Raw genomic sequence first — 57671 nt, 5'->3', positions numbered from 1 at the left:
GGTATTCGAACGGCAGCTTCGGTCCCTTCGCCAACGTGGCATACAAAATGGCCGCATTGGGCTTCGCGAGCAGCAGGCCGGTGGGGGTTCCGGCGCTGTCACGCTCGATTTTCCCGCCAGGTGGTTCCGGCGTGTCCTTGGTGTAGCCGACGGCTCTCAATGCGGCGGCATTGAGCAACGCACGATCGTAGAGATGCAGCAGGAACACCGGCGTATCCGGCGCCACGGCATTGAGCTCGTTGATCGTCGGCAGTCGCTTCTCGACGAATTGGTGCTCGGTAAATCCGCCCACCACCCGCACCCATTGCGGTGGCGGGGTAATCGCGACCTGGCGTCGAAGCATGTCCATCGCGTCGGCGAGTGAGCGAACGCCATCCCACCTCAGCTCCATGTTGAAGTTGAGGCCACCGCGGATAATGTGCAGATGGTTGTCGATCAACCCAGGCAGCGCTGAACGACCCTTGAGGTCGACGACACGTGTGTTGCTACCGGCCAACGGAAGCACCTCATTGTCGCGGCCGACCGCCGCGAAGCGGCCGGCCTCGATCGCCACTGCGCTGACTGTGGGGTTAGCGCCATCGAGCGTGGTAAAGCGGCCGCCATGCAGGATCAAGTCCGGTGCGGAAGACGACGGGCTCATGATTTTTCTCCTTTATCCAGACGCGCATCGTCCGCAGATGCATCAGTCGGAGTCTGTCCGCTGGGCAACTTGCCGAAGATATGCGGCTTGACTTGTTGGCCCACCCAGATCGCCACGGTCGTCTGCCGTCCCACCACTTGTTTAACTAACGGTGGGACCTGTTCACCGATAAGGATGCCAAGCAATCCCACCAATGCGATCACCGGCGGTGCCGGTGATCGCACATTGAGCAGGCTATAGATGATGCCGACTAATAGTCCGACGGCCAGCGAGATCAGATAAGGTTTCATGATGCACTCCGCACCGTTGACGATAGACAAAGTTCTACAGGCTGCTTGGGGTTTCCCTACTTATGCGTGGCAGCAGGAACTATGTAATCGGGAAGCTTGGTCGGCGGCGCGCCATGCACCATCGTATAGGCGTATTCGACGCCGACGCCGTACGCGCCGCAATGCGTCTTTACGATGTCCATCACAGCGTCGTAAGTATCCCTCTGCGCCCAGTCGCGTTGCCACTCCAACATCGTCGACAAAGCCGTGACCGGCTTGGCACCCGCCTGGATGACTCGCTTCATGGCATTGTCATGCGCCAGTGTGCTGACGTCGCCGCAGCAATCTTCCACCACATAGACCTCATAACCGTCATGAATGGCCTGCACGGTCGGGAGTGCAACGCAGGTTTCCGTCCAAAGGCCAGAAAGCACAATCTTTTTCTTTCCGCTCTTCTGGATCGCCGCAACGAAGTTGGCATCGTCCCATGAGTTCATGCTCGAACGTTCGATGGGGGTCTGGCCGGCCAGCGCCGCAAGCAGCTGTGGCCATGTGTTGCCGCTGAAGGATTTGCTTTCCACAGTCGACAGCACGACAGGAACACCGAATACCCTGGCTGCTTTGGCGAGAAGAACATTGTTGTTGATGATGGTCTGGCGATCATGGCTGTTGACGCCAAACAACATCTGAGGTTGCAGGTCGATCAAAGCCACCACGCAATTGTCGGGGGTAAGAAGACCCTTTTCGCTTCGTTTCTGGACCATGGGGATTTCCTCGTAGGGAATAACAGTGTTTTGTGGATAGCGAATCGTTCGCTGACGCATCAGGCGCGGATAAAGTTCAACAAGTCGGTATTGATGACGTCGGCATGAGTCGTCATCAACCCGTGCGGGAACCCCGGATAAATCTTGAGCGTGCCATTCTTGAGCAGCTTGGCCTGCAGTAATGAGGCATCTTTGTACGGTACGACTTGGTCATCGTCGCCCTGCATCACGAGAGTGGGTACCGTGATGGCTTTCAGATCGTCCGTTTGATCTGTTTCGGAGAAGGCCTTGATGCCCTCGTAATGGGCGAACGCGCTGCCCATCATTCCCTGGCGCCACCAATTCTGGATAATTCCTTGCGAGACCGTCGCACCGGGTCTGTTGAAACCATAAAACGGGCCCGAAGGAACATCGAGAAAAAACTGTGCCCGATTGGCGGCCAGCGCCTTGCGTAAGCTGTCGAACACCTCCATCGGAGTGCCACCCGGGTTCTTATCGGTTTTGAGCATGAGCGGAGGAACGGCGGCAATAAGCACGACCTTGGCTACTCGACCCTGAGGCTCGCCGTACTTCGCGACATAGCGCGCCACCTCGCCACCGCCTGTCGAATGGCCGATGTGGACTCCATTCCTCAGATCGAGATGCTCGACCACTGCGGAAGCGTCGGATGCGTAATGGTCCATATCGTGACCGGTACCCACTTGCGCCGAGCGGCCGTGACCGCGTCTGTCATGCGCGACAACGCGATAACCGTTAGCAAGGAAGAACAGCATTTGCGCGTCCCAGTCGTCCGACGACAAAGGCCAACCGTGGTGAAACACGATGGGCTGAGCGTCCTTCGGGCCCCAGTCCTTATAGAAGATCTCGACGCCGTCTTTCGTTTTGATGCTGGCCATGTTGCTGCTCCCATTACGGACTGATGATGCGAAGGTTGTCTGATGCACACTGGCAGCACGTACTGCAGCAGGCAGCGCCATCGTGGCAATCGTTAACGCGGCGCCGCACAACAGCGCGCGACGCTGTTCGTCGATTTCTTTGTCAGGATGCTCGATGCTCACATTGCCCCCTAGTGGATACACACGAATACGTAGTACGAGCAGCACGATCTCGTGCAAACGGCACGCGATATGCTTGAGTTAGGTTCATGGGATTCCGCGAGGTTGACAGGAATCGATGGAGAGACATTACATGCAGAATTCCCGCCTCATAAGCCCTCTTCAAGGCAAGGAACACTCACCCTGATGGGGGATTTGGATTGCCCTAAACACGAGATTGTGATTGACTTGTGACGCTCGGAGAGCATTGGTTGGACATGCAATATCCGCTCTTGGAGGCACGACGATGAATGGCGGGGAACGTCGCATTCGCATCATGATGGTCGATGACCATCCATTGTTCCGGGAAGGTGTCGCCGCTGTGTTGGCCTCACAACGCGATATCGAGTTGGTTGCCGAAGCCGTCGATGGCGAAGAGGCAATTTCCCAATTCCGTATTCATCGACCTGATATCACGTTGATGGATCTGCAGTTGCCCGGTATGGGCGGCATCGATGCCATACGCAACATCCTTGCCGAGTTTCCCCAGGCACGCATCATTGTGTTGACTACTTATCAGGGCGACATGCAGGCAACGCGTGCGCTCAAGGCCGGGGCCGTGGGTTATCTATTAAAAAGCACCCTGCGCAAGGATCTGCTTTTCACCATTCGTCAGGTTCATGACGGCCATCGGCACGTGCCAAGCGAAGTGGCTCGTGTGATTGCCGAACATGTCGGCGATGACGTATTGAGCATGCGTGAGCTGCAAGTACTCGGGCATGTCGCAGGTGGTTATTCGAACAAACGGATTGCCACGCACATGGGCATCTCGGTCGAGACCGTCAAGACGCACGTGAAGAACATTCTTGCGAAGATCAATGCCAGAGACCGCACCGAGGCCGTAGTGATTGCCATGCGCCGCGGCATCATTGATGCGTAAACGACTTCACGCTTCACGGCCCCAGCTGAGCATGTGCTTCAAGCGCTTCCACCGGACACTGTGCTTGCGTACATAGGCAATGGAAGCGGGAACCGTTAACTCGACATCGGTGCCTGCTCCTGGTCGCGCCCAAATCATCAACTGACCGCCAACGCAAGTTGCGCGCTCGCGCATGCCTACAAGCCCCCAATGGCCCGGTTTGCCTCCGGCATCGAGGATCTTCGGATCGATGCCAATACCGTCGTCGCGCACGCATACACGCAGTTGCTTGAAGTCGCAGCAGAGCTCGACTTCAATCTCGCGCGCCTGTGCATGCTGGAAGGCATTGAGCAAAGCCTCGCGTCCGATCAGATAGATTTCCTCGCGGATCGCTGGATCGATCTCATGTCGTATGCCACTCGATACAACCCTGAATGTCACCGGATAGTCGGCTGAGAGTTCCTTGCCTAGGGCCGCAAAGGTCACGGCAAGATCTTTAGCGGTGCCTTCAGTCATGCGCAAATCGCGCACCCTATCTCGTCCGTCGACCAGCACCCCATCGGCACGATCCAATGCCTGATCGATCATCACGCGTATGGGGTCCTTCTCAGGGATATGCTCCGCGATTGCTTGAAAGCGCAAGATCAGTCCCTGGATGCCTTGCAGCAACGTATCGTGCAGCTCGCGCGCGATGCGTTCGCGCTCGGCATGACGCACTTCCAGGCGATCACGCAGCTTTGCCGCTATCTGCCGCATCTGCAACACGACAAGTCCGATCACCAACAGGATGACTGCGACAATGCAGGCGATTATGAAGAAACGCGTCTGATAGAAGGTCCGCTCTATTTGGAAACGGACACTTGCGTCTTGCTGATTCCACTGACCATCGTTGTTGGCGGCAATGACCGCGATGCCCGCGGACGTGGGCTCGTTGGACGCAGCCGATGCCGGCCAGCAGAACTCAAGCAAGGCCATCATCATGATGAGCAGTAGCGCAACGCCTTGATGCCTGCGATTGTCCAAGGTCCCTACCCCAGTATCTGAACGATTCATCTAATTATGTCTATATTGACGCGTACATCCCTCATTGGAGGGTGGTGGCAGCGCCAAGATATCGAATTAATAAGCGGTGTACCGCCTCGTATAGGTTCCCCGCATGCAACGCCTGTATTCCATGTTTCCCATCGGCTCGCCCGGCGTTGGCCTCGTTCTGCTACGCGTGTCCCTGGCAGCGTCATTATGGCTGCTTCGACACGAGTTGTTGCCATGGTTAGGAGAAATGTCGCAGGTTTGGTGCGCTGGTGCCATCGCGCTTGCGCTGCTGGCCGGTGTCCTAACGCCGATTGTCGCCGGGCTGAGCTTTCAACTCGTCTGCTTGACGATCATACGATCAGATCTGGAACCACTTTCACAGACGCTTCCGTTTACGCTGATGGCAGCCGCGACGTTGCTACTTGGCCCGGGTGCATATTCGGTGGATGCGCGGCTCTATGGCCATCGCGTTTTAGTGATCCCTCCCAGGACGCATATCTAAGAGACGAAATACAGCGCACGGCTGAGTGAGAGCTAGTTCAACCTCGCAGCGAAAGGTCCGATGTTTTGCTGCGACGTATTGCGCTGCGCAGAGCCGCCTCATTCGAGTGAATTCCGTCACCTCCTTGAGGAGGTGTTCCAGCTATCTTTACGCGAGCACTTCACCGTTAACGACGCCCGCTCGCCGGCCGCTCCATACATAGCCCGCCCGTCACTTCTTACTGCGCGTGCGACGGCTTCCATTGAGATGATCGATCAACCAACGGCCCGCCGGACCGGGCGGCGCATCGTTCCGGTACACCGCACGCATTGGGATCAACGGCTTCACGCTGCCTGGCAGCTCGATGCGAACAGCGCACAGCTTGCCGCTGGCGATATCGTCCTCGACCATGAAGCGCGGCATGAAGCCGAAGCCGAACCCGGCGCGCAGAAAAGCGTGCCGGGCACCCATGTCGGCGAGCCGCCAGGTGTTCTTCGAGAACACGCCGTAGTTCTGACCCTTGGAAAGGCTCGATCGGTCTGTCAGCACGAGCTGCACGTGCCGCTGCAGTTCGGATTGGGGAATGACGCCTTTGAATGAGGCCAGGGGATGCGAAGGCGACACCACCGTAACCAGTGGTACGTCGAGCAAGAACTCGCTACGCACAGTTTCGGGAAGCACCGGCAGCGAGCCAACGATGCCGATCTGGCAGCTACCCTGCAGCACCGGCTCAATGACCGCGCCGAGCACCTCGACGAACACCCGCAACGGTGTGTGCGGAAACGTGATGCGAAACTTGGCGACCGCCTCGATCAGTTCACTCATGGGATACATCACATCGATGGAGAGCGAAAGTTCTGGCTCGAGCCCCTCGCGCAACGTCTTTGCGCGAGCTTTGAAACCATCCATCTGCTCTGCGACCGCACGCGCGTCCTGTAGCAACGCACGCCCACCTTCAGTGAGGGTTGGATAACGGGCGCTGCGATCGAACAAGGCCACGCCGAGTTGCCCTTCGAGATTCGCCATGGTTTGGCTAACGACGGACTGAGCACGTCGAAGCTTACGGCCAGCGGCGGAAAAACTGCCCTGCTCGGCAGCGGCGATGAACGTGCGGAGCTGATCGAGGGTTACACCGTCCAACATGATCTATCTCCCAAACCGATGGATGACATCGAATAATATAGGCTTCAAAGATGGGCATCGAAAGCCCATGTTGTTCTCCACCTATCAAGTCGCTCATTGGAGAGCAACCATGTCGAACACTCAGAAACTTATCGCCGTCGTCGGTGCAACCGGTCAGCAAGGTGGCGCAGTGTTGCGCGCCCTGCAGGCCAGCGGTCAATTCAAAGTGCGCGCGTTGACGCGCGATCCGGCCAAGCACCCCAAGCTGGGCGACGAAGTCGTCCTGGCGGATTTCAATCGTCCGGAAACGCTCAAAGCTGCGTTTGCCGGAGCCCACGGAGTTTTTCTGGTGACCAATGCCTGGGAAGCCGGCGCGGATGAGCGCAAGCAGGCGATCGCCGCCGTGAACGCTGCGAAAGCTGCTGGCGTGCAGCACCTTATCTGGTCGACGCTCCCTAACGTGGAGACGATCAGCGGTGGCGCGATCGATGTTCCGCATTTCACGCACAAGGCGAACGTCGAGCGCATCGTGAAAGAGGCGGGATTTACTTACCACACGTTCGTGATCGCGCCGTTCTATTACCAAAACCTGCTCGGCGCCATGGCTCCGCAGCAGCAGCCGGACGGTGTCGCGGGCTGGGCGTTGCCGCTCGATCCCGAGCGACGCGTCATCCACATGGGCGACATTACTGAACTCGGCCGCCTCGTGACTGGTGCGTTCGCGCAGCCGGAACTGGCGGGACACGGTGAACATCTGCCGCTGGTCGGCGATTTTCTGAGCTTCAACGAGGTCCTTGCCACGTTGAATCGACAAGGTCACAAGGTCTCGTTCAAGCAAGTCCCGCGGGATGTCTTCGCTAGCTGGTTCCCTGGTGCTGATGACGTGGCGGCGATGCTCGCCTACTTCGAAGCGCATACCTATCTTGGCTCGGATTCGCGCAGTGCGATCGCGTTGGCCAACAAGGTCGCCGGTCAACAGCCGACCAACTTTGCCGCTTGGTCCAAAGCGAACTTCGCGCTTCCGACGCCCGCCTGAAAACACGTCTCCCAAATGGAAAGTACCCTTGAGGTGCACTTCGAGCAGCTGGCCTGTTCGAAGTGCACTCAACTGGAAGACGGGCAGTGTCAGATCTCCGGTAAAACTTAGTCTTTCAGGCTCTGAATTAAGTAGGTGACCGTATAGTCGGGATCAGTCACCACTTCCCCTGTTGACCGCAGTCGATATTCGCCAGGCGAAGCTTCTTGAATGGATCGCGTATCGGGCGGAAGGTCGAAGACCTCGCCATCACGATTTCCCTCAAGCAGCAGCTTAATACCCGATGTTCGTCCGGTGCTAACGACTCGGCCAAAGATTTGCTCTTGATGTGTGTGCTTATTTTCCGCGTCCGAATGGGTAAGCCCGATCAACATCAGCTTGCCCACAAGTTTTGAGGCCAACACTTCATCCCAAACTAATTTGGATTCGATGTCATCAGCCATGACGTCATTATCCCCTGTTTCACAGCTCTCTTGTCGATGTCCGCTTCGGGTCGGAAACGGACATCGTCGTGTTCCGCTTCCGACCCATTCGTCTCAAAGATTATCCGCGTCGATCACGGCCTGGGTGAACGCCTGCGGCGCCTCCTCCGGCAAGTTATGACCGATGCCGCCGGTAATCAGCCGAAACTGATACTTGCCAATGAACTGCTTGGCATACGCCTCCGGCTGCGGATGCGGTGCGCCGTTGGCGTCACCCTCCAGCGTGATGGTCGGCACCGAAATTTTCGGAGCTTGGGCCAGCCGTTGCTCCAGCTTGTCGTATTTCGCTTCGCCATTGACCAGGCCCAATCGCCAGCGATAGTTGTGAATCGTGATGGCCACATGGTCCGGGTTATCAAGCGCGCGAGCGCTGCGCTCGTAGATAGTGTCGTCAAAGTTCCACTTCGGTGAAGCGAGCTGCCAGATTAACTTGGCAAAGTCATGATGGTTTTTCTCGTAACCGATGTAACCACGTTGGGTGGCAAAGTAATACTGATACCACCACTGATATTCGGCTTTAGGTGGTAACGGAGTCCTGCCCGATTCCTGACTGCCAATGAGGTAACCGCTCACGCTTACCAACGCTTTCACGCGTTCCGGCCACAACGCCGCAACGATATCCGCTGAGCGCGCACCCCAATCGAAGCCACCGAATACCGCGCGCTTGATGTGTAGTGCGTCCATAAAGTCAATGGCATCCACGGCCAGCGCGGCGGGTTCAGCGTTTCGCATGGTGCTATTGGACAGAAAACGCGTTTCGCCGTAGCCACGCGCATAGGGAACCAGCACGCGGTAACCTTTCGCTGCCAGTGCCGGCGCGACATCTTGATAGCTGTGAATGTCGTAAGGCCATCCATGCAGGAGAATCACCACGGGGCCGTTGGCCGGCCCCATCTCGGCGTAAGCGACATCCAGCACGCCTGCGTGGACATGCTTGAGCGGTCCCCATGGGTCATGCGACGCAGAGAGTGAGATGTCTGGCTGGGCTAACTTCGGTTGTGTAGATTGGGCATACGCACTGCTCAACGTGCCCATTTGAGCTGCCAAGATCGCTACGACGGCCGCGCTTACGACACTGCGGCGGGTGAGTTTCAACTTCTTATACATGGGCGTCTCCGGGGATTAAAACGGTTCACTTCGCAACACCGGCATTCATGCGCTGGCGGCAAGAGGGGTCGTTCGGTATGCATAGGAGACCAAGAAGAATCGTCTCGAATATGTCTTGCGACGCGTTTAAAGGTACCGAAGTGTGTCGCGGGCGAATTCGCATACATTTCGATACAAAACCCTTTCATCCGGCAACGTATCGAGCAACCTGGACAGCGTTGCGATTCCGCAAATCCCAAGAATAAGCGGCCCGCAGTGCGGGCCGCTCAAGTCGAAGGCTGCTAATCATTTACCGGGTGACGTGTACGTCAAATCGGCGTTGTAGCTATCTACGTGCGACGACACGCTCTGCATAGCATCATTGACGGATTTTCGGATCGCTTGGCCGCTTTCCTTTCCGTAGACGTTCTCGACCATCTTCCACACAGTGGGGTCGGGGTCTTTGCCAAGATCCGCCCAGCTTTTGGCGGGGCTTATCAGGATAAAGTCGGGTGAGTTTTCATCGCCTTCTCGAACTTTTCCAATCATGTAGTTAATAGTCCAATTGGATTTTTCGGCAGCGGCGGCGATTTTTTTCGCAGCCGCCGCGAATGCTTCCGTTGCTTCATGGCCAGGCTTAAGTTTGAAAAACGTGACTTCAATCAAGGCCGATGACAGCCCCATGCCTTTGGGCATGTGACTCAATTCCGACATCATTTCGACAAATGCGCTTGTCTCGCTTTTCAAATGCGGATTGACGGCCGCCCTGAGCGATTGATCGCATACCTTGCCTGCAACGTTCATCGCATCAAAGCTTTCCCATGAAAGTGGGTCGGAGGTATACGAATAAGCGTAAGTATCTCCCGTCTCGTGGGTCCATGCTGTCCACGTGTACTTAAAGCCATGTTGATGCAGGCATTGATTGAAGCTTTTGACGCCTGTTTCATAGGCCTGTTGATCTGCAGGTGCCACGATATCGGTGTAGACCCGCACAATAGTTGCATTATTCGTATCCGCCGCCTGAACTCCGGCGGCACATAACAGCGTGAACGACAACGCTAGCCAAGGTGTGATGCTGTTCATAAGAACCTCGCTTAGGGCTGTTGCCCTGCATGGTTGGCTTGAGGCCCCTGATCACGTCCACTTCGGGCGGGCGAAGTTCATTGAGTATGCGCGCAATCCATGGTGTCAGAATCGTTGCACGCAATGCATTGATTTTTAAAATTATTCGTGACAGCGTCGCGTGCCGGAAGAATGCCCGGCAAGATCGTCAGCATCATATGAATTTTCGTGGATCGAGCGCCTGCATCCCGCCACTAGCGGAATACGCAGTAGGGTCAAAAGTTGCGGAGAAGATATTTCGCGCGTATCAGATCCTTTGTGGGCTTGTCACTCGAGAACTTTGAACAAATATCCTCAAGTAGAACGCGGCCGCTATGTATTCTTTTATCGTAAGACCATAGCTGCACAAGGTCATTTGCCGCTCGCAATTCCCAAAATGGCGATGACTGCGAACGAGCAACTTCTAAGGCAGCAAGAAACAGTCTTTCGGCCTCCAAGATATCGCCATTGATCTGAGCAAGCCGGCCGTTTAAGCGAATAGCTTCCGCTAAGTACCAACCCCATAAGTCCGCTTCAGATGTGCTTAGCTCTGCCGCACCCATGCCAGTCGTTCTAACAAGATCCTGCTCGATCAGGACGTGTAGACGCTCGACTGTGAATGCGCGCACCCAAGCTGGATATCCCAGGTTCGTCATATGAACCAGGCTATCGTCCACCTGCTTGAGCCCTCCCCTGTCGCCCGTCCATAGCTTGAGTAAGCCAGTGTAGGCGTGAGCGAGACTGTAGAAATTGCCTAGCGCGCGCTCCTCTGCTTGTTTAAGAAACTCCCGAGCTAAGGATTCCGCCTCTTCGATGTTGCCTATCAAAATAAGATTGTGCGTTGCCACGGAAAGAGCGCTACATATCGAAACATCATCCGCTTCAGACAACCCCAGCTCGACAGCCTGCTTAGCAACTTCTGTGGCACGCCCAACATCTCCTAGCAAGAGGATCGTGTTAGATAAATGCGACATGGCACTTACTCGACAATCGTAACCATAGACCTTCTGCTGGATATCTATCGAAGATGGCCTACTTTCGCTCGCAGCTCGTTCAAGAAAGATTCGCGCGCCCAGGAAGTCGCCAGACTGATACCTCAGATAACCGCGATACCAGTCAGCTATTCCGGTCCACAATGCTCCTTCACTCGTTTGCGCAAGGCGTTGGAACTTATTTGAGAAATCATCAGCCTTCTGCGCATCTGACAGCAGTACCTGTTGCGACCATAGACGCAACAGAGCAACAATTTGCATATCCACTCGCTGCGTAGCTTCAGCGACATCATGGACTCGCCACCACGCGACAGTGAATTCCTCTGTAAAGCCCGATATCAGCATAATCGTGAATGCCAGACTGCATCGAAGAGTCAGCTCAACATCCACACTTACGTTAACTTGATCGAGATGGGCAAGAGCCTTTTCAATGTAGACCTTTCTGTCCTGAAGCAGGTGGAGAAATTGCCAAACCGGAATGCTGCCAACAACCAGATCCACAGCGAGCGAGATATCGCCATCGGACTGGAATCCCCACGAAATGGCGGCCGTAATATCTTCAATCTGTCCTGCGAGGGCTTTCAGTAGTAGACGATCCGAATTTGGATCTTGAAGGCCGGCTAAAGCAGCCACGTATAGACGAGCGTGTTTACGACATGCATCAGCATAATCACCTGACCCCATCAGCTTGAAGCGCGCATAGGCCTTCGTGGTATCAAGAAGTCGATACCGCACAACAACTTCAGTTCGATCAACGTGCAACAATGATTTGGCGGCTAGCTGCGAGAGTACAATTGCCGCTTCGGTGCCATCCATCGTCTCTTGCATCATCAATATTGCAGCATCAAATTCGAAAGATCCTCTAAATACCGATAGATGCAGCAACATGCAGTGTTCCTGATCGGTCAGTCGCTGACAGCTCCAATCAAGCATTGCGCTGAGGGTCTGATGCCCTGGCGGAACGATGCCCTTTCTTGCCCATTCCAAAACAGCGGGCTCCCCAAGCGCATCGGCTAGCTTTTCTAGCCCTATTGCTGAAACTTGAGAGGCTGCAAGCTCTATCGCAAGAGGCAATCCATCTAGTTTGTTAGAAATTGGCACCAGCAAGTCAATGTCCCGATCCGACAGTGCGGCATTCATCGCCATCTCGGCTCGTTCGACAAAGAGCTGAATTGCGGGATAGCTAGCTATGGCGGACGCAGATAATCCTTTACCTATCGGAGCAGAAGTCAGTGGGGGCAATTGGAACACCCATTCACCTTCTATCCTCAACGCCTCTCTGCTAGTTGAGAGAATGCGAACGCCGACACTGCCGGATACAATCGCTTGAATAAGCTCTGCGCTTTCGTCGATTACATGCTCGCATCCGTCTACGAGTATCAACATTTCCTTCAATTCGACGAAATGTAAGATATCGTCCAACGGATGTGTTTTCTTGACTGGTAGACCGAGGGCAATAGCAAAAGCCTCTGCCACACGAGCCTGATCTTCAACGGGCCCAAGCTCTACAAAACAAGCACCATCGCGAAATGTCGACGCAAGTTGCCGGGAAACTGTGATTGCGACGGATGTCTTTCCCATCCCACCCGGTCCAGTCACACTCACGACTCGGTGAGAAGAAAGCAGTACAACTATTTCTTCGATCGATAGTGCACGACCAATTAACGGAAGAGGTCGAGGTATCGCACGGGGCGGTCCGATGGGAAAGATTGTAAGTCGTGAATTCGAATGAGTATCGTCGTGCCTTGTGATGGGCCCTACGAAACAGTAACCCTTTCGAGGCACGCTTAAAATGTATCGATCCCCACCATCTCCTAGAGCCTTCCTAAGTATGTGGATATGAAAGAACAAATTTCTTTCATCTACGGAAAGATTGGGCCATGCGACATCCATGAGAGCCTGCTTGCTGACGACTTCCCCGGAATGCTCTACAAGATGCGTCAGAATTTGGAATGCCAGCGCCCCAATGTGGACCGGATTGCCATTGCACTCCAAACGCTCTTCAAGCCTCGACAAGCGAAATGGGCCGAAAGAAATATCTCCGTTTACCCACTGCGTCTCGCTTGCCATATGTTAGATATCCGCCAATCGCCGCCGACACTGTGCCCAGGATCCAGCTCTACTAAAGACTGTCAAAACATCTTAGCTCTCGCCTAGACCATGGGTGTTTGGACTATCTGCCAGCGAGCTGCTTGAGGCTAGGGTCAATGACTTGAGCAACGCTCTTGCCCTTTGTAAATCACGGCTCACGATGCCCTTTTTGAACAACGTCACCAACGGACCCAAGAGGTCGTAGACTAAGTCCTGTCGCCCCTCGTTGATCCACAGGGCGGCAAGACTATTGGCCGAGCGCAACTGCCAAGCCAAGGATCCGTGCCGGGCTGCCGAGTCGATAGACATCTTGAAGCAGTTTTCGGCCTCTTTGTTATTACCTCGGCTCAGTGCCAATTGCCCCTTGATGCGAACGATCTCTGGAATGCACCAGTGATCTGGGTTGCGATCTTCCTTGAGCATTGTGGCAAACAAGGTTTCAGCATGAATCCGCAATCCCGCTTCTGCCAGCACCAATGCTGCGTCTGCCTGAAAGATGGGATTAAATGCAGTGTATTGCCCGCGGACCAACATTTTAATTCCACTCGCAACGATCGATGCAGTCTCTTCTGCATCGATCTCAGGCTTCCCTGACAAGGCCTGCAGACAAATGCCAAATCCCTGGTAAGCCTCTATTCCGTGATGCCGGGAATGCTCAATTAAGGTAACGGCGTGGCGCTCCACCTCAGACCATTCAGCCCCAATCACGTAGAGATTAAAACAGTGCCAGGAAAGTGCGATGCAAAGTGGAATCGGATAATCGAGTTGGTGTGCTTCGGCAACGGCCATGGCACTTGTTTCTAGTGCATCCGCCGTGCATCCAAGCATCCAAAAAGTGTTCGACAATACGCCAAGAGCATCCACTCGGCGATCATGACCAAAGTGACGCAACTGCAACATCCGGTCCGCGTCGTCTTCCGACAAAAGAGCGTCCTCGAGATGGCGCTTGGCACTTTCATAACGGCCAGTGTGATGTTCGCATAAGCCAAGCATCCAAAGAGCCATTGCCTTCGGTCCCGCTTTTCCAAATTTGCCCGCTACTGCGTCGCAACGTCGCGCGAGCATCAATGCCTCGCCTGCATTCAACGCGCGAATCTGTTGCGCCCACAACGCCAAATAAGCATTCAGCTGATGCTGTTTATCGTCAATTTCTTCAGCCATGGAAAGAACGCTGGTCCAAGATGTCCGAAATGCCTCACCCAGTCCGACAGTGAACATGACGGTTGAGCCAAGCGCCATTTGAATCAGCATTTTCTCCTCGATCGTCGCTTCACTATGATCTGCAACCGACGCGGCTTGTTTCATCCTCTCTCTGCATTCCGGCAACAGCCCTAGTCCTAACCATAGCGACGTCGAATATGCGGCAAGACGGACACCAAGAGAAACATCGCCGCCTTTTGACAAAGCCCAGCTCATTGCCGCACGAATGTCATTGAGATTCGATGCCAAGGCACGAGGCCACTCGCCAGTCTCCTGTTCGATCTGCGCGTGGCGAATCAGCACCCGTTCGTAGTATCTGGCGTGCTGCCGGTTTGCTTCCTCCATTTCGCCCGACTCTGCTAGTTTTCCAAGACCGTAGTTGCGCGTGGTGTCGAGGAGTCGGTAACACGTCCGCTCACCAGATGCTTCCGCAACGACGAGAGACTTCGCCACGAGACTGGATAGGTCTGCGTTGTCCTCCGGCTCGAAAAAGTTAGCGGCAGCTTGGGTTACAACCATGACTCCTTCGAGATCGAATGCTCCGATGAACACGGAAAGTCGGTAAAGCAGTCGGCGCTCCGCCGACGAAAGCAAGTTGTAGCTCCAGTCCAAAGTGGCCATTAACGTCTGGTGGCGAGGAAGAGCAGTTCGCCGCCCCGGCCAGAGAAGTGAGAACTGGTGGCCCAGAAGGTCAGCCGTCTTACGGAGGCCATACGCCTGTACCCTGCTTGCAGCAAGTTCGATCGCCAAGGCCATGCCATCTAGCCTGCGGCAAATAGCAATCACAGTTTCCACATCCGCATCGTTCAACTCGATACGAGAGCCTCCGGCTTGCACACGCTCCAGAAATAGCTCTATCGCCGAATATTCAATCAGTTCCCGGGCGGTGATGATCGCGCCTTCTAAAGGTATCTGCAGTGGTTGCAGTCTGAAAACATGCTCACCCTCCGCCCCAAGAGGCTCGCGAGATGTTGCCAGAATGAAAACCTCTGAAGCGCATGCAGAGATCTGTTCGACGAGCGGCGCAACTTCATCCAAGACATGCTCGCAGCTATCAAAGATCAGCAGCATTTGGCATGTCCGCAGCGCTGTCAAAATGCTTGGAACAGGATCCTCAGTCCGAATTTGCAGACCGATGGCGATTGCGACGGCTGCTGCAACTTGGCTGGACTCCCGTACGCTGGCCAGATCCACGAACTGTACCGGGCCAGGAAACTTCGCAAAAAATGAATGCCCAATCCCTACCGCAACCGTCGTCTTGCCGATACCACCAGGCCCGACAATGGTTACGAACCGCTCGGCGAGCAACTCGCTACTAATATCGCCAATGGCTTTCTGCCGTCCAATCATGCGCTCCAACACTGGCGGCAAACTATGCACGGACGCTGTTGGAGAAGTGTCGCGATTTTTTTTTGCCGCGGGACTGACTGAGGACAGACGGGTGACCGGCGCTACAAAGCAATATCCGCGACCGGGTACATTAACGATATATTCACAGCTCAGCTGTGCACCTCCAAGCGCCTTGCGCAAAACTGACATATGAAAACGGATGCTACCTCCGTCTACGATCAGCCCTGCCCAAACGGTGGAATGGATTTGGCGGTGCGTTACAACCTCGCCGGCATGCCTAACCAGCAGCATCAAGATGTCAAATGCACGACCACCCAGCTTGACGGCGTGTCCCGACCGCTCCAGTAAACGTTGAGCCGAGAAGAGCTTGTAAGGCCCAAACGAGAAAATCTCATAGTCCGTGCTGGACGGATCGCCTTGAGTCTCCGAATGAACCAACACGTTCGTGCTCATTTGTTGCTTATCTCATTGGCTTTGCGAGCTCCCTCTCGCTGCGAGGGCCTTGAACACCAAATTCGATCTAAATCAGGGCTATACCTAACACCGCCATCGACACCAGAGAGTCAAAATTGCCCTGCTCCACGTGCCGGTTGACCTCGGGCTGGTACATGCAGTCGCCCCAGCAGCGGCAGCATGCAGGCCGTTCGCCTGCGTGCGCTGGATGTTAATGAAAGAGATAACCCAAGTGACGAACGCCTTCAAGTATCAAATGCTTGGAGGCTTGGTTCGCTTCGGACGCGTCTTTCGCATGAGGTTCCTTATCTGGGAATGACCTAATGATTTCTAACTACGTCTAACGCGCGTGTTTGGCGGCTCGCTCCTAAGATCGAATGGCCTAGAAACCGGATAGGAGCGCAGCATGCAGATCCAGAACTTTCCAATGGTTTCAATAGTTACTGTGATGCTGTGTCTCATCGCTATGGCCACTTTTCAATACAGGAAAATGGCGAATGCGCTTCGTGACAGGCTTGAGGCTCGACATGCGGAGCGTGAGCGCATCGCAAGGGAGCTACACGACACTTTTCTACAGGGCATTCAGGGGTTGATACTGTTTTTCGAAACTGTCCCCGATCGCATTCCAAACGAAGACCCTTATCGCGAGAAGGTCGTGCAGGCATTGGATCGGGCACGCAACGTCATTGTGGACGGGCGTGACCGTCTGCAAGATCTGCACGCTCGCGATTACGCTGCAAGTGATCTCACCATTTTCTTCGATGCGTTTGGCAAAGAGCTGGCGGAACAATGGCCCGCTAGATTTCGAGTCATGCGTCACGGCGTTCAGCGGAACATAGATCCGTATATTTGCGAAGAAATCTATTTCATTGGTCGCGAAGCGCTTCTTAATGCATTTCAACATGCGAAGGCGGCCAATATCGAACTAGAGATTGCTTACGGCGCCAAGCAACTCAGTTTGTGTATACGCGATGACGGTTTAGGTATCGATCCGGAAATAGCGCGCATGGGGCGCAAGCCTGGACGTTGGGGGCTTGTGGGCATGAGAGAACGCGCAGCCGGTATACATGGCCGGTTGATGATTGGGATGCAGCCCGGATCTGGCGCGGAGATCCAGCTAGTCGTTCCGTCAGGTGTCGCCTATGCGCACCCGCGCCGATCTCGTTCGACATCGCTCAGACACTGTGAGAGTCGTGGCTAGCACGACTTAGGCGTCCCTTTGCGCTTCAAGCTCGAACAGTGCAAGCGGGCCACTACACGTCTTTAAGTGAGGCAAACCATGCAAACGACATCTACGTCAGTCGTTGGTCGAATGCCTGTTCGTGGTGGATTGCCGCATGGAGGAAAAGACCATGCATGACCTGGTGATCGAAAACGAATGGAATGGCGGCTTCGTGAACGTTACGCCGCGTTGTCCACCTGTGCGCACCAAGAGTTGGCGAAGAGCTTGCGTTGGTATCTTCGGAACTATCACAGCAATGCTCGCGGCTTCGAGCGATTACGCGCAAGACACGCCCGAGCTCTCGCAGCTTGCGCAGAATCCAATCGCGAAGGCTATATCACTGCCATTTCAGAACAATCTGAATTTCGGGGTCGGACCGCATAACGATGAACAGGATACGCTCAACATCCAACCCGTCTTGCCATTCAACGTCGGCAACGATTGGAATGTCATTGCGCGTGCGATCATCCCGTTGGAATACGAGCCACCGCTCGGTCAAGCAAGGAATAGCATGGTTGGTGTGGGCGATACCTCGCTGGCTCTGTATCTCTCGCCTTCCCACCCGGGCGACATCATCTGGGGCGTCGGTCCTGCGTTCGCCTTCGCGACGGCCTCGCATGAGGAGTTGGGCCAGGGCAAGTTCGACGCCGGACTATCTGCAGTAGTACTGACGATTCAAGGTCACTGGCTTATCGGTGCACTCCTCACCGACGTCGTTTCCGTGGCCGGTCCCTCCGACCGAAACACCGTTCATCAAATGACTTTGCAGCCTTTCATCAACTACAACTTCTCGCGCGGTTGGTATCTCGCAAGTTCACCGATCATTACCGCGAACTGGAGAGGGCCGGACAACAGACGGTGGATTGTGCCGTTGGGCGGTGGCGGAGGGCGTGCGTTTCGCTTTGGCAAGCAGGCCATGAACTTCCAATTGCAGGTTTTCAAGAATGTCGTAAGCGCCCACGATGCCGCCGATTGGACTCTTCGAGCGCAGTTTCAGTTGCTATTTCCAAAGTGACCAAGTTTTTCGAGGCCACACTCGCTATATCCATTTCTGAGATCACCTTAGATGAAGCGGATCGTTGTAGGAATGACTGGCGCTACCGGCGCTGCAATTGGCGTTGAAATTCTTCGTCAGTTGCGAAACGTCCCGGAAGTGGAGACGCACCTGGTGTTGTCTCGATGGGCGCGTGTGACGATTAACTTGGAGACCGATATTTCGGTGGATGACGTTTGTCGTTTGGCCGATGTTGTCTATGGGTGGAATGACCAAGCGGCGGCAATTTCGTCGGGATCGTTCCTGACTGATGGGATGGTTGTCGCCCCATGCAGCATGAAAACGCTCGCCGGTATCCGTACAGGTTATGCCGATGGCTTGATTGCTCGCGCTGCGGACGTAGTGCTGAAGGAACGTCGGCGCCTTGTTTTGGTGCCACGCGAGACTCCGCTAAGTGAAGTTCATTTGGAGAACATGCTAGCGCTTGCGCGCATGGGAGTAAGACTCGTCCCTCCTATGCCAGCCTTTTACAACAAACCATCATCCGTCGACGACATTGTTTCTCACATTACTACTCGAATCTTGGATCAATTCGAGATCGAGTCTCCTGTAGAGGCCAAGAGGTGGAACGGCATGCCCGCGCAGGTATTGCCGAACCTCAAAAGAGTGGAGAACATCTGATGAATAGGATCAAGGATCTTCGCGAGTTTCTTAAGGCACTGAAATCGTTAAACGACGTGGATTACATAGACCGTGAAGTTAGCGCGATTCTTGAGGCGTCCGCGGTCACACGATTAACGACTGAGCAATTGCGACCCGCTCCGTTTTTTAGAAACATCGCGGGATACAAGAAGGGATTCCAAATGGTGGGTGCGCTCGGTGCACTCTCTAGTGATCGTCGCCACCCCCTTGGACGTATTGCGCTCTCTCTTGGCCTACCCTATCAAACCTCAGCAAAAGAATTAATTGATTGCTTGGTAGAGGCAAGTCAGAAGCCACCCATTCCACCGAAACTCATCACTTCGAAGGCTGCTCCTTGCAAGCAGAACATTCTATTGGGAAGTGAAGCGACGCTCGATCACTTTCCCATTCCGCTCGTCCACCCTGACGACGGTGGTCGCTATGTCAATACATGGGGCTTCATCGTTGCGCAAACCCCCGATGGCCGATGGACAAACTGGTCCATCTCCCGGATTCAGATGCTCGACGGGCGTCATATGACCGGCCTAGTTCTCCCACAGCAGCACATTGGCATGATATGGCAAGAGTGGGAGAAAATCGGCAAGCCAATGCCATTCGCTGTTGTGCAAGGTGGAGATCCCGGGGCGGCGGTTGTGGGTGGCATGCCGATTCCAGCCGATGTGGATGAAGTCGGGGTTCTTGGCGCCATTTATGGCGAACCCGTCGAGGTCGTGAAGTGCGAAACAAACGACCTTGAAGTGCCGGCGACCGCCGAGGTCGTTATCGAAGGGCACCTCTCGATTAAGCGTGATGCCACGGAAGGACCTTTCGCTGAATTTCACGGATGGGCGCTGACCGAGACATCGCCAGAGCCCATTTATACGATCGAGGCCATCACCTATCGGAACGATCCGATTTGGCCGATATGCACGACCGGCCGGCCAGCTGATGACTCGCAAGTCGCGCCGGCGCTCGGTGTCTCCGCAGAGATCGTTGCGCTGCTTCGCAATGCTGGCTTTCCCATTTCTATGGGATGGCTTCTCGTCGAGACCTCCTGTCATTGGATGATTGTCACGGTCCCTCGGAATTGGCGAGAAGCACTGCCGGGACTGACGACAAGCGAATTTGTTCATCGAATCGGCGAGGTAATGAGCGCGAACCGCGTCGGCCGGATGTGCCCGGTAACGTATGTGCTTGATGACGATATCGATCCCTCGAATATTTCAGATGTGCTGTGGGCACTTGGTACCCGCATACATCCCAACCTTCGTCACGAAGAATGGCCGGTAACGATCTTGCCTTGGTATCTCTGTTACACCGAAGAGGAACGCCACCACGCAAAAGGATCGATCGTTATCCACGATGGGTTGCTTCCGCCGGTGGAAGACGAACGCGTTCGTCCGGCGACATTTGACAATCTCTATTCTTCCGAGCTTCGCGCCAAGGTAATCGCGGCTGAAAATTCATCCTTGCCATGACCACTTTGAAACGATTGATTTGGACGCTGTGTTTTGTCAGCATGATGCTGCCAAGCATTTGCTTCGCAGATACAGATGAGGCGAATGAGTGGTTTGTCAGGATGGGTGCGCTCGGCGCCCTCTATCACTCAAACGCGAGAATCGCGACTCCTGCCGGCGTCATTCCCGGAGCATCGGCCGACGTAAGCAACAACCTTACCGCTATCTTCGAAGTCGGCTACAACTTCACGCCGAACACATTCGTCATGTTTATGGCCGGATTTCCGCCTAGGCCAGAAATAAGTGGAAGAGGAAGCATTAATTCCATAAACGACCTCGGAGCGGTGACCTACGGGCCAGCCATCCTAACCCTCGGGTACCGATTCCCTGTCTCCACGAAGTTCCATCCTTACGTGGGCACCGGTCCCGTGTACGCGATCATTCTTCATGATCACGATGGAGCGGTATCCCATCTTGATGTGCACAGTAGCTTGGGATACGCAGTGCAAGCGGGTGTCGAGTACGCGATTTCTGATAAGTGGGAGATGTATGCCGATGTGAAACAGTTATGGCTATCGGTTAACGCCAGAGGCATGTTGGACGGTGTCGTACCCGTAAACGCTCGAATTCAGCTTAACCCGACGCTTGTTTCCGTAGGAATTAAATTCAAGCTATGAAGGATCATTACTGCAACCCTTGGCTTCTTCTAATCTCTTTTAACTAACGTAGTTTTTATGCATATCCAGTCAATCGCGTACAAGCCAGAAATGCTGCGCTAAGTTAGCTTTGCCTAAATGATCGCTTCACTACGTGGGGTACCAGCGTGATCATCGCGAACGTTGACGACTATCGCAAACAATGCGAAGCCAGACTTCCCCCATTCCTGTACGACTACATCAGTGGTGGTTCTTACCAGGAGAACACGCTGCGCGCGAATATTGCGGAGCTACAGGCCACGCTGTTACGCCAACGCGTGATGGTAGACGAATCGCATCTCAACTTGTCGATCGACTTGTGGGATCAGGCGATGTCACTGCCAGTCGTACTCGGGCCCGTCGGCATGGCCGGAATGTACTCGAGCCGCGGTGAAGTCAAAGCGGCCAATGCGGCGAAGTCGGCTGGCGTTCCGTTTACGCTGTCAACGATGGGCGTGTGCGATGTGCACGAGGTCGCGCAAAAGACCGGCGTTCCCCCGTGGTTTCAGCTCTATATGCTCAAAGACCGTGGTTTCGTGAAGAGCGTGATCGAGCGATCCGTTTCCGCAGGCTCGAAGGTGTTGGTATTCACCGTCGATCTTGCGACCCCCGGGCGGCGTTACAGCGCTGTGCACGACGGAATGGAGAAAGACCCGACGCTTCTGGGGATGCTGGGGTTCGTTGCTCAAGGCGCGACGCACCCTCGCTGGGCCGTCGATATCGTCACTAAAGGCTGGCCGCTGAAGTTCGGTACTGTGGCAGAAGCGATGCCCAAAGGCGTTCCGTATGGAAAATTCGTGCACGACAATTTTGATGCATCGACTACCTGGAAAGACATCGAGTGGATACGGTCGATCTTTCCTGGAAAGATTATTTTGAAAGGTATTCTCGACCCGGAGGATGCCAAGCGCGCCGTACAGACAAATATCGACGGGATTGTGGTGTCAAACCACGGTGGCAGGCAGCTCGATAGCGTGACATCAACGATTCGCGCCTTGCCGAAGGTTGTCGATGCCGTTCAAGGTAAAGTGCCGGTGTTTATGGACGGTGGCATTCGCTCGGGCCTGGACGTGTTGAAAGCGCTGGCGCTTGGTGCCAAGGCATGCTTTGTAGGGCGGGCGTGGGCATATGCATTGGGGGCGGCAGGCGAATCAGGGGTGCGAGATATGTTGGGCATCCTCAGAGAGGAACTCAGGGTCGGCATGATTCTGACCGGATGTAGTGATGTCAACCGAGCCACTCCAGACTTGTTGCTTAAGGATTGACACACGCCTTAGCGTAGGTTGATGAGTTAGCGGCTTTGCTACCGTAAGCGCAGCTAACATTGCGAGATGAACGAGCTTGGTGAAGCGCTGAATCTGGAAGCGTTTACGAACGACACAGCGCCATGTAAACGCAAGCCCCGTCTATCAAAGCCGGAGCTTGCTTCTCAAAAACGACGTGCCTAAATGCCGGCTCTATGGATCAGGAGCCAGGGGGAAAGAAGAAAGAAACGTTGGGCTCCCATATATCGGCATATCCCCAGCCGCGTGGCTTGTACCTCTCCCAAAAAAACTTGCCCGTAATTTGGCCCGTGGCGCCTGCATTTTTCGGGGTGCGAATGATGATAGCCCCAGTCCATTGATACCCTTTTGAGGCGGACTTCGGATTGGCGGGGATGCTGGGTCCTTGAAAGCCAACGCCGGGAAGGCGAACGTCATAAGTAACGCTGGGTGCCTGCGAATAGTTGGGCGTCACGGTGAACGTCGTATCCGGGGTCGCGTAGCTAATGCCCCATTCCGCGCTGGCGCCAATGGTTCCCTCGCCTTTGCCGTCTTGAATACCACCCTGAAGACCGCCGCCGACGGTAAAGCTCGTGCTTGCCGTGCCGACGGTGGAGTTTGGCCCATAGTGGTAGATGTCTTCTGAATTGACCGTACTGAAGATCAACTTCTCCCACTGACAATACCAGCCCACTTCATCGCATTTTTCGACATAGCTGAGATTTCCCTGGGTAACCTGCATGACGATGAGGTAATAGTCGTAATTCTTATGCAATGGATCGCCGGGCAGCGGATTCAATTGATACCCATTGACCCAAATTTGACCGGTACCGCCTTGCCCGGACCACTTAGAAATCACATCGTCGCCGGCACTCTGCCAAGGTCCTTGAGGCGCGGATGCTGCGCTGTCATCGATTAACACCTTTGGATACGGAACACTTGTCCTGGAGTTCTCGTGCAACTCGTCGAGAAATGACTCGACTTGAGCATTGAATGGAAAGTACTCGGCCGATTCACCGACTAGAGTCAGCCAGCCCACTTTCGCCATGCCGCGGCCACCGCCTACTGTTGCAAACAGCACGCATTCTTCTGTGTTTTGCGGCAAGACAGGTGAGTGGATTTTGCCCAAATAGTGGGACAAAGCGGCCGCGTGTTCCGGCATGGTCACCATGGGAACGCCATCGGCATGCATGGCTTGTAGTTGCTTTTGGCCCATCTCACCGATGGTATTAAGGATCTTCTCGTCTGGCAGAAATACGCCGCGCGGGCGAGCCAGGCCGATATCCTCCAATCTTCCAATGCGCTTTGCGTCGGGATGCGCTGTGTTAGGCGAGATCTTTGTTCTTTCCTTGTCAGACTGAATCGAGGCAATGAGGGCGCGGTCATAGATTGCAGCGCCACCTTCCGCGAGTAGGCAAACGTAGCAAAGATCGATAGGTGTTCCACTTTTGCTCATGGGTAGCTCCTAGGTTGGCAATTGAATGAAACCCTCGAGCCGACAAGAAGGATTGAGGCATTCGAGGTTTCTTTTGATGCCGTAACGAAGTTGACGATCGCCACGTCATCCGACCTAGGAAATATCTGCAGTGTCGCAACGCGCCTAGCCCCGAAACCGAGGATTGACCTTACGCATTTCTCTTCGAACACTAGAGTTACACGTGAAATGCACGTGAAGAAAAGTGACCTGATAACGAAATCAAATTACGCATGCCGCGTGTTGGACAACGGGTGTCCGCCGATGCCGGCTAGATCTCAGCGCGTGCGACGCGCGGATGCTCTAATCGCGAACCGATTTTTGAGATGCATCGATGGATCCCCTGCCTTATCCCACCCCGACCGACATTGTCCTGACAGCCACCCGCTTCGCTTGCGATGCGCTTGGCGCTTGGTTTCGACCCAAGACGTGGGTGATCGTCTTGCTTATGGGCATCAGCTCTACTGCACTGTGCACCCCTCACCCTCCGGGCCCGTTATTTGGAGGAGTTCTCCACGCGCGAGGCCCTCATGGCGTTTACACCGAAATCCGGTTCGAGCCGCATCGCCTGATAGCGCAGGTGCATGAGCCTCACATGTGCGTTTTGCATGCGCATCTCGTGCACGGGGATCCGCACACCAGCCGTTATGCCATCGAACCACCTCAGGGTGGACGCTTTTGCGATGAACTGGTGGATGGTGAGATCGTGATCCACCCGCATTCGCCGAATGACGTGATCGCCGAGTTCCGATCGGCACGGATGGACTGGTCAGGGCGGTTTCGCCGCCACGCACCTGCCCACTGATGGCTTACCGAAAGCGCGCTAATGCGACTACCTATGCCCCCCTCTAACCACCCCCTTCCCTGCACCTAACTCCGATCCATGTCTGCTTTAAGCCTTACAGTTCAAGCAGTTGAATCCCCAGGAGTTGAGCAGCAAGTCGGGCTCATACTCAGTTACAATCAATTAACAAACTGTGCGGTATAGTTAATCTATGTCGAGAGACATCAGTCCCATCGCATAGCCGGGCCTCCCCTCCCCGCGAAGCAACGTAAAGATGGATGAACCAAAACCCGCGAGCCCCCTCGCGGGTTTTTTATTGCGCCAGTGTTGGGCTTCTGTCAGCGCTGCTATCGATGCGCTGACCGGCTTTACTTAAAAATCCTGAACCGTCGGGCGAATCACGATGTCGCTGATCACGCAAAACTTCCGGCCAATGCGATTTATACGCTCCCTGATCCCACGCACTCCCCAGTGGCCAGACTTGCCTGCACGTTCTTGCAGTGGGCGGTCGTTTTGCTGCAGCAAGCGGTGTGTGTCGGCCTGGCCCGCACACATACACTCGTATTCGAGACATCACGCAAGTTCGATGCTTGAATCCGAAACGGGGCATTATGCGCGTCACATCTACGAAGCGTCGGAAGCTCTCTGTCGTAATCGCCGCTGCCGTGACGTTCCAGGCGACCGCAGTCAGGGCTCAACACGCCGCGGACAATCCCATCTCCGCCGCTGATGACGCCTATGGATTGACTCTCGGACTGGAGTCGGTCGGCCTATATAGCCCGGGACTGGTGCGCGGATTCAATCCGCAAGCAGCCGGCAATGTGCGGATCGACGGTCTCTACTTCGATCAACAAGGTGCGTTGTCCAATCGTGTCATCGAGGATTCGACCATCAAGGTAGGTGTGAGCGAAATCGGTTATGCCTTCCCCGCACCTACCGGCATCGTGGATTACGACCTCCGCCACGCCGGAGGCGACGTGCCAAGTGCAACGATCATTGCAAATGTCGGCCCGTACGAGGCCCGCGGCGTCAGTATCGACGGTAGCCTACCCGTGATCGGTAGCGAACTCGTTCTGCCGATGGGCGTAAGCACGCAAGTCAGCACGCAGACGCCGTCTTACGGCCCCTATCCCGGATACACGTCGAATGTAACGAGCATAGGCGCGACGCCGCTATGGTCGCCGAACGACAAAATCACAGTGCGCGCGATTGTCGACTGGCAGAAAACCAGTAACGCAAAGACATTTCCGCTGTACTTCACGGCGGGTGACTTCCTGCCACCCGCCATTTCCAAAAACTACCTTGGCCAGAACTGGGCGGAAGGCCGCAATGTCACGATGAATCTGGGAGGCATCGTGTCTGCGCAGTTGACCGAGGTGTGGCGGCTAAAGGCTGGTGTTTTTCGCTCGACTAACGACTATCCCGTCAGCTTTGCGGATCAGTACACAAACATCCAGCCGAATGGCCAGTCCGAGCACCTGGTCGTGGGATATCCCGATCAGAACACGTCTTCCAACTCCGGTGAGGTGCGCCTGACGGGCGCTTTCACAGGAGGTGATTGGCGTCAGCAACTCATCTTCATGGTTCGCGGCCGGGACACCAAGGCACGCTACGGCGGCGAAGATGTTGTCGACGAGGGGCCGACCGTTATCGGCATGCTCGTCGAGTTACCGAAACCGGACTTCGTGTATTCGGCGCCCACGAATGATCGCACCGAGCTATGGAGCGTGGGCTCGGCCTATCACGTTGATTGGCGTCAACGCGCCGAATTCGAGGCGGGCATTCAGGACGAAAACTATCGTGAGACCGTCGTCGCTCCAGGCATACCCGACTCCGGTATGTCGGCGCATCTTCCTCGCGCTTACAGCAACGCAGCCTTTGCGCTCGCTCCTCAATGGACGCTCTATGCCGGATACACCCAGGGGCTCGAGAATTCCGGCGCCGCGCCCAATTCCGCCAAGAACAGCGGAGCTGTTCTTCCGGCATCCAAGACTTGGCAAATCGATTCGGGCATACGTTATGTCGTGACGCCCAAGTTCAAGATCATCGCGGGTGTCTTCGAGCTGCAGAAGCCCTACTTCAATCTGGATACGAACAACGTCGATCGGGAACTTGGCGTGCAGCGAGCCAAAGGTGTCGAGCTCTCCATTGCGGGCGAGCTGGTCAAGTACTTGCACGTCAATATCGGCGTTCTCGATGGCAAGGTCAGCATCGTGGGGCCGAACCTGACCGCAGAGAAAGTCGGTTCCGTTGCCGTTGGCCAGCCGCTTCTGACGTATGTGGCCAACGTTAACTATGACCTTCCATGGTTGCCGGCCGCATCGCTAGACGCGTCGGCTACACATTTTGGTACTGCGCCAGCAACCATCGACAACGGTGTTTATTCACCAGAGGTCACGCAGGTGAATCTCGGCGGGCGATACCAGTTCACTGCCTTCGGCAAGAAAAGCAGCCTTCGCCTGCAGATCCAAAACATTTTGGCGACCAAGAAATGGACGACCCAATACACGCCTGGTTTTTTCCAATGGCCGTCACCACGAACTGTCTTTGCTTACATCACCACCGATCTTCGGTGACGTCGACCTGCCTGTTTAGTGCTCACCCCGCACAGTAGCAACCCTGTGCATCTTCTCATCCCAACATAGCTAGGAGTTATCCATGAAAAACATAAATTCCGCAGTGTTCGCCATGTGTCTGGCTCTCGGTGCCGGCAGCGTCTTTGCCCAAGACAGCGGGATGGCCAAGGACGCAATGACCCAAACCGACAAGACTCACGATGGTATGAAGAAGAGCGCTATGGGGCACGACGCGATGATGAAGAAAGGCGCGATGTCCAAGGGCAATATGGCGAAAGATGCCATGTCCAAGGACGCCAAGAGCGGCGATGCGATGAAGGACAACATGAGCCACGACACCATGGGAAATGACAGCTCGCAGCATTAAAAGCCCCTGCTCTCGTCTGCCCATGTCATCCCGGTTGGCATGGGCAGTTTTTTGCTTTCGCCGAAAATTCAAGTCGCTTGGCGGCACGGTATCAGCGACTGCTTGACAGCTCTCCCAGACGATCCTGGATGCGCTTGCGATAACGGCGGCTCAAACGGAGGCGAGCCGTGGAATCCAGCACGACTTCGTATTCACCATTGTCCTGCAGCTCCAGTCCCCGAACCCGGTCGAGGTTGACGATGATCGAGCGGTGGATGCGCGCGAATGTTCGTGCGTCCAGATCCTGCTCGAGCTCCTGTAGCGTACGGCGCAGGATGTGCGTGTCCGCGCCCACATGGATGCAGGCGTAGTAGCTTGCCGCTTCGATCCAATCGATGTCTGCGACGTTAATGAACAAGGTCTGGCTTCGGCTCTTGACCGCGATCCTGCTGATCGAGCGGCGTTGTGTTGGCGCATAACGCGCGAGCTTTTCCTTGGCACGCGCGAGGGCGCGATGGAAGCGCGCATCGTCGAAGGGCTTCAAAAGGTAGTCCAGCGCGCCCGCCTCGAAGGCGCGTAGCGCATACGCGTCGTAGGCCGTCACGAAGATGACGGTCTCGGGCATGTCCGCACCGAGGAGCTCGAGCACGTCGAAGCCATCGCATTCGGGCATTTGTACGTCCAGGAACACGAGGTCTGGCTTAGACCGCTTGATCTCTTGGATCGCCTCCAGCCCTGATCCGCATTCGGTCACCGATGCGATATCGGGATCGTTGCGCAACAGGAGTATCAGATTCCGCCGCGCCAAGTCCTCGTCGTCGACGACCAGGACATGGATCGATGGGGACTTGTCCTCAGACGGTGCCATTCACGCCTCCAGGAACGGCAGGGTCACGACAACTTCCACGCCGCCGGTGTCGACAGGCCTCAACAGCAACTCGGATCCGTCGCCGTGCAGGATGTGCAATCGGCTGCGCAGATTGCTCAGGCCGACGCCATTGGGCACCGCCTCCAGATCCTCCCGAACCCACGGGCCGTCGTTGTAGACCGTCAGACGAAGGTTGCCATCGCAGCGCGCACCTGCGACACGGATCTCACCGCCAGCGACGCGTTTGGAGACACCGTGTTTAATGGCGTTCTCCACGAGCGGTTGCAGCAGAAGATTCGGGACCTGTGCATGCCCAAGCTCCACGGGGATGTCTAAACTCACTCGAAGGCGGTTCCCGAATCGGACCTTCTGGATGTCGATATAGCGCTGCAGGTACTCCACTTCCTCCGTCAGGGTCACTTGCGCCCGGTGAGAGTCTTCCGACGCACGACGCAGGAACTCGCTCAAGCCCACGATCATCCCGACCGCTGCATCGTTGCGTTGGTCTCGTACAAGGCCAACGATCGAATGGAGTGTGTTGAACATGAAATGCGGGTCCATCTGACTTTGTAGTGCAGCGAGCTGAGCGCGAGACAGCTCTTCATTGAGCCGCGCGGTCTCAGTCATCTGCCTGGCCATCTTTTCACGCGAGTCGACAACGTAGGTGACCGTCAGGATCAGGACGTAGACGATCACGAACGTCAGGATCTGAACGGTGAACAAGGAGGTCCACGTGTGCACGAAAGTGGGCGGCTGCGCGCGGCGCCACGGGTTGAAGGCGACCCGAAGCCACGCCGACCATGTTTCAGCGACCGTGCTGACGATGGCGAAGGCCACCAGATGTGCAATCGCCATCTTCAGAACCGCACCGTGAACGATCGGCCATCGTCGCGCCAGTTCGATAATCAACGGCGTCGCCAACACCCAGGGCAACCAGGACACGAACGAGATCACGAACGGGAAAAACCACGCGCTGTCCTCGCCCATCGCGTGCATGACGAAGATGGTCTGACTCGCATCGAACAGCGCGCCCGCACACCAGACGGCCGCGATCCAAGTCCAGCGGGTCGAGCGTGTTTCCGGGGGAGCGTCGGTCATGACCATCACGCTACACCAAAGTCATCGCGAAAATCCGACGCTGCAGCGAGCGGCCAGTCCGGTGCAGCGAAAGGATCCCCTCGCGGTTAGACCGCGTCTGTATCAGTGACTATGCATGTCCGCAGACGTTCCGTCGGACCAATTGGGGACCGCGACCAAGAACACAAGAATCGGCGGCAGCGCTGCCGTTTGGGGTTGGTCCTTTGGAGAGAAGAACCAATAGGGGCTGGACATAATCGGTGAGCCCTCTGCGCCTGAACCCCAATCCTTACCGTCTTTGACGCGGGTGTAGAACATGACATGAGGCATGTTGTGGCCCCCTTGGTCGGTCAGATACGACGATTTCGACATCATGTAATCCATCGCACCGCTTTCGAGGTCCGGCAGATGTTTATTTCCGTACGCCGCTTTGAGTGCCGACAAAACCTCCGTGTTGGAACGACCAGCCATTACCATCCTGGCGCGCAGCTCGATGATGGGCAATATCGAACGTGCAGCCTGGGGATTCATGCAATCGGCAGCCTTCACTTTCGGGTTCCAAAATTCGTCCCAATCGAATGCTGCTTCCCAGCTCCGTCCCACGAAGCAGACGAAACCGTTTTTCCCCTGGACCGCTGTCTCGTAGCCATGCCGTCCCAGAACCAGGATCGTCGCGTCGCGTGATATGGCATCGGGCGCTGCACTTCGCGCCAGGGCGATTTCAGCTTCCCGGTCCGCCATGAGGTATTGGTCGATCGGGGCCATCTTTGGATAGGGTGTCGAGACATCCTGTGCCATCGCCTGATGCGCCGAGCCGAGTCCAACAAGCAGCACGGAGCACATGATTGCGATGGCGCCCATCTTGTTTTTGCGCATAGTCTTCTCCTCAGAAAGTGTGCCGCGCGCCTGTCGCCACAGCGTACTCAGCCACCGCGCAGCATCGGTTCGCTGTTACCGCTCCGCTCAGTCCTTTGCGGGGGCCGGCATAAAGAAAATCTCTCGTACCTCGACCACTGAAGGGAACGCTTTGGCACCTTTGCGCGCCCATGCCAGCAACTCGTCCAGATCGGCGGTTTCCAGTATCGCGAGACCACCCACGTACTCCTTGGCCTCGATGTACGGACCGTCGGTGACGACCACCTCGCCGTTGGGCTGTCCCCGCAGTGTCATGGCCTTCGGGCTCAAGCCACAAGCGAACTTCCTGACGCCAGCCGCGATCATTTCCCGGTTGAGCGCGTGAATTCCTTCGATAGTCGCTTCGCTTTCGACGGACGGGTCATAGTTGTCGGGCAGGTAAGTAGAAATCAGATATTGCGGCATGCTCGTTCCCCAATATGGTCATCAGCCGGGCCAGTTGCCCCATTTTGACTATAGCGACGAACGGCGAGATCGGAATTCGACGGGTTGCCCTCAAAATTTTGGGTTCTTGAACGCGACCAGCAGTAGCCAGCCCGGACCGCCGGCGCCTTCCCACACCTGAGCCAATATCCGCGCCAGCTGCCCCTAGGCATTTTTCGGAACATGCTGCGCCACGGCTTGACACCGGTGTCAATTGCGTTACACGCTGATAACAGATCCACAGCGTGGGGAGCGCTGGACGTGGCGATTGACCATTCGGACCGAGTGGCGGGGATATCGGCGATGCCGTTTCTGGCGGCCGATATTGGCGGCACGCACGCGCGTGTTGCGCTGATGCGCGCCTCGCACGGTGGGCCCGGCGGGATCGAAACGCTCGCCTATCGGGTATTCGCCTGCGCGGCGTTCCCGATGCTGTCCGAACTATTGCAAGCCTTTGTCGATGCCGATGTGCAAGCCCCGGTGAAGCACTGCGTGCTCGCTTGTGCGGGCCAGATAGTGGGCGACGAGGTCGTGAACGACAACCTCGCCTGGCCCATCCACCTGACGCAGTTGCGTCGCTCACTGGGCTTGGACGAGGTTGCCGTACTCAACGACTTCGAGGCACTGGCATACGCGCTCGATGGCCCACTCGCCCATGGCGGCCGTCACCTTTGCGGGCCGAACACGCATTCCAGTGGCCCGACCTTAGTGATCGGACCGGGCACTGGCCTTGGCGCGGCGGCGCACATTCCCAGTCCTGCCGGCGGCGTCGTGCTGACGACCGAGGCTGGCCAGATGGATTTCGCGCCGAATTCGCTACGCGAGCGCGAGGTTCTCGCGCACTTGGCTCCGAATGGCGGCTACGTGGCGTTTGAACACATCGTGTCAGGCCCAGGCTTGCTGTCCATCTACACAGCCCTGTGCTCGCTGCATGGGGAAACGCCGAAGCTGGCGACACCCGAAGCCGTCACGACGGCAGCCGTTGCCTGCAGCGATGCACAAGCCGTGGAAGCCGTGGAAATTTTATGTGCCTCGCTGGGTAGCTTTACCGGCAATCTCGCGATGATCTTCATGGCCACAGGCGGCGTGTATCTAGCCGGCGGCTTCCTGTCTTCCATATTCGAGCTGCTCAAGCGCAGCGCTTTCGAGGAGCGATTCCTGCACGGACGCAGCGCGCGCGCGCTGCTGTCGCAAGTACCGGTATGGGTAACGGAGCACGGCCGCCACGGCGTGCAGGGTGCGGCCCAGTGGTACCTCAGGCATGGCATGTCGGGAGCGCTACGGCATGCCGTGGCAGATGGCGTGGGCGCATGAGCCATATCGCGACATCGACATTTTTCCGTTGCGTGGCCATCGCGTGCCTGGCAATCACAAGCACAGTCAATGCAGCGCCTGCCGTTCCCAAGTGGTCGCTACTGCCGCGGCCGGCAACGGCCAGCCCCGCGGGATCGGGTGCCGCCGAAATCGCGGATGGTGCCGTGGTCTCGGTGCGTGGCGCGGAACGCCAACAAGTGCAGTCCATGGCAGAGCGGTTCGTGCAACGTGTAGCCGACACCAACGGCTTGCACTTGCGCGTGGCGACGACGGGCGCCTCGCATTCCGCCATCACGTTCGATGTGAATCCGAGCGCCGATATCGCGGACGAGGCCGGCTATCGCATCACGGTGGATAACGGCGGCATCCTGGTCTCGGCGCGCACGCCGCGCGGTGCGTTTTACGGTAGCGTGACCCTCTGGCAGTTGCTGACGCCCCCCGGATGGACGCGTGGCGCACCTGTCGAAGTCGCCGATGGCGTGATCGACGATCGCCCGCGTTTCGCGTGGCGCGCACTGCTGCTCGACTCCGGACGGCACTACCAGAGCGTGGCAGACATCAAGAAGCTGATCGACTGGATGTCGCTCCACAAGCTAAACGTGTTGCTCTGGCACCTGACCGAAGATCAAGGCTGGCGTCTCGAGATCCCCAAGTATCCCGATCTCACGAAAATAGGCGCATGCCGCAAGGCGATGGGCCTCGACAGCGAATTGACCGGTTCTGCCGACCTGCCCTATTGCGGGTTTTATACGGAAGCCGAGGCGCGCGACATCGTGCGTTATGCCGCCGAGCGCTATGTGGACGTGGTACCGGAAATCGATCTTCCCGGACATTCGCAGGCAGCCATCGCCGCCTACCCGTGGCTGGGTGTCACTGGCAAACGCCCGTCTGTGTGGACCGACTGGGGCGTCAGCCCGTGGTTGCTCAAGCCCGATGAAAAGACCTTGCAATTTGTCGACGACGTGCTCGATGAGGTGATGCGGGTTTTCCCCTCACGATACATCTCCATTGGCGGCGACGAGGCCGACAAGCAGCAATGGAATGCATCGCCGGAAGTGCGCGCGCAGATGCACAAGCTAGGCCTGGCGAACATGGATCAGCTGCAGGGCTGGTTCACGAATCAGGTCGCTGCGCATCTCATCAAACACGCGCGCACGCCGGTTGGCTGGGATGACGAGCTGGTCGCCGGTGCGACGCTTCCAGCATCGGAAGTGGTGATGTCGTGGCACGGCAACGACAACGAACGCGTGGCGCTCGCTGCTATCAAGCAAGGCCACGACGTGGTCATGACACCGCAGGAATCGCTGTACTTCGACCACTATCAGTCTGCCCTGCCCGACGAATGGCCGGGGCCGCCTCCCGCAGCGACGTTGCGGCAAGCCTATGACACGGTCGTCATCCCGAACGGTGCGAGCGCGATCGAAGCCCAGCGCATCATCGGCGTGCAGGGTGGCCTCTGGACCGAGCAGATGCCTACCTTTGCGCACGATCAGCATGCGGTGTTCCCGCGCATCGCGGCGCTGTCGGAGCTTGGCTGGTCACCGTCGAGCGCGCACGACTGGAACGGCTTTCTGCAACGCATGCCGGCCGAACTGGCGCGTTACCGCGCACTCGGCATCGACTATGCCGACAGTGCGTTCGCACCCACCTTCCATGTGACGGCAACGGCCAACGGGGCGTTCCAGATCGAGCTATCCAATCAGCTGGCATTCGGGACGATTCGTTACACGACGGATGGCTCCGACCCGACCAAACAATCCGCGCCGTATGCGCAGCCGCTCACGCTACCGGGCAGCGCGACCTTGCGCGCCGCTACGTTTGCACCGGATGGCTTCGAACTCGCCGCGTCACGCACGCAGGTGCTGAATGAAACAACGTTGCTGAGCCGCGAAAGTAGCGCACTTGCAACGTGCTCCAGCCAGCCGGGCACGCGCCTGGATGGCAGCAGGCCAGCGCAGGGACCGAGGCCGGTCTACTCGGTAGATATCGGCAATACGTGCTGGCTGTGGTCGCAGGCGCCAATGGATGGCATCACGCATGTCGAGATGACAGTCGAGCGCATGACATGGCGCTTCGGCGATGAAGCGGCGGATGCCGTGGTGCACCACAAGGCCAGCGCGGCCGGCGAGTTCGAGATTCATGCCGATTCCTGCACAGGGCCGCTGCTTGCCAGCTTGCCGCTGGAAAGCGCGGTGCAGGCAAACGGGCAAATCCATCTTGATGCAAAAGTTGCCACGCCGGCGGGGGCCGGCGTTCGCAACCTGTGCGTCTTCGCTACCGGCGATCCACGCGATGGCCAGTGGGCGTTGGCGCGAATGGCGTTTTCGAAATAAGCAGTAAGCGGGATGAGGGTCCCGCGCAGTAGTACCGAGTGAAATGGCTTTGGCTTGGGAAGCCAAAGTTGGGGACATCGAGAGATTGCATCACGACGGCGTGCGCAGCAGCAGGCACCGCCGGGCTACACGCATTTTTTGGAATACCACGGAGCACCTGAGGTTCGACAGGCAACATCAACGAGGTTAAAAAGCCCATGTCCACCGTACTTCGCAAGCATCCATTGTCATTTGCCGTCACCGTGTCGCTGTTCACCGTCGTGTCGACGACGAGTGCAGCGTCGACATTCGCCGATGTCCAGGCGAACGGCCAAGCTACGCAGGCCAGCACGACGCAAACCGCACCAGCGCCGGCCGCGGCAGCGCCCGACCCCAAGAAGGGCGACGCCAAGGCCAGCGGCAAAGACGCGGATAAAAACGCGGTCACGTTAGCGACCGTGTCTGTCTCCGGCGTGCGTGCGTCGCAGATACGCGCCATCGACCTGAAACGTGATGCTCCAAACATTCAGGACAGCATCACGGCAGAAAACATCGGCGCGCTGCCCGACACCACGATCACCGACTCCCTGCAGCGCGTCACCGGTGTGCAGATCAACCGCGACGCTGGCGTGGGTACCTCGGTCGACGTGCGCGGCTTGCCGCAGGTCGGCACCATGTTGAACGGCGAAGTGTTCATCACGGCGGACCAGATCGACTCGCAGCAGCCCGACTTCACTATGTTGCCGTCCACACTGTTCCACGGCGTGGACGTGGTCAAATCGTCCACCGCCAATGAGACTGACGGCGGCATCAGCGGTGCCATCGACCTGCATACCTATCGCCCCTGGGATCTACCCAGCGGATTCACCTACAGCTATTCGGCCAATGGAGAGCGTGGGAGCACCACGAGCCATTTGGGGCCGGAGGCCAATGGCCTCATTTCGTTCAACGATAGCGGCCATTGGGGCTTGCTGATCGCCGCCGATTTCTCCAACACCACGCGAATGAACGCAACGGAGGGTCTGGACCAGTACGGCGTCGTGCTCAATGGCGAGAACGCCGCCAGCTCGGCTGGCTACAACGGCTTCCTGACTCCGTGGAACGGCGCACCCATCCCGTCGAAGATCGTGCAAAACGCCGACGGCAGCGTGGACGTCAATGGCGACGGCAAGTCGAATGGCGTCTTCATGGGCAGCCAGGACATCGGCCTCAATGACATCATCACTCAGCGGAAACGCAAATCCGGCAATGCCTCGTTCCAGATGGATCTCGGCAACGGCTTGAGCCTGACCAGCGACTACTTCTACTCGCAACAGCGCGAGTACGACCGTAACTACGGCATCCAGTTCAACTCCACCAACTGGCAAGGCGCGACCTACGTGCCGCTGCAATCGCGCGATACCGGAAGCCCTGCCCTCGGTTCCTACGGCACGCCGGAGCCAGGCTGGCAGGGCTCGCAGCTATACACCACGCAGGTGTACGAGAAGTGGCCAGGCGACGTGGAGTCGTATTCGCAGATCATCCAGAAAAGCTCGAACGCGAAGAACTTCAACCTCCAACTGGATTACGACGACGGCGGACCTTTCACAGCGAGCGTGCGCGGCATCCATGACACGGCGTTCCAGTCGAACGAAGAAACCGACGTCAACATTTCCGACTCCGACGGCGCGCTGTGGCCCAACGTGCTGATGCCCGGCGTGCCTGCCGATGCCGTGCCGCCCGGCACCTTTGTCTATCCAGCGCAGCTGGGTGGCAACCGCGTGTTCAATGCGAACGGCGTTCCCCAGAACACGATTCCGATCATCGCGAACTTCGGTGGCCATTATCTCAAGGTCAGCATGCCTGCCTCGCTGGCTGCCGATTTCGCCAACCCCAACGGTTGGACCATGAAGACACTGGAATCCTCTGGCGACTACGACCGTCAGGTGGCACTGAACGCGTTGCGCTTTGACGGAAAATACGATTTCGAGGACGGCTTCAAGCTCGAATTCGGCTTGCGCAACAGCATCCGCAGCGCCGACAACAACGGCTGGACGTTGGAAACACCGGTTTATGCAGGTATGGGGGCCAGCGACCCGAATGGATGCCTGGTGCGCTATGTCGGTGCCGACGTCGTCTTGAATAGTGGTTCCTGCACCGCGGGCAACGCGTTGGGCTACTACCGCGCAGGGCCTCTATCTGCGATATCGATGCCCAATACCGCGGCACCGCTTTCGGGCAACTTCAAGCAGTACAACAACCTGCTTGGTTCGGGCATCAACTTCTGGGCGATTGATCCTAACGCCATGGTCAATCCCATTTCGTACTGGAAGTCGCTCTACCCCGACACCACCGAGGTGGCTGAGCCAGGAACGACCTGGGCCGTGCGACTGAAGGAGTTGACGGGCTATGTGCAAGGCGACTTCAACGGCTCTATCGGCGACATGCCTTACAGCGGCAATGTAGGCGTGCGCATGATCCACACCAATTTGGACGTCACCCAGTTTTTGAGTGGCGCTCCGGGTGCGTATGGCGACGAACCGGTGGAAGCCGGCACTTCCCTTACCAAGCGCAGTTATCAAGACGTGCTGCCTTCGGCCAACTTCTCGTTGGATCTCACCGACAGCCTGAAGTTTCGGCTGGCCGCTTCCAAGAACATGATGCCGCTGGATCTCAGCACCTGGGCCGGCGGTTTGCAGTTGAACTACTCATTGGCGGAGACACCCCAGGGACCGATCTTCCGTGTCGCGAACGGCACATCGACCGGCAATCCGAATCTCAACCCATGGCGCTCCACCAACTATGGCGCATCGCTGGAGTACTACATCAATCCCACCAGCATGCTCAGCCTCGCACTGTTCCGCATCAACGTGCAAAGCTTCATCAAGAACGGCAGCGTGACCAACTGCACCCTGCCGGACGAGGACGGTGTGGTTCGCGATCATTGCATCGTCATCACCGAACCGGTACAGGGCACCGGCAACAGCATTCAGGGCGCGGAGTTCGATTACCGCCAAGGCTTCACGTTCCTGCCAAGCTTCCTGTCCAAGACCGGCATGGAGGTCAACGCCACGTATGCACCGAGCAACTCGGGCGAAAGGGATCTGTCCGGCAGCAAGATTCCATTCCAGGACAACTCCACCGAGTCCGGCAACTTCATCCTGTGGTATCAGGACGATCACTTCCAGGCGCGCCTCGCGTACAACTACCGTTCGCGGCGAGCGGTGATGGACAGCGTGGGCGGCATCACGGGCATGGAGATGTACGAAGCGCCGCAGAAGTACCTCGATGCGTCGATCTCTTACAAGTTCAACAAATACGCCGAAGTGTTCCTGGACGGCACCAACCTTACCAACGAGTACCAGCGTTACTACCTCGTGTGGCCCGACCAGCCTGCGCACTCGACGTTCTCCGAGCGCATGTTCATGCTGGGCGTACGTGGGCAGTGGTAGCTGGATCGCTTGGTGGGAACTTCGAATAACTATCCTACTCGTCATCCCGGCGAACGCCGGGATCCAGTGCCTTACGCTTCAATGTGTTAAAGACGCTGGGCCCCGGCTTTCGCCGGGGCGACGATGAAGTACGGGGCAACACGATCATTCTTCTGGGCAACTCCATCGCGCCCGTTCGCAACCCATCACGACAAGGCAAGCATGCAGGACTCCAGCGCGCCACAGCACGTTCGCGATAACGCCTTCCATCGTTCCATCGGCCTGTTCTCGGGAACCGCGATCAATATGACCCAGATGTGCGGCATCGGGCCGTTCATCACTATCCCCATCATGGTCGCTGCGATGGGCGGTCCGCAGGCGGTCGTCGGCTGGATCGCCGGCGCCATCTTGGCCATGGCCGACGGCCTGGTGTGGGCCGAACTCGGTGCTGCCATGCCGGGTTCCGGGGGAACCTATGTCTACCTGCGCGAAGCGTTCCAGTACCGCACCGGAAAACTGATGCCGTTCCTTTTCATCTGGACGATGCTGCTGGCGATTCCCTTGCTGATGTCCACGGGCATCATCGGCATGGCGGAGTATCTGGGGTTCTTCTTCCCCAACCTGGGCTGGTGGCCGGTGCATCTCATAAGCCTGGCGGCGACCGCCATCGTCACCTGGCTGCTGTACCGCCGCATCGAATCGGTTCGCGCGATCACGATCGCGCTGTGGGTCATCATGCTGGTCTCCGTCGTCGGCGTGACGGCGGCAGGCTTCTCACACTTCCATGCGGGCTTCGCTTTTGCATATCCGGCCGGCGCATTTGGCAGCCACTTTTTCATGGGGCTTGGCGCGGGACTGATCATCGGTATTTACGACTATCTCGGCTACAACACGACTGCCTACATCGGCGACGAGCTGCGCAATCCAGGCCGGACGATGCCTGGCTCCATCATCGTCTCCGTGATCGCGATGATGTTTGTCTACCTCCTCCTCAACATCAGCGTGCTTGGCGTGGCGCCGTGGCAGGACATTGCCCAGTCCAAATCTGTGGCTTCGCTGGTGGTGGAACGTAGTTGGGGCCATCTGGCCGCCGCCATCATGACCGTCCTCATCATCGTGACCGCGTTCGCCTCGGTGTTCACCGGCCTGCTGGGTGGCTCGCGCGTGCCATTCCAGGCAGCGCACGACAAAGTGTTCCTATCCGTGTTCGGACGCCTGCACGCGAAGCACGGCTTCCCGCATGTGGCGTTGCTCACGATGGGTGTCGTGACGGCCATCGGCACGTTCTTTGACCTGACCGAAGTCATCAACATGCTGCTGGCTGCGACCATCATTGTGCAGTCCATCGCGCAGATCGCCGCGTTGGTCGTGTTGCGCAAGCGTCAGCCGAATCTTGAGCGCCCGTACAAGCAATGGCTTTACCCCGTGCCGTGCGTGATCGCGCTGCTGGGGTGGATCTACGTGTATGTGTCTGCTTCCACGTTGTCGCTGATCCTGTCCGGTATATGGATCGTCGCTGGCCTCGTGGTATTTGCGACGTGGGCCAAGCTCAATCAGTCCTGGCCGTTCGCACCCGTTGACATACGCGAAACCTATCTTGAGAAACATTGACGCCATGCAAACTCCAGCCAAGCACGCGCTTCGGATAATGGCCGCGATAGCAGTATTGGCCGCGCCGCCCGCTCACACTCAAACGACCTACGCGCCCACCCAGGTCAGCGTCGACGCCGGTTCCATCACCGCGATCGATCATTGGCAAATTCAAGACAGCGCGAAGGCGCAACAAAGTGGCGCCGACATCTCCTCGACGGGCTTCTCCACCGAGGACTGGTACCCGGTGAGTGGTCGAGCGACCGTCATGGCCGGGCTGTTGGAAAACGGTACGTACAAGAACGACGTGTTCTACAGCGACAACCTGCGTGCGGTGCAGGTGCCGGACTCCAGCGGCAACCTCTTCGTGACGCCTTGGTGGTACCGCGCCGAATTCACGCTGCCGAAGGATCTGGCAGGACGGCATACCCTGCTGCGCACCAACGGCATGATCGCGAGCGCCGACATGTGGATAAACGGGCACCTGGTCGCCGACCATGCCGACGTCGCCGGTGCCTATCCCGTGCACGAGTTCGACGTGACGCGCTGGATACATGCGGGCGCCAACGTCCTCGCCATGCGCGTGCATCCGGCCGATCCAAGACAGAGCTTGTCCATGGGCTGGGTGGATTGGAACCCCACGCCCCCCGACAACAACATGGGCCCGTGGCGCGGCGTGGACATCGTGCAGACCGGACCCGTCGAGTTGAACTTCCCACAGGTTCTTTCGACGCTGTCGCTGCCCGGTCTCGCGCGCGCCACGCTGGACGTCAAGGTGACCGCGAAGAATCTCGACGCGGTGGCGCATGACGTGACGATCAACGGCACCGTAGCCGGCGTTGCCGTGCAACAGACCGTTCACCTCGCGCCCGGACAAACGCAAGTCGTTTCGTTCTCATCCAAGACAACCCCTGCCCTCGCACTCGATCACCCGAAGATCTGGTGGCCAGTCGGCATGGGCGAACATCCGCTATACCAACTCGAGATGACCGCTGCGGTCGATGGCGCAACCTCCGACCGGACCACGTCGACGTTCGGTATACGCAGTGTCAGTTCGAGCCTAACGAAGCAAGGCTATCGCCAGTTCTTCATCAACGGGAAACCCGTGCTGATCCGCGGCGGCGGCTGGGCGCCGGACATGTTCCTGCGCGATGACCCCGCTCGCATGGAGGCCGAATTCAGCTACGTCCTCAATCTCGGCCTCAATGCCATCCGCAGCGAAGGCAAGCTGGAGAATCAGCGTTTCTACGACCTCGCCGACCGCAACGGCGTTCTGATACTGGCGGGCTGGGAATGCTGCGACAAATGGGAGTCGGCCGCCAAGACCGGCGGTGCGCCCTGGAATGCCGCCGACATGAAAGTGGCCGAAGACTCCATGGCCAGCGAGGCGCGTTTGCTGCGCAACCATCCTTCCGTGATCGGTTTCCTTATCGGCAGCGATAACCCACCTCCTCCAGCCATCGCGAAAATGTACGTCGACGCGTTGCGTGCTGCCGACTGGCCGTTGCCGATCATCTCGGCCGCCGTCGCCAAGGGCACGGCCGAAGCCGGCCCTTCCGGCATGAAGATGGACGGCCCTTATGACTGGATACCGCCGTCGTATTGGTACGCCGACAAGCTGGGTGGTGCATTCGGCTTCGACTCGGAGGTCAGCGCTGGCGCGGATATTCCACGCATCGAAGATGTGCAGCGCATGCTGTCGCCACAGGAGCAGGAAGCACTGTGGAAATACCCGGAGGCGAGGCAATACCACGCATCCGCGGACTGGTCGACATTCGCCGTACTGACGCCGTTCGACAAGGCGCTGGCTCAGCGCTACGGCGCACCCACGAGTCTTGCCGATTACGTCGCCAAGGCACAACTCGACAACTACGACAACGTTCGCGCACAGTTCGAAGCATTCAACGCACACATGGATGCCGACAAGCCGGCGACCGGCGTGATCTACTGGATGCTCAACAACGCGTGGCCCTCGTTGCACTGGCACCTCTACGACTACTTCATGAATCCTGCCGGCGCCTATTTCGGCGCCAAGAAAGCTAACGAGCTGGTGCACATCCAGTATTCATACGACTCGAACGACATCGTGCTGGTGAACCACACGCTTGACGATGTTCATGGCCTGCAAGCAAACATCCGCGTGCGCAATCTGGACGGTAGCGTGCGTTACGAAAAACGCCTGCAGAACATCGACCTTGCGGGAAACCACACACGGCCATTGGCAACACTGCCGGCCATCGCCGGCCTGTCGCGCGCGTACTTCATCGAGCTCGACCTCGCCTCTTCCGACGGCAAGCCAGTTAGCCGCAACGTTTACTGGCTCTCCACTCGGGCGGACGTGCTCGACTGGGCCCATTCGAACTGGTACCTCACCCCGCTGACGCAGTACGCGGACCTGACCGCGCTGCGATCCCTACCGGCCGCGACAAGCGAGATCCGCGCAACAACGCGGCGCGAGGGAAACGATGACGTCACTACGGTCACGTTGTCGGTGCCGGCATCGTCCAAGGCCGTGGCGCTGTTCCAGCACGTGTCGATCAGGCGCGGTGCGCACGGCAACCTTGCGCTGCCGATACGGTGGAATGACAATGACGTCACGCTTTGGCCCGGTGAGTCGATTGTTTTGACCGCGCGATACGCATCGCAGGGAACGGCCGTACCTGTGGTCGAAGTGAGTGGGTGGAACGTTCCGGCCCAAAGCGTTCCGGCTGCCACCACGCAGGGAACCGATCATTGAAGACGCAAAGGCTTCCATGTCACGCGTGACCATCAACGATGTCGCTCGTGCGTCGGACACTTCGAAAAAGACCGTATCGCGCGTGCTCAACAACGAGCCGAACGTGCGCGACTCGGTGCGGGAACGCGTGCTTTCGGCCGTGGCAGAACTCAACTACCGGCCGCTCACCTCAGCGCGCAGCCTGGCGACGAACCGATCCTTCATGATCGGCTTGCTCTACGACAACTTGTCGCCGAGCTACATCATGGAAGTCCAAGCAGGCGTGCTGGAGGCGTGCGAGGCGAGGCAATACAGCATGATGGTGCAGCCTTTGGTCTCGACGGCGCCGGACTTCGTCGAGCGTGTCGAGAGCATCCTCTCGCGGCACCAGCCCGATGGGCTGATCCTTACGCCCCCCATCACCGACCATCCGGAACTGCTCAAGCACCTGCGCAAGAGCGACCTTCCGTTTGCCTCGATCGCCCCGCGCCAACCCAAGGGCTGCATCGGCGTGATGCTACGCGAGCGCGAAGCCGCCGCGGCCATGGTGGAGCACCTTGCATCGCTGGGCCACCGCCGTATCGCCCACATCATTGGTGATCCCAAGCACGGTGCAGGCATCTGGCGCCTCGCCGGTTACCGCGACGGCCTGAAGCGCGTGGGGTTGAAGGAAAACCCTGCGTACATGGTGCAGGGCCGTTTTTCTTTCGAGTCTGGCGTGGCTGCAGCGCGGCGGCTGCTCGCGCTAAAGCAACGGCCAACCGCCATTTTCGCGGCCGATGACGACATGGCCGTCGGCGCGATCTGGGCAGCCGCGGAGGCTGGTGTCTCGGTTCCCCGCGACATGTCCATCTGCGGCTTCGACGACACCACGATCGCGACACAAGTGTGGCCATTGCTGACCACCGTCCACCAGCCCGTGCGCGAAATGGGCAAGCGCGCCACCGAGGAGCTGCTACTTCGCGTGCTGGGCAAGGGAGAAGCCAGCATGGTCGAAGTCGGCTACGAAATGCGTATGCGCGCATCGACGGCACCTGCGCCCTGAACCAGGCGCTATCTTGCAGCTCACGCCACCGATCTAGAGGAGATTGCCACATGCCTGCCACGCCAGACGCCAGCAACCCGCCACGGAAGTTCCATTTCATTTCCGGGCTGCCGCGCGCCGGCACCACACTGCTGGCCGCCATCCTCAACCAGAATCCGCGCTTCCACGGAGGCATGACCAGCCCGCTTGCAGACATCATGGGCGTAGTGATGGCGGAAGCGAGCAGCAAGAACGATTTTTCGTTCGATGTCTCCGACGAGCAGCGCGTCGCACTATTGCGCGGGTTGGTCGAAAACTTCTACTCGGTTCAGGCTGACGCCAACGTGGTGTTCGACACCAGTCGGCTGTGGTGCAGCCGGATGCAGTTGCTCAACACGCTGTTCCCTGGAGTGAAGGTCATCGCGTGTGTGCGCCAGTTGGCATGGGTGCTGGACAGCATGGAGCGATTGGTGCGTAGGCAACCGGTCAGCGTCAGCAAAGTGTTCCGCTTCGACACCAACACCACGGTGTACTCGCGCATTGAGGCGTTGACTGATCCACGGGGCATGGTGGGCTTCGCCTACCAGGCCACCAAGGAGGCATTTTACGGCCCGCATGCACAAAACCACCTGCTGATGCTGACCTACGAAAGCCTGGTGAGCGATCCGGCCGCAGCCATGCGCGCGGTCTACCAATTCCTCGACGAGCCTTCGTTCGAGCACGACTTCGACCACATCGAATACAACGCCGACGAGTTCGACGCCCGTGTCGGCATGCCGGGTCTGCATTCCGTTCGGCCGAAGGTCGAGTCGATCGAACGCCAACCCATCCTGCCACGCGAGATCTTCGGACGATTCGCGAACGAAGCGTTCTGGATGGATCCCAAGAACAACGTCAATCAAGTACGCATCGTGTAAAAGCTAGTCATCGCTACAAAGGACAAAGGCCGCTTGCGCGGCCTTTGTCGTATCTGCGAGAGGTCAGTGCACGCAATAGCGGGCGTCAAGGCGCCCAGAGCACGGCGCTATCGGATCTGCAACCAGTAGACATGAAGGCCTTGCTCGCGATCCTCTTCGCGGTTGCTTTCGCGCCCATCGACAGCCACGCCCCACAGCGTGCGAATGCTGTCGCCCAGGTGCTTGTCCAGGCGCACGTGCTCGCCCTTCGCGATGGGAAAATTCGTCAACACCACAACGGACTGGTCGCGCTCCCAAACCAGCCTGGCAGATCGGCCCACCGTGGCGCTCCAGCCCAGATACACCTCGACATCTTGCGGTGTGTGGCCACCGCGATTGTCCAGACTCCAGTTCTCGCTTCTGCGCAATAGGGACTCGAGCTTTGGATCGCTCCAGTCGACGCGGATGTTGGTCACCTTGGTACGCGGTTTGTGGTTCATGAAAGCGTCCTGGTATGCGGACCGTTCCATGGTACGACCGCCAGCCAAGGCGGTGTTGTAAACATATTGCACCCAACGCGTGAAGGAATGGTCGAAACATCACGAAATGTGAACTTTCCGTAATGCACGACTTGCTCATCCACAGCGAACAGTCGCAGCTGGCGTGAGCTTCTGTCTGCCGCGTTGAGTTCCAAACGCGGATGGATCACGATCTCGGTGATCGCCAAAGAAAAAAGCCCGTTCGCACGAGGAGTTACCGATGATCTTCGCCGTGTTCCTTGTCGCCCCCAATGACGTGAGAACCGAGCACGTCGAGGAAGCCCCCGAGTTGCTTGAGCGTGATGGGCGCTTGTTTTCATTGCGCGGCGGCCCCCGTCAACCGCAGTCGACGGACCGTGTATGGGACCCGGTGGCTGTCTATGCCCCCGACGAACTGACCGAAGAAGAGTTCCAGGCACTCTTCGAGCTCAATAAAAAGCGCGTACCGGAGCTGAACTTGAAGTACTGACCGGCAGCACGGTGCCAGTTCCGCGGGCATCCATAAGGCGGAAGCTCCGCGCTACCTTCCGCTGGGTTCCTGCTCTACTGCGACCCGTCATACCGCAGAACCAGCATCTTCTCCTGGGACATCTCTTTCATCGAATACGGTATGCCGCCAACACCATAACCAGACTGGCGCCGTCCCGCGAATGGCATCCAATCAGTGCGAAACGCCGTGTGATCGTTGACCAACACGGTAGAGGCATCAAGGCGCTGAGCAGCCCGCATGGCGGGACCGATGTCTGTCGAAAACACGCTAGCTTGGAAGGCGAAAGGTAATGCGTTAGCGATGTCGATGGCGCTGTCGAGCGCCCGAAACCCGTAAACGCACGTAACCGGGCCAAAGATTTCAAGCTGGGAAACCTTCGAATCCGCGGCTGGGTCGAGCAGGATGGCTGGCGTGAGAGTGGTCTCGGACTGGCGACCGCCGCCAATGATCGTAGCGCCACCCGATACCGCTTCATCGGTCCAGGACGACACCCGATTCACTTCATGCGGATTGATCAGCGGACCAACGTCGGTCTCTTGCAACAGTGGGTCACCCACACGAAGAGATCGGACCCGTGCCGCTAATCGCTCAACAAAGTCCTGCATGATATCCGTGTGAACGAATATTCGTTGCGTAGAGACGCAAACCTGGCCCGCGTGATAGTAGCCGCCCTTTACGATAGGTTCGATGATCCGATCCAGCGGAGCACTTCGATCGACAATGACTGGCGCGGCACCACCGTGCTCCAAGGCACAGCGTGTTCCCGGCGCAAGCTTGCTACGTAAGTACCAGCCGACTCTCGCCGATCCGATAAAGCTTAGGAATGCCACGCGCGGATCCGTTGCGAGACGTTCCGCCAACCCGTTGTCATCCGTGATGAAGGTCTGGCACCACGGTTCATCGAGACCGGCTTCTCGAAGAAGAGCGACGAAATCGAGGCAGGACAGCGGCGTTGCTATGGCCGGCTTCACGATGACCGGGCAACCCACAGCGATCGCCGGTGCCACTTGATGAACGATCAGATTTAACGGGTGATTGAAGGCCGATATGGCAGCGACAACCCCGATGGGCTCTTTGATGGTGAAAGCCCATCGCCCTTCGCTCGCTGGTGTGAGGCCCATGGGAATTTCCCGACCCGCAAAGCTCCGGAGTTCCTCCGCCGCATTACGCAATCCGTCGATCGCTCGGATGACCTCGACGGCAGCATCGGTCCATGGCTTTCCCCCCTCCCGTGCGATGAGCTGAGCGAAATGCGTTTGCCGCGCCTCCAGCAGACTGGCGGCGCGCAAAAGTATGGCGCTGCGCTGATGGGGTTTGAGCCAAGCATCACGATCCCGCATCATCCGAGTCGCAGAAGCCAGCTTGGTTTCGAGCGCTCCGGCATCGTCGACCGGAATCTCGGTGATGACAGCCCGGTCAAACGCCTGCAGGACCTGAAGCGTCGGTGACATCGTCATGCGCCCTTCTCTACCGGTAAACGTTGTTGCAACTCATCGACCAGCACCCGCTTATTTTCTGAGTAATCGATGGGCACGACGACAAGCTGCACGCCCCCATCGGTAAACGCCTTCTCCAGGGTCGAGCGCAATTCACCAACGGCATGGACCCTCGTTCCCGTCGCGCCATACGCCTTGGCATAGGTAACGAAATCAGGATTGCCGAATGTCATGCCAAAGTCGGGAAACTGATCGACCGCTTGCTTCCAGCGAATCATGCCGAATGCGTGATCCTCGAGAATCAGAACGACAAGGTTGAGCTTGAGCCTGACGGCCGTTTCCAACTCCTGGCTGTTCATCATGAAGCCGCCGTCGCCGCAGACAGCCATGACGCGGCGTTCGGGATACAGCATCGCGGCCATGATTGCTGCCGGCAGGCCCGCTCCCATCGTGGCCAATGCGTTATCGAGCAGGAGCGTATTTGCAACGCGCGTCCGATAGTTTCGCGCGAACCAAATCTTGTACATCCCATTGTCGAGGGACAGGATGCCGTCTGCCGGCATGACCTCGCGTACGTCGTGCACCAATCGTTGCGGCGTAAAGCGGTCTTCGGTGGCACGTGCAGCGATCCGGTCCAAGATGCCTTCTCGCAACGGCAAGAGCGCCTGTGCATGGGGGATCTTGCCTTCAAGGCGATCTGCAAGCTGTCTTAGCGATGGCCCAAGGTCGCCGACAACCTCCGCCTGGGGGAAATAAACCTGCTCGACGTTGGCCGGCTGATAGCCGATATGGACGACCTTCGGTCCTTTGACGCCCATGATGAAAGGCGGCTTCTCGACCGTATCGTGACCGATGGTGACGATAAGATCGGCGCGTTCGATGGCCTCATGCACATAGTCACGTTCGGAAAGTGCCGCTGTGCCCATGTAAAGCTCGCTGCCACCCGGTACGGTGCCCTTACCCATCTGTGTGGTGAAGTACGGAATTCGCGTACGCAATACGAACTGAGCGAGATCCGACGTCGAGCGCGGCCGCGATGCCGCTGCGCCGAGCATCAATAGCGGAGACCGAGCCTGCATGATCATCTGTGCGGCGCGATCAAGAGAGTCAGCACTTGCCTGAGGAAATTCAATCGGGTGCGAAGGAACCATCGCCACCGCATTGCACTCTTCAGCCGCGACATCTTCGGGAAGTTCCAGATGTACCGGTCCCGGCCGCTCCTCCGCCGCCACGCGGAAAGCTTCACGTACCATCGCCGGAATCATCGTTGGAGAGATGATCTGACGTGAAAGCTTGGTCAGCGGCTTCATCGTCGAGATGATATCGACAATCTGGAAGCGTGCTTGCCGGGACGAGCGAATGGCCTTCTGGCCGGTGATCATGATCATCGGCATGGCGCCTAGCAGTGCATAGGCGGCACCTGTAGTGAGGTTCAACGCTCCCGGCCCAAGCGTGGTGATGCACACCCCGGGCTTGCCCGTGAGCCTTCCATACGTGGCAGCCATAAACGCGGCGGCTTGCTCATGCCGGGTCAAAATGAGCTTAATCGAGGACCGTCGAATGGACTCGACGATGTCGAGATTTTCTTCCCCCGGAATCCCAAAGATTCGATCGACGCCCTCGTTCTCGAGGGCTGCGACGAACAAATCAGAACCTTTCACCATGAGCTGTCTCCAAGGAAAACTTGAAACAGGGATGCGTGTATCGCGACAGGCCAGCAATAACGCCCAGTTTCGCACTCGACCTGTCATCACGGCGTTAACCGTAAACGAATGTCCCTATAGCTTTGCAGCGCACTTCTCTCAACCCACATATGCGGATCGCATAGCTAAGAATTCAACTACCCCGGTTAGTCGATGGGTGGAGGTTGCGCGTCGAAACCCGGCGTGCGCGGAAACCGGAGATCAAATCGTGTAAGACCGGCCACCTGGCTCTGCACAGTCACCGAACCGCCATGCAGATCCATAATGCTTTTCACTATCGCCAGACCGAGGCCAGCCGAATTCGCAGAGTCGCTGCGCGATCGATCGCCCCGGAAGAAACGCTCGAAAATGCGCTCCAGCTGTTCGTCGTCGATGCCTTTGCCAGGGTTCTCGACCGAAACAACGACCTCATCTGCATGGGCGAGACCTCTCAAGAAAATGGTCTTTCCCTGCGGCGTATAGCGGATGGCATTGGCCAACAGGTTGTTGACCGCACGACGGAAGAGCTCGCGATCGGCAAAGACGCTGCCTTTGGCCGATACGTCGATCGATATGCCGGCTTCGGACGAAGGCCCTTCGAAGTAATCCGCCATGGCACCGAGCTGTTCGGCCAAATCCATCTCCACGAGATTGAGGGCGAATTGCGGATTCTCGGCCCGCGCCAGGAACAAGACGCTTTCGATGGTCCGACTCACCCGTTCGCATTCCTCGATGTTGGACCCCAGCAGGGATTCGTATTCGGCGACGGAGCGCGGTCGCGTAAGAGCCACCTCGTTCGTTCCGCGGAGATTGCTTAGCGGCGTGCGAAGATCATGGGCCAGATCTACCGTGAACTGCCATACACGGGCAAAACCCTGTTCCAGTCGCTCCAGCATGTCATTGAGCGATGACGTTAGCTGCTGAAGTTCGATGGGTGCCTGTTCCAGCGACATGCGCGCATCCAGCCGGTGCGCAGTAATGACCTTGGCCTGCGCGGCCATCGTACGGAGCGGACGCAAGGCGCGACGCACCAGCAGGAAACTCAGCAGCGCCACGAGCAACATACCGGCCAGCACAATGACGGCGATGTCGCGCCTCAAGCGCGACAGCAAGGACGCCCGGTCGGCTAGCGATCGGGCTACGGTAATCACGACATGCGAACCATCCGCTAAGCTCGCCTGCGTCGCCACGCCGTCGATCGGTGCATGATTGAGGTCGCGCCAGACTTGAACGTTCTGCTGGGTGATGCGCTCGTTCGCCTCCGTCGCGGCCATCGGCTCGAGCGGAATACCGGACGGGTTGTAGTCGATCAAAACATGGCCACCGGCATCGGATATGCGCAGGGCGATGGCAGGGTCTCCCAATACAATAGCGACCAGACGATCGCGATGCTGTATCACATCCGCATCCGACTTCACCTCCGCCACCAAACGTCGCAAATGGCGTGCCGCAAGCACGATGTTCGTATCGTCCTGAGCGATCAGGCGCGAAGCAAGCGCGTCGTAGAGAAGAAAGCCGACCACCGCGAAGCACAAGGCGGTGATCGCGATGAATGTCGCCGTAAGCCGCGTGCTTAGCGAAGAGCTGCTCATCCCGGCTCTTCCAGATCGAGCACATAGCCAACACCGCGCACCGTATGAATGAGCTTGGTATCGTGACCGTCGTCGATTTTCACGCGCAAGCGTCGTATCGCCACTTCGACTACGTTGGTGTCGCTGTCGAAATTCATATCCCACACGTAGGAAGCGATCTGCGTACGGCTCAATACCTCGCCGCGCCGACGCGCTAAAAGTTGAAGCAATGAAAACTCCCGCGGCGTCAGGTCGATCTTCTGGCCCGCTCTGCGTACGCGTCTGCGGATAGCATCGATCTCGAGATCGCCGATATGGACGTGTTCGACATCTCTGGGCGGCCCGCGACGCAGCAGGGTGCGAACACGCGCCAGCAGTTCGACAAAGGCGAAAGGTTTGACGAGATAGTCGTCGCCGCCGGATTCGAGTCCGCGCACGCGCTCTTCCAGATCGTCCAGCGCGGTAAGAAAAAGCACGGGCGTTTCCTTCTTTGCGCGAAGCCTTGCCAGCACAGTCCAGCCATCGATACCGGGAAGCATGACGTCGAGCACGATCAACTCATAGTCGTCCTCAAGGGCAAGGTGTAGGCCGTCGATGCCGTTGTAGGCAACATCGACGGTAAAACCGGATTCCTCGAGTCCTTTTTTCAGGTACTCGCCGGCTTTGCGTTCATCTTCGATGACTAACAGGCGCATGGAGTGTCCCTGCTGGGTACGCCGAAATCATACGCGGCGAGCCCGCGACGCGCGATTACAAAATCGTCAGCTTTCTGTCAGTGGCCGGCAAGCACCGTCAACCTAGTCTGCTTCCCGAGTCAACGCGACGGGAAACCCAGTATGTGGATCGTTCAACTCGCACTGAAACGGCCTTACACCTTTATCGTGCTGGCGCTACTAATCGCGATCATCGGGCCGTTGATGATCCGGCGCACGCCAACCGATATCTTCCCGAACATCAATATCCCGGTGTTGAGCATCGTCTGGTCGTTCAACGGTTTTTCCGCAACCGACATGGCCAATCGCATCACCACCCCCTACGAGCGGGCATTGACCTCCGACGTCGATAATATCGAGCACATCGAGTCGCAGACCGTCAACGGTGTCGCCGTCGTCAAGGTCTATTTTCACGCCGGCGCCGACATCAATCGCGCCATCGCCGAGGCCTCGGCCAATTCGCAGTCGCTGCTGCGCGTCCTGCCGCCGGGCACATTGCCGCCGCTGATCATCTCGTATAACGCATCGACTGTACCAATCCTGCAGTTGGCCCTGTCCAGCAAAACGCTCTCGGAGCAGCAACTCTACGACCTCGGCAATAACTTCATCCGCACGCAGCTGGCGACGGTACAGGGCGCGGCGGTGCCGCTGCCGTTCGGCGGCAAAGTGCGGCAGGTGATGGTCGACATCGACTCGCAGGCGATGCAGGCCAAAGGTCTTTCCCCGCTCGACGTAGTCAACGCTGTCAACGCCCAGAGCCTGATTCTTCCCGGTGGCACCGCGAAGATCGGCGCGCTCGAATACAACGTCAACTTAAACGGCAGTACCGATTCGATCGGCGCACTCAACAACCTGCCCGTCAAGGCAACACAGGGCGGCGTGATCTATCTGCGCGACGTGGCGACGGTACGGGATGGCTATGCACCGCAAACGAATATCGTGCGCGTAGATGGTGTTCGTTCGGCCCTGCTTCAGGTCGAGAAGACTGGAGATGCCTCGACGCTCGACATCATCGCCAACGTCAAGGCCCTGCTGCCGAAAATCGCAGCTGGATTACCCAGGGCACTGCAAATCAAACCTGTCTCCGATCAATCGATTTTCGTGAGTGCGGCTGTCAGTGGCGTAGTGCGCGAGGGAGTCATCGCGGCCGGACTGACCGCGTTGATGATCCTGCTGTTTCTTGGCAGCTGGCGTTCCACGCTGATCATCGCGGCAACCATTCCGCTGTCGATTCTGACGTCATTGATCGTGCTGTCATGTCTTGGCGAGACAATCAACATCATGACCTTGGGCGGTCTGGCGCTAGCCGTGGGCATCTTGGTTGACGACGCGACCGTGGCGATCGAAAACATCAGCCACCATCTTGAGAATGGCCAGCCGCTCATGACGGCCATCGTCGACGCATCCGCGGAGATCGCGTTGCCGACATTGGTCTCGACCCTGTCGATCTGCATCGTCTTCCTGCCCATGTTTCTGCTGCCGGGCGTGGCGCGCTACTTGTTCGTGCCGCTTGCCGAGGCGGTGGTCTTCGCCATGCTTGCGTCGTATCTCTTCTCGCGGACACTGATTCCCACCTTGGCAATGTATCTCCTGCGTCACGAGCGCAAGAAGCCGGCTGACGCGAAGCAGAGCACGCATGCGCTGGTACGCTTCCAGCAGCGATTCGAGCGCGGATTCGAGGCGTTCGGCGCCCGCTATCACGCGCTATTGCATCGCGCACTTCAGCGTCCGGGTAGGATTGCAGCGACATTCGCCGTAATCTGTCTTGGCTCGATGCTCCTGCTGCCTGTGCTCGGACGCGACTTCTTTCCGACGTCCGATACCGGCGAGATCCGTCTGCATATGCGCGTAAAGACGGGGACGCGTATCGAGCAGACAGCGCGACTGGTGGATCTGGCCGAGCAGAAGATTCGCGCGCTTATCCCACCTTCACAGCTGTCGGGCATTCTCGACAACATCGGCCTGCCGGTGAGCGGTATCAATCTCACCTACGATTCGTCTTCTCCCGTTGGCTCTGCAGACGCCGATATCCTTGTTACGCTCAAGCCCGGCCATAAGCCCACGCAACAATACGTCTCGCTGTTGCGCGAAAAGCTCGATCAGGATTTCCCCGGCACCAGCTTTTCGTTTCTACCGGCGGACATCATCAGCCAGATTCTCGACTTCGGCCTGCCCTCCCCGATCGACGTACAGATCGTGGGCAACAACGAGATGGCGAACCGGGCCGCGGCCGAGAAGCTATTGCAGGCGTTTCGCAAGGTGCCTGGCCTGGTCGATCCCAGAATCCAGCAGCCGGACGACGCGCCTGCCATCGATGTCGACGTCGATCGGACCAAGGCGATCCAAGCCGGTTTCCAGCAACGGACGATCGCGCAGAATCTGTTGATCGCCCTGTCCGGCAGCTCGCAAACATCGCCCAATTTTTGGCTGAATCCAAAGAATGGCGTCAGTTATCCGCTGATGACGGAGTCGCCGCAGTACACCATCGACTCGCTCCAGGCGCTGGGCAATATTCCCTTGAACGCCGCCACCGACACGGGATTGCCGCCTCAATCAGGTCAGCCAGTACCGATTCTTGGATCGTTGAGCACGTTCCAACGTGCCAACCAGGATGCCGTGGTCTCCCATTACAACGTTCAGCCGGTCATCGATATTTTCGCCGGCGTGCAGGGGCGCGACCTGGGCGCGGTTTCCGGCGATATTTCACGGCTGGTCGATCATGCCCGCACTGACCTGAGCCCTGGATCAAGTATCGCGATTCGCGGCGAAGTTCAGACCATGCAATCGTCGTTTCAAGGCTTGATGTTCGGACTGCTATTTGCAGTCGGACTGGTCTATGCATTGATGGTCGTGAATTTCCAATCTTGGATCGATCCGCTGGTGATCATCTGCGGACTTCCTGGCGCACTCGCCGGCGTCGTTTGGATGTTGTTCGTGACCGGCACAACAGTGAGCGTGCCTGCCCTGACCGGCGCAATCATGTGTATCGGCATTGCCACGGCCAATAGCATTCTCGTGGTGAGCTTCGCCCGCGAACGCGTCGCTGCCGGCGCAACGCCGCTCGATGCAGCCTTCGAGGCAGGCAGCAGCCGCTTCCGGCCCGTACTGATGACGGCATTGGCCATGCTGATCGGCATGTTGCCGATGGCCATCGGACTCGGCGACGGCGGTGAGCAGAACGCGCCGTTGGGCCGTGCCGTCATCGGCGGCCTGCTGTTCGGCACCATCGCCACCTTGATCTTCGTACCGACCTTGTTTGCCGCTGCCCAAGGTTGGCTACAACGCCGAAAGGTGACGACCTCTGCGGCGAATCCAGCCCTCGACACCGAACTGAAATCCTGACGGGAATACGGCTATGGCTACGCAACCCAAGTCACCTTCGCCCACACCAACGCTGACGCTTCGACTTATTGTCAGTGCCGTAGTGGTTTTCGCACTGGCGGTTGGCGCCGCACCGCGGCTCACCGCGCGCATGGCAGTGGACCGCCAGACACAATTGCTAAGCCAGCCGACGGTGGCCGTGGTCCGCCCCTCTACGGCGCCTGCGGGCCGCACCATCGATCTACCTGGTGACGTGCAGGCTTTCCAATCCACACGCATCTACGCCAGAACCAACGGTTACCTGAGTCACTGGTACACCGATATCGGCACGAAAGTGCAGGCCGGCCAGTTACTGGCCGACATCGACGCCCCTGAAGTGGATGCGCAATTGCAGCAGGCCCGCTCCGACGCGGACACCGCAATGGCCAACTTCAGCATCGCCAAGATCACCGCGCAACGCTGGCAGGAGCTGCTTGCTACCAATTCCGTCTCGCGTCAGTCCGCGCAGGAAAACCTCAGCGCCATGCAGGCGAAGCAGGCCGCGCTGGCAGCTGCCAATGCAAACGTAGCGCGGCTACAACAGTTGCAATCCTACGAGAAGGTTTATGCGCCGTTCGCCGGCACGATTACGCGTCGCAATATCGATACTGGCTCGCTTATCGATGCGGGAAGCAACGGTGGCGCGCCCGCCGCACTGTTCGATCTAGCCGAAACCGATCGCCTGCGGGTTTTCGTCGATGTCCCGCAAGACCAGGCTCCCGAGGTTATTCCCGGCGCGACCGCCCAATTGAGTCTGCCCCAATACCCAGGACGTCTATTCAGCGGCGTCGTGGCGCGCACGGCAGGTGCGATCGATTCAACCAGCCGCACGCTGCGCGTGGAGGTCGACGTCGATAACAAGGACGGCACGATTCTTCCGGGCGCCTTTGCACAAGTGCATCTGAATCTGACTAATTCACGGCCCGGATTGAGCCTGCCTGCGAACGCTTTGTTGTTTCGGCCGACAGGCGTGGAGGTTGCCGTGGTGAACGATCAGAACAAGGTTCAACTGATGCCGATTGTCCTGGGCCGCGATTTCGGTACGCGCGTCGAGGTTCGAAGCGGGCTTCGCGGCAACGAGCGGGTCATTGTCAATCCAGGCGATGCCATCAGCGCAGGCCAGCCGGTGCGTGTGTCGACGCCCCCAGCGACATCAGCCTGACTACGCAAGGAAAATGACATGTACGCACAAGCCACGAAAACCGCTGCCCTTGTCGCCTTGCTGCTGGCCGCCACGTTGACGGGCTGCACACCCGGTCCGGCCTATGTGCGACCGAGCGTTGCGGTGCCGAATCACTACAAGGAAGTCAGCGCCAACTCCCCTCCTCCGGGCTGGAAGTCGGCTGTACCAAACGATGCCGTCGACCGCGGCGAATGGTGGAAAGTCTTCAACGACAACTCGCTCGACGCACTGGAATCGCGTGTTACGGTTTCCAACCAAACCATCAAGCAGGTTGTGGCGAATCTGCAACAGGCGCAAGCACTGGTTGGCGAAGCGCGCGCGGCGTATATGCCGACCATAAGCGCCGGCGTGGCGATCAATCGCAGCCACACGTCGAAAAATGTCGTTGGCCGTTCGCTCGCCGGCAAGACGGTTTCCGATTACGCGGTTGGCGCGGATGTCCTGTGGGAACCTGATCTCTTCGATCGTATCGGGCACGAAGTGGACGCAGCCAATGCGCGTGCACAGGCGAGCCAGGCCGATCTCACCTCCGTCACGCTGAGCATGCATGCGCAACTGGCGATGGACTATATCGATCTGCGTGAACTGGACATCGAGGCAAACCTGCTTAGCCGCACCGTAACCGTTTACACGCAGGCGCGCGACATCGTGCAACATCGCTTCGATGCAGGCATCGCGCCGGGTTCCGACCTGGCCGAGGCCGAGAGCCAGCTCCAGGCCACCCAGGCGCAGCTGATCGATCTCGGGGAGAGCCGTGCGCGCTACGAGCACGCCATCGCCACGTTGATCGGCGTGCCTGCTTCAAGTTTCAGTTTGCCGCCGCAGGAGAACACCGTAGCGTTGCCATCTATCCCCACCGGCGTTCCATCCGATCTCCTGGAAAGGCGCCCTGACATCGCCGCTGCCGAGCGCCGCGTTGCTGCCGCAAACGCCGACGTCGGCGAGGCGACCTCGGCCTTCTTTCCCGATTTGATGCTCTCGGCATCGGGCGGCATGGAGTCGTCCACACTGGCGCAGTGGGCAAGTCTTCCCAGCCACTTCTGGAGCATCGGCCCGGCCCTTATCGGCACACTGTTCGACGGAGGGCGTCGCAAACAGGCATTGAAGGCGGCCGAAGCAAAGCACGAAGCGGCGACCGCTTTCTATCGGCAAACCGTGCTCAGCGCTTTCCAGGAAGTCGAAGACAACCTGGCATCGCTAAACGTATTGCGCAACGAAGCGCTTGTGCAGCAACGCGCCGTCGACGCATCGGCCGAGGCACTTCGTCTTGCCATGAATCGCTATCAGGCCGGCGCCATCGACTACCTCGAGGTCGTCTCCGCGCAGAGTACGAACCTCCAGCAAACACAGTATCTCAGCCAGTTGTCACAGCGCCGTCTCGATTCCGACATCCTCTTGATAAAGGCTCTTGGAGGACTATGGGGACCCGAGGCGTAAGCATAGCGGACCAAGGTTCAATCATGAGCCTTGCTCTGATGAAGTGCTTTTGCGACGAGCTTTTTTCAACGTCGCGCATTCCTTTTCACTCAATCCGCCGAATAAGTTCGAACTGCGCTTAATCCCATACACCAAGCTGATGCGGACTCGCTGAAGGCAGCTGCACTCGCACCAACCCATAGTAAGGCCCCCATTCCCCGCTGTTGTAATAGACCGTGGCGCCATCTGGCAAAGACCAGCTGGTTTGCGCGGAAGTAAAGTGGTTGCCTGGAATGTTCTGTATCGCGGCGCTGCCTTGCGGTTGGCCGAAAGCCTCTACCAGCCAACGAACATCGTAGCTGTCACGCATGGTGCCATGCGTCTTGGCTGAAAGGCTTACCACCAGCCCATCTTTCAAACCCACCACGACATCCGTGCCGCTCATGTAGTTGGGGCGGTCCTGTATGGGTACATTGACGATGACTTGCCCGTCTTTCGGTAGTGCGTCCGCACTATCGGGCAACTTGAAGCACTGCTCATGATCGTCGGAAAGATACGCATCTTGCCGTTTGAGGCATTCCTGCATATTCAAGGGTGCATGGAGCGTTATGCCGAATACATCGGTCGCCAGGCTTGCCGAACTCCAGCCAAAGGCTACAGCGGCAATAACCAGGTAACGGCGAAAGTGGCTCATCGTGCTACTCCAGGCATTTTGGCAAGCGCAAGCTAACAGGCTTTCTTATTATCATGGAGGGCCGAAAGTACTAGCTTGCCTGCGTCGCACCCGGCCTTTGTTGACGCTGGACAGTGGCTGAGTTTTTTCGCAACACCAGCGATAACGATAAGCTGGGCTCCTGGCACGTCGAACCGACACTTGCAGAGAAAGAGAGTACTCATCATGTTCAAGAAGCATCCTTTGAAGCAGATAGCCATTGCATTCGCCAGTTGTCTGCTCGCCAGCTTCGCTTGCGCACAAACCAATAACACGCTCACTCCACAAGAGAAGGCGGATGGCTGGCAGCTTTTGTTCAATGGAAAGAATCTGGATGGATGGCATTCCTATCATCAAAGCACACCGGGAAAGGACTGGGCCGTTCAAGACGGCGCCATCCGGTTGGAACGCGGGCGCGCTGGGGATGAGAAAGATTTCGCAGATCTGGTGACCAACGCCGAGTACCAAAATTTCGATCTGA

General features: G+C 57.8%; 46 protein-coding genes and 1 pseudogene (2 of these 47 running past the window's edge). 24 read left to right on the top strand and 23 right to left on the bottom strand.

Features of this window, described 5'->3' with window-relative positions; all coding sequences use genetic code 11:
- The 4 genes in view from QQL64_RS05605 to QQL64_RS05590 are tightly spaced (at most 59 nt apart) and all read right to left on the bottom strand, a layout consistent with a single transcriptional unit that may run on beyond the window.
- A protein-coding gene (locus QQL64_RS05605) for an amidohydrolase (protein WP_284396770.1) crosses the window boundary here: on the bottom strand, positions 1-640 show its start. 1241 nt of this gene lie to the left of the window's left edge; 640 of the gene's 1881 nt are visible here — the first part of the coding sequence; the start codon lies at positions 638-640; its stop codon lies off the left edge, out of view.
- Positions 637-930 carry a XapX domain-containing protein gene (locus tag QQL64_RS05600; protein ID WP_284396768.1) on the bottom strand — a complete coding sequence of 98 codons (294 nt, stop codon included), beginning with the start codon at positions 928-930 and terminating at the stop codon, positions 637-639. The genes QQL64_RS05605 and QQL64_RS05600 overlap by 4 nt, the downstream gene beginning before the upstream one ends.
- Before the next feature lie 56 nt (positions 931-986).
- Positions 987-1673, bottom strand: coding sequence for a hydrolase (locus QQL64_RS05595; protein ID WP_284396765.1), 687 nt, complete (start codon positions 1671-1673; stop codon positions 987-989).
- Positions 1674-1732: 59 nt separating this feature from the next.
- On the bottom strand, positions 1733-2569 hold the full coding sequence (locus tag QQL64_RS05590) for an alpha/beta fold hydrolase (protein WP_284399654.1): 837 nt from the start codon (positions 2567-2569) through the stop codon (positions 1733-1735).
- 445 nt (positions 2570-3014) lie between these two features.
- Between QQL64_RS05590 and QQL64_RS05585 the strand changes: the two genes are divergently transcribed.
- A complete protein-coding gene (locus tag QQL64_RS05585) occupies positions 3015-3647 on the top strand; it encodes a response regulator (RefSeq protein ID WP_284396763.1) in 633 nt (210 codons plus the stop codon).
- Positions 3648-3653: 6 nt separating this feature from the next.
- Here QQL64_RS05585 and QQL64_RS05580 read toward each other — a convergent pair whose 3' ends face one another.
- Positions 3654-4649, bottom strand: coding sequence for a sensor histidine kinase (locus QQL64_RS05580; protein WP_284396761.1), 996 nt, complete (start codon positions 4647-4649; stop codon positions 3654-3656).
- A 133-nt stretch (positions 4650-4782) separates the two neighbouring features.
- Between QQL64_RS05580 and QQL64_RS05575 the strand changes: the two genes are divergently transcribed.
- A complete protein-coding gene (locus tag QQL64_RS05575; RefSeq protein ID WP_284396758.1) occupies positions 4783-5160 on the top strand; it encodes a hypothetical protein in 378 nt (125 codons plus the stop codon).
- 210 nt (positions 5161-5370) lie between these two features.
- On the opposite strand, the gene QQL64_RS05570 is transcribed toward QQL64_RS05575, so the two are convergent.
- On the bottom strand, positions 5371-6282 hold the full coding sequence (locus tag QQL64_RS05570) for a LysR family transcriptional regulator (protein ID WP_284396755.1): 912 nt from the start codon (positions 6280-6282) through the stop codon (positions 5371-5373).
- A gap of 109 nt (positions 6283-6391) precedes the next feature.
- On the opposite strand from QQL64_RS05570, the gene QQL64_RS05565 reads away from it, so the two are divergent.
- A complete protein-coding gene (locus tag QQL64_RS05565; protein WP_284396753.1) occupies positions 6392-7297 on the top strand; it encodes an NmrA/HSCARG family protein in 906 nt (301 codons plus the stop codon).
- A gap of 107 nt (positions 7298-7404) precedes the next feature.
- Here QQL64_RS05565 and QQL64_RS05560 read toward each other — a convergent pair whose 3' ends face one another.
- From QQL64_RS05560 to QQL64_RS05540, 6 genes and pseudogenes are all read right to left on the bottom strand, one after another.
- Positions 7405-7740: a hypothetical protein gene (locus tag QQL64_RS05560; protein ID WP_284396751.1), complete on the bottom strand. Its 336-nt coding sequence runs from the start codon at positions 7738-7740 to the stop codon at positions 7405-7407.
- A 93-nt stretch (positions 7741-7833) separates the two neighbouring features.
- The gene (locus tag QQL64_RS05555; protein WP_284396749.1) at positions 7834-8886 is read right to left on the bottom strand and encodes an alpha/beta fold hydrolase; all 1053 of its coding nucleotides are present in this window, start codon (positions 8884-8886) and stop codon (positions 7834-7836) included.
- Positions 8887-9171: 285 nt separating this feature from the next.
- Complete coding sequence (locus tag QQL64_RS05550) at positions 9172-9948, bottom strand: hypothetical protein (RefSeq protein WP_284396746.1); 777 nt, start codon at positions 9946-9948, stop codon at positions 9172-9174.
- Between the two features lie 254 nt (positions 9949-10202).
- Complete coding sequence (locus tag QQL64_RS05545) at positions 10203-12539, bottom strand: ATP-binding protein (RefSeq protein ID WP_284396744.1); 2337 nt, start codon at positions 12537-12539, stop codon at positions 10203-10205.
- 192 nt (positions 12540-12731) lie between these two features.
- Positions 12732-13028, bottom strand: a pseudogene (locus QQL64_RS18240) (winged helix-turn-helix domain-containing protein); the annotation flags it as partial.
- A gap of 72 nt (positions 13029-13100) precedes the next feature.
- Positions 13101-16052, bottom strand: a complete 2952-nt coding sequence (locus QQL64_RS05540) for an ATP-binding protein (protein ID WP_284396742.1) — start codon at positions 16050-16052, stop codon at positions 13101-13103.
- Positions 16053-16458: 406 nt separating this feature from the next.
- Here QQL64_RS05540 and QQL64_RS05535 point away from each other — a divergent pair, with 406 nt between their 5' ends.
- The 6 genes from QQL64_RS05535 to QQL64_RS05510 all read left to right on the top strand — a co-directional run bounded on the left by QQL64_RS05535 (position 16459) and on the right by QQL64_RS05510 (position 22366).
- Complete coding sequence (locus QQL64_RS05535) at positions 16459-17253, top strand: sensor histidine kinase (protein WP_284396739.1); 795 nt, start codon at positions 16459-16461, stop codon at positions 17251-17253.
- A gap of 151 nt (positions 17254-17404) precedes the next feature.
- Positions 17405-18289 carry a hypothetical protein gene (locus tag QQL64_RS05530; protein WP_284396738.1) on the top strand — a complete coding sequence of 295 codons (885 nt, stop codon included), beginning with the start codon at positions 17405-17407 and terminating at the stop codon, positions 18287-18289.
- A gap of 51 nt (positions 18290-18340) precedes the next feature.
- On the top strand, positions 18341-18949 hold the full coding sequence (locus QQL64_RS05525) for a non-oxidative hydroxyarylic acid decarboxylases subunit B (protein ID WP_284396736.1): 609 nt from the start codon (positions 18341-18343) through the stop codon (positions 18947-18949).
- The gene (locus QQL64_RS05520) at positions 18949-20427 is read left to right on the top strand and encodes a UbiD family decarboxylase (protein ID WP_284396734.1); all 1479 of its coding nucleotides are present in this window, start codon (positions 18949-18951) and stop codon (positions 20425-20427) included. Before QQL64_RS05525 ends, QQL64_RS05520 begins: the two co-directional genes overlap by 1 nt.
- Positions 20424-21083, top strand: a complete 660-nt coding sequence (locus QQL64_RS05515) for an OmpW/AlkL family protein (RefSeq protein WP_284396733.1) — start codon at positions 20424-20426, stop codon at positions 21081-21083. Before QQL64_RS05520 ends, QQL64_RS05515 begins: the two co-directional genes overlap by 4 nt.
- A gap of 146 nt (positions 21084-21229) precedes the next feature.
- Positions 21230-22366 carry an L-lactate dehydrogenase gene (locus tag QQL64_RS05510; RefSeq protein WP_284396731.1) on the top strand — a complete coding sequence of 379 codons (1137 nt, stop codon included), beginning with the start codon at positions 21230-21232 and terminating at the stop codon, positions 22364-22366.
- 199 nt (positions 22367-22565) lie between these two features.
- On the opposite strand, the gene QQL64_RS05505 is transcribed toward QQL64_RS05510, so the two are convergent.
- Positions 22566-23819: a hypothetical protein gene (locus QQL64_RS05505; protein WP_284396722.1), complete on the bottom strand. Its 1254-nt coding sequence runs from the start codon at positions 23817-23819 to the stop codon at positions 22566-22568.
- 613 nt (positions 23820-24432) lie between these two features.
- Here QQL64_RS05505 and QQL64_RS05500 point away from each other — a divergent pair.
- The 3 genes from QQL64_RS05500 to QQL64_RS05490 all read left to right on the top strand — a co-directional run bounded on the left by QQL64_RS05500 (position 24433) and on the right by QQL64_RS05490 (position 27564).
- Positions 24433-24642 (top strand): hypothetical protein, encoded by a 210-nt coding sequence (locus QQL64_RS05500; protein ID WP_284396719.1) that lies wholly within the window; start codon positions 24433-24435, stop codon positions 24640-24642.
- Positions 24643-25232: 590 nt separating this feature from the next.
- Positions 25233-27197, top strand: coding sequence for a TonB-dependent receptor (locus QQL64_RS05495; protein WP_284396716.1), 1965 nt, complete (start codon positions 25233-25235; stop codon positions 27195-27197).
- Between the two features lie 82 nt (positions 27198-27279).
- Positions 27280-27564, top strand: coding sequence for a pentapeptide MXKDX repeat protein (locus QQL64_RS05490; protein ID WP_284396714.1), 285 nt, complete (start codon positions 27280-27282; stop codon positions 27562-27564).
- Positions 27565-27655: 91 nt separating this feature from the next.
- On the opposite strand, the gene QQL64_RS05485 is transcribed toward QQL64_RS05490, so the two are convergent.
- The 4 genes from QQL64_RS05485 to QQL64_RS05470 all read right to left on the bottom strand — a co-directional run bounded on the left by QQL64_RS05485 (position 27656) and on the right by QQL64_RS05470 (position 30808).
- Positions 27656-28411: a LytR/AlgR family response regulator transcription factor gene (locus tag QQL64_RS05485; protein WP_284396709.1), complete on the bottom strand. Its 756-nt coding sequence runs from the start codon at positions 28409-28411 to the stop codon at positions 27656-27658.
- On the bottom strand, positions 28412-29509 hold the full coding sequence (locus tag QQL64_RS05480; RefSeq protein WP_284396704.1) for a sensor histidine kinase: 1098 nt from the start codon (positions 29507-29509) through the stop codon (positions 28412-28414).
- A 102-nt stretch (positions 29510-29611) separates the two neighbouring features.
- Positions 29612-30364, bottom strand: coding sequence for a hypothetical protein (locus QQL64_RS05475; protein WP_284396702.1), 753 nt, complete (start codon positions 30362-30364; stop codon positions 29612-29614).
- An 87-nt stretch (positions 30365-30451) separates the two neighbouring features.
- Positions 30452-30808 carry a YciI family protein gene (locus QQL64_RS05470; protein WP_284396700.1) on the bottom strand — a complete coding sequence of 119 codons (357 nt, stop codon included), beginning with the start codon at positions 30806-30808 and terminating at the stop codon, positions 30452-30454.
- Between the two features lie 279 nt (positions 30809-31087).
- On the opposite strand from QQL64_RS05470, the gene QQL64_RS05465 reads away from it, so the two are divergent.
- From QQL64_RS05465 to QQL64_RS05435, 7 genes are all read left to right on the top strand, one after another.
- Positions 31088-32140, top strand: a complete 1053-nt coding sequence (locus QQL64_RS05465) for a glucokinase (RefSeq protein ID WP_284396698.1) — start codon at positions 31088-31090, stop codon at positions 32138-32140.
- Positions 32137-34473, top strand: a complete 2337-nt coding sequence (locus QQL64_RS05460; RefSeq protein WP_284396697.1) for a beta-N-acetylhexosaminidase — start codon at positions 32137-32139, stop codon at positions 34471-34473. The genes QQL64_RS05465 and QQL64_RS05460 overlap by 4 nt, the downstream gene beginning before the upstream one ends.
- A 197-nt stretch (positions 34474-34670) precedes the next feature.
- Positions 34671-37883, top strand: coding sequence for a TonB-dependent receptor (locus QQL64_RS05455; RefSeq protein WP_284396695.1), 3213 nt, complete (start codon positions 34671-34673; stop codon positions 37881-37883).
- A 201-nt stretch (positions 37884-38084) separates the two neighbouring features.
- Positions 38085-39473 (top strand): APC family permease, encoded by a 1389-nt coding sequence (locus QQL64_RS05450; protein WP_284396692.1) that lies wholly within the window; start codon positions 38085-38087, stop codon positions 39471-39473.
- Positions 39474-39510: 37 nt separating this feature from the next.
- On the top strand, positions 39511-42189 hold the full coding sequence (locus QQL64_RS05445) for a glycosyl hydrolase 2 galactose-binding domain-containing protein (protein WP_284396689.1): 2679 nt from the start codon (positions 39511-39513) through the stop codon (positions 42187-42189).
- A 16-nt stretch (positions 42190-42205) separates the two neighbouring features.
- Positions 42206-43213 carry a LacI family DNA-binding transcriptional regulator gene (locus QQL64_RS05440; protein WP_284396686.1) on the top strand — a complete coding sequence of 336 codons (1008 nt, stop codon included), beginning with the start codon at positions 42206-42208 and terminating at the stop codon, positions 43211-43213.
- A 50-nt stretch (positions 43214-43263) separates the two neighbouring features.
- Complete coding sequence (locus QQL64_RS05435) at positions 43264-44109, top strand: sulfotransferase family protein (RefSeq protein WP_284396684.1); 846 nt, start codon at positions 43264-43266, stop codon at positions 44107-44109.
- 107 nt (positions 44110-44216) lie between these two features.
- Here QQL64_RS05435 and QQL64_RS05430 read toward each other — a convergent pair whose 3' ends face one another.
- Positions 44217-44588: a hypothetical protein gene (locus QQL64_RS05430; RefSeq protein WP_284396682.1), complete on the bottom strand. Its 372-nt coding sequence runs from the start codon at positions 44586-44588 to the stop codon at positions 44217-44219.
- 259 nt (positions 44589-44847) lie between these two features.
- Between QQL64_RS05430 and QQL64_RS05425 the strand changes: the two genes are divergently transcribed.
- Positions 44848-45096: a hypothetical protein gene (locus QQL64_RS05425; protein ID WP_284396680.1), complete on the top strand. Its 249-nt coding sequence runs from the start codon at positions 44848-44850 to the stop codon at positions 45094-45096.
- 74 nt (positions 45097-45170) lie between these two features.
- Here the strand turns inward: QQL64_RS05425 and QQL64_RS05420 are convergent, their stop codons facing one another.
- The 4 genes from QQL64_RS05420 to QQL64_RS05405 all read right to left on the bottom strand — a co-directional run bounded on the left by QQL64_RS05420 (position 45171) and on the right by QQL64_RS05405 (position 50501).
- Positions 45171-46574, bottom strand: coding sequence for an aldehyde dehydrogenase family protein (locus QQL64_RS05420; protein WP_284396677.1), 1404 nt, complete (start codon positions 46572-46574; stop codon positions 45171-45173).
- Positions 46571-48217 (bottom strand): acetolactate synthase large subunit, encoded by a 1647-nt coding sequence (locus QQL64_RS05415; protein ID WP_284396674.1) that lies wholly within the window; start codon positions 48215-48217, stop codon positions 46571-46573. Before QQL64_RS05415 ends, QQL64_RS05420 begins: the two co-directional genes overlap by 4 nt.
- A gap of 185 nt (positions 48218-48402) precedes the next feature.
- Positions 48403-49827 (bottom strand): heavy metal sensor histidine kinase, encoded by a 1425-nt coding sequence (locus QQL64_RS05410; RefSeq protein WP_284396672.1) that lies wholly within the window; start codon positions 49825-49827, stop codon positions 48403-48405.
- On the bottom strand, positions 49824-50501 hold the full coding sequence (locus QQL64_RS05405; protein WP_284396669.1) for a heavy metal response regulator transcription factor: 678 nt from the start codon (positions 50499-50501) through the stop codon (positions 49824-49826). Before QQL64_RS05405 ends, QQL64_RS05410 begins: the two co-directional genes overlap by 4 nt.
- 141 nt (positions 50502-50642) lie before the next feature.
- Between QQL64_RS05405 and QQL64_RS05400 the strand changes: the two genes are divergently transcribed.
- The 3 genes from QQL64_RS05400 to QQL64_RS05390 are packed head-to-tail and all read left to right on the top strand — an operon-like array spanning position 50643 to position 56499.
- Positions 50643-53861 (top strand): efflux RND transporter permease subunit, encoded by a 3219-nt coding sequence (locus QQL64_RS05400; RefSeq protein WP_284396668.1) that lies wholly within the window; start codon positions 50643-50645, stop codon positions 53859-53861.
- Positions 53862-53874: 13 nt separating this feature from the next.
- Positions 53875-55041, top strand: coding sequence for an efflux RND transporter periplasmic adaptor subunit (locus QQL64_RS05395; protein ID WP_284396666.1), 1167 nt, complete (start codon positions 53875-53877; stop codon positions 55039-55041).
- A gap of 18 nt (positions 55042-55059) precedes the next feature.
- A complete protein-coding gene (locus QQL64_RS05390) occupies positions 55060-56499 on the top strand; it encodes an efflux transporter outer membrane subunit (protein WP_284396665.1) in 1440 nt (479 codons plus the stop codon).
- 118 nt (positions 56500-56617) lie between these two features.
- On the opposite strand, the gene QQL64_RS05385 is transcribed toward QQL64_RS05390, so the two are convergent.
- On the bottom strand, positions 56618-57172 hold the full coding sequence (locus QQL64_RS05385; RefSeq protein ID WP_284396663.1) for a hypothetical protein: 555 nt from the start codon (positions 57170-57172) through the stop codon (positions 56618-56620).
- Between the two features lie 204 nt (positions 57173-57376).
- Between QQL64_RS05385 and QQL64_RS05380 the strand changes: the two genes are divergently transcribed.
- Positions 57377-57671: the beginning of a 3-keto-disaccharide hydrolase gene (locus QQL64_RS05380; protein WP_284396660.1), read on the top strand. The gene runs 458 nt beyond the window's last position; 295 of the gene's 753 nt are visible here — the first part of the coding sequence; it begins with the start codon at positions 57377-57379; its stop codon lies off the right edge, out of view.

The sequence above is a fragment of the Dyella lipolytica genome, assembly GCF_030160075.1.
Classification (GTDB): Bacteria; Pseudomonadota; Gammaproteobacteria; order Xanthomonadales; family Rhodanobacteraceae; genus Dyella_B; species Dyella_B lipolytica.
The sequence above is the reverse complement of the archived record's forward strand: the minus strand, read 5'-3'. Positions and strand labels throughout refer to the sequence as shown.

Excerpts from the sequence above, each read along its gene's own strand:
- QQL64_RS05470 (WP_284396700.1), bottom strand. The coding sequence starts at position 30,808 with ATGCCGCAATATCTGATTTCTACTTACCTGCCCGACAACTATGACCCG.
- QQL64_RS05385 (WP_284396663.1), bottom strand. The coding sequence starts at position 57,172 with ATGAGCCACTTTCGCCGTTACCTGGTTATTGCCGCTGTAGCCTTTGGC.
- QQL64_RS05450 (WP_284396692.1), top strand. The coding sequence starts at position 38,085 with ATGCAGGACTCCAGCGCGCCACAGCACGTTCGCGATAACGCCTTCCAT.
- QQL64_RS05525 (WP_284396736.1), top strand. The coding sequence starts at position 18,341 with ATGAAGCGGATCGTTGTAGGAATGACTGGCGCTACCGGCGCTGCAATT.
- QQL64_RS05530 (WP_284396738.1), top strand. The coding sequence starts at position 17,405 with ATGCATGACCTGGTGATCGAAAACGAATGGAATGGCGGCTTCGTGAAC.
- QQL64_RS05520 (WP_284396734.1), top strand. The coding sequence starts at position 18,949 with ATGAATAGGATCAAGGATCTTCGCGAGTTTCTTAAGGCACTGAAATCG.
- QQL64_RS05560 (WP_284396751.1), bottom strand. The coding sequence starts at position 7,740 with ATGGCTGATGACATCGAATCCAAATTAGTTTGGGATGAAGTGTTGGCC.
- QQL64_RS05490 (WP_284396714.1), top strand. The coding sequence starts at position 27,280 with ATGAAAAACATAAATTCCGCAGTGTTCGCCATGTGTCTGGCTCTCGGT.
- QQL64_RS05550 (WP_284396746.1), bottom strand. The coding sequence starts at position 9,948 with ATGAACAGCATCACACCTTGGCTAGCGTTGTCGTTCACGCTGTTATGT.
- QQL64_RS05415 (WP_284396674.1), bottom strand. The coding sequence starts at position 48,217 with ATGGTGAAAGGTTCTGATTTGTTCGTCGCAGCCCTCGAGAACGAGGGC.
- QQL64_RS05460 (WP_284396697.1), top strand. The coding sequence starts at position 32,137 with ATGAGCCATATCGCGACATCGACATTTTTCCGTTGCGTGGCCATCGCG.
- QQL64_RS05545 (WP_284396744.1), bottom strand. The coding sequence starts at position 12,539 with ATGGGAAAGACATCCGTCGCAATCACAGTTTCCCGGCAACTTGCGTCG.
- QQL64_RS05445 (WP_284396689.1), top strand. The coding sequence starts at position 39,511 with ATGGCCGCGATAGCAGTATTGGCCGCGCCGCCCGCTCACACTCAAACG.
- QQL64_RS05440 (WP_284396686.1), top strand. The coding sequence starts at position 42,206 with ATGTCACGCGTGACCATCAACGATGTCGCTCGTGCGTCGGACACTTCG.
- QQL64_RS05475 (WP_284396702.1), bottom strand. The coding sequence starts at position 30,364 with ATGCGCAAAAACAAGATGGGCGCCATCGCAATCATGTGCTCCGTGCTG.
- QQL64_RS05395 (WP_284396666.1), top strand. The coding sequence starts at position 53,875 with ATGGCTACGCAACCCAAGTCACCTTCGCCCACACCAACGCTGACGCTT.
- QQL64_RS05420 (WP_284396677.1), bottom strand. The coding sequence starts at position 46,574 with ATGACGATGTCACCGACGCTTCAGGTCCTGCAGGCGTTTGACCGGGCT.
- QQL64_RS05425 (WP_284396680.1), top strand. The coding sequence starts at position 44,848 with ATGATCTTCGCCGTGTTCCTTGTCGCCCCCAATGACGTGAGAACCGAG.
- QQL64_RS05455 (WP_284396695.1), top strand. The coding sequence starts at position 34,671 with ATGTCCACCGTACTTCGCAAGCATCCATTGTCATTTGCCGTCACCGTG.
- QQL64_RS05410 (WP_284396672.1), bottom strand. The coding sequence starts at position 49,827 with ATGAGCAGCTCTTCGCTAAGCACGCGGCTTACGGCGACATTCATCGCG.
- QQL64_RS05600 (WP_284396768.1), bottom strand. The coding sequence starts at position 930 with ATGAAACCTTATCTGATCTCGCTGGCCGTCGGACTATTAGTCGGCATC.
- QQL64_RS05535 (WP_284396739.1), top strand. The coding sequence starts at position 16,459 with ATGCAGATCCAGAACTTTCCAATGGTTTCAATAGTTACTGTGATGCTG.
- QQL64_RS05505 (WP_284396722.1), bottom strand. The coding sequence starts at position 23,819 with ATGAGCAAAAGTGGAACACCTATCGATCTTTGCTACGTTTGCCTACTC.
- QQL64_RS05540 (WP_284396742.1), bottom strand. The coding sequence starts at position 16,052 with ATGAGCACGAACGTGTTGGTTCATTCGGAGACTCAAGGCGATCCGTCC.
- QQL64_RS05485 (WP_284396709.1), bottom strand. The coding sequence starts at position 28,411 with ATGGCACCGTCTGAGGACAAGTCCCCATCGATCCATGTCCTGGTCGTC.
- QQL64_RS05400 (WP_284396668.1), top strand. The coding sequence starts at position 50,643 with ATGTGGATCGTTCAACTCGCACTGAAACGGCCTTACACCTTTATCGTG.
- QQL64_RS05570 (WP_284396755.1), bottom strand. The coding sequence starts at position 6,282 with ATGTTGGACGGTGTAACCCTCGATCAGCTCCGCACGTTCATCGCCGCT.
- QQL64_RS05565 (WP_284396753.1), top strand. The coding sequence starts at position 6,392 with ATGTCGAACACTCAGAAACTTATCGCCGTCGTCGGTGCAACCGGTCAG.
- QQL64_RS05515 (WP_284396733.1), top strand. The coding sequence starts at position 20,424 with ATGACCACTTTGAAACGATTGATTTGGACGCTGTGTTTTGTCAGCATG.
- QQL64_RS05590 (WP_284399654.1), bottom strand. The coding sequence starts at position 2,569 with ATGGCCAGCATCAAAACGAAAGACGGCGTCGAGATCTTCTATAAGGAC.
- QQL64_RS05595 (WP_284396765.1), bottom strand. The coding sequence starts at position 1,673 with ATGGTCCAGAAACGAAGCGAAAAGGGTCTTCTTACCCCCGACAATTGC.
- QQL64_RS05480 (WP_284396704.1), bottom strand. The coding sequence starts at position 29,509 with ATGACCGACGCTCCCCCGGAAACACGCTCGACCCGCTGGACTTGGATC.
- QQL64_RS05555 (WP_284396749.1), bottom strand. The coding sequence starts at position 8,886 with ATGTATAAGAAGTTGAAACTCACCCGCCGCAGTGTCGTAAGCGCGGCC.
- QQL64_RS05495 (WP_284396716.1), top strand. The coding sequence starts at position 25,233 with ATGCGCGTCACATCTACGAAGCGTCGGAAGCTCTCTGTCGTAATCGCC.
- QQL64_RS05390 (WP_284396665.1), top strand. The coding sequence starts at position 55,060 with ATGTACGCACAAGCCACGAAAACCGCTGCCCTTGTCGCCTTGCTGCTG.
- QQL64_RS05575 (WP_284396758.1), top strand. The coding sequence starts at position 4,783 with ATGCAACGCCTGTATTCCATGTTTCCCATCGGCTCGCCCGGCGTTGGC.
- QQL64_RS05500 (WP_284396719.1), top strand. The coding sequence starts at position 24,433 with ATGTGCGTTTTGCATGCGCATCTCGTGCACGGGGATCCGCACACCAGC.
- QQL64_RS05435 (WP_284396684.1), top strand. The coding sequence starts at position 43,264 with ATGCCTGCCACGCCAGACGCCAGCAACCCGCCACGGAAGTTCCATTTC.
- QQL64_RS05405 (WP_284396669.1), bottom strand. The coding sequence starts at position 50,501 with ATGCGCCTGTTAGTCATCGAAGATGAACGCAAAGCCGGCGAGTACCTG.
- QQL64_RS05585 (WP_284396763.1), top strand. The coding sequence starts at position 3,015 with ATGAATGGCGGGGAACGTCGCATTCGCATCATGATGGTCGATGACCAT.
- QQL64_RS05430 (WP_284396682.1), bottom strand. The coding sequence starts at position 44,588 with ATGAACCACAAACCGCGTACCAAGGTGACCAACATCCGCGTCGACTGG.